The sequence below is a fragment of the Citrobacter sp. Cf088 genome (genome assembly GCF_030334295.1).
Classification (GTDB): Bacteria; Pseudomonadota; Gammaproteobacteria; order Enterobacterales; family Enterobacteriaceae; genus Citrobacter; species Citrobacter freundii.
In genome coordinates this window covers 253,666-311,336 of the sequence record NZ_JAOWEE010000058.1, presented here as the reverse complement: position 1 = coordinate 311,336, position 57,671 = coordinate 253,666, and the positions used below count along the sequence as shown (strand labels likewise).

The following is a 57,671-nucleotide window of genomic DNA, read 5'->3' as shown; positions in this document are numbered from 1 at the left end:
GTGGTCGATGAAAACGGTAAACTCACCGGTGCTATCAACCTGCAGGATTTCTATCAGGCCGGTATTATCTAATCCTTCAACCCCAGACGCTTCGCCAGCCGGTGCAGGTTGGCGACGTCTGTTTCCAGCGCCCGCGCACTTGCCGCCCAACTATGGTTATTTTGTGCCAGCGCCCGGCGGATCATCTCCCGCTGGAACGACGCTGTTGCTTCACGCAGGTTGTGATGCTGTGGGATCTCCGCAACAACTTCCGCCGCCGGTGTTACTGTCGCTTCATCCTGCAGGGCAAAATGCTGCGCCTCCAGCACCACTTCATCCCCTGCTCTGGTCGCCCTTGCCAGAACCACCGCGCGGTGAATGGCATGTTCCAGCTCGCGCACATTCCCGGGCCAGGCGTAGCTCAACAGATGACTACGCGCACCGGGGCTTAACACCACGCGGGACAGTCCCAGCCGCAGCCGACATTGCTCGCAAAAATAGCCTGCCAGCAGCACCACGTCTTCACCGCGTTCACGAAGAGGCGGTACCGAAAGGGGAAAGACGCTCAGCCGGTGGAACAAATCCGCACGGAAATTACCGGCCAACACCTCTTCGCGTAAATCACGGTTCGTCGCCGCCAGCACTCGCACATCCACGCGCAAGCTGCGATCGTCACCCACGCGCTGAATATCACCGTACTGCAATACGCGCAGCAGCTTAGCCTGTAGCGCCAGCGAGAGTTCGCCTATCTCGTCGAGAAATAGCGTTCCATTGTCGGCCATTTCAAACTTACCGCTACGATTGCTGATAGCCCCGGTAAACGCGCCTTTTACGTGACCAAACAGTTCGCTTTCGGCAACGCTTTCCGGCAACGCCGCGCAGTTCAGATACACCAGTGGATTCACCGCGCGCGGTGAACCTTCATGGATAGCTTTAGCCACCAGCTCCTTCCCGGTCCCTGTTTCGCCGCTAATCAGCACGTTGAGATCGGACCCCGCCACAATCTCAATCTCTTTTTTCAACTGCATCATATTGGGCGACAGGCCAATCATCTGGGTTTCCGTCACCTGCTCGAAAGCCGTCGACGAACCTGGCAGCATATTCTGGCTTTCCAGCTGTTCAATCAGCAACGCATTGCTCAATGCGCCAGCCGCCAGCGCGGCAATCAGCCTAAGCTCCTCATCGCTGAAAACATCGAACTGATCAGGCTCCATGCCATCCAGGGTTAACGCACCAATCAAATTTTGACCGGCGAACAACGGCAGCCCAATACAGGCATGCACCTTCAGACTCTCCTGCCCCGGAATCAGACCATCATACGGATCTGGCAAATCGCTGTCGGCAGGGAAACGAACCACGTCCCCGGCGCGGGCAATCGCCTCCAGACGCGGATGCCCTTCCAGAGTAAAGCGTCTGCCGAGAACATCCTGCGCCAGCCCATCGATCGCCAGCGGAATAAACTGTCGCGACTCGTAGCGCAGCAGTGCCGACGCGTCGCACTCCAGCACCTGACGCAAGGTGGTTATCAGTCGTTGAAAACGGTCCTGATGCCCAATACCGCTTTGTAATTCAATGGCGATCCCCGCCAGCACGTCTACGGAAAAGCTCATGGCTACCTCATTGTCATTTTGACAATTCATATTGTCATATTGACAATAAAACATATAGTCATTTTGACTACCACCTTATAGGTGGTTAAACAACTAATCCTTTAAAATCAAACAAATAAAAAGTTGGCACGCAACCTGCAATTAGCAAAACATCTTTTTTGAAAAACGCTGAATTAATTGAGGTTGTTATGTCTATTCTGGTTAAAAATAACATTCATTGGGTTGGCCAACGTGACTGGGAAGTGCGTGATTTCCACGGAACTGAATACAAAACGCTGCGCGGCAGCAGCTACAACAGCTATCTCATCCGTGAAGAAAAAAATGTTCTGATTGATACAGTAGACCACAAGTTTAGTCGTGAATTCGTGCAGAACCTGCGCAGTGAAATTGACCTCGCGGATATCGACTACATCATCATTAACCACGCTGAAGAAGACCATGCCGGGGCGCTGACCGAGCTGATGTCCTGCATCCCGGACACGCCGATTTACTGCACCGCCAACGCCATTGACTCTATCAACGGGCACCACCATCACCCGGAATGGAACTTTAACGTAGTGAAAACCGGTGATTCGCTGGACATTGGTAACGGCAAGCAGCTGATCTTCGTTGAAACGCCGATGCTGCACTGGCCGGACAGTATGATGACCTACATGACCGGCGATGCGGTGCTGTTCAGTAACGACGCCTTCGGTCAGCACTACTGCGACGAACGTCTGTTTAACGACGAAGTTGACCAGACTGAACTGTTCGAACAGTGCCAGCGTTACTACGCCAACATCCTGACGCCATTCAGCCGTCTGGTTACACCGAAAATTACTGAGATCCTCGGCTTCAACCTGCCGGTCGATATGATTGCCACTTCCCATGGCGTGGTATGGCGCGACAACCCGACACAAATCGTTGAGCTGTACCTGAAATGGGCGGCGGATTATCAGGAAGACCGCATCACCATTTTCTACGACACCATGTCCAACAACACCCGCATGATGGCGGACGCGATTGCCCAGGGCATCAACGAAGTCGACCCGAACGTGGCGGTAAAAATCTTTAACGTCGCCCGCAGCGACAAAAACGAAGTTTTGACCAACGTCTTCCGCTCTAAAGGCGTGCTGGTCGGGACTTCCACAATGAACAACGTGATGATGCCGAAAATCGCCGGTCTGGTGGAAGAGATGACCGGCCTGCGTTTTCGTAACAAGCGTGCCAGCGCCTTTGGTTCACACGGCTGGAGCGGCGGTGCAGTAGACCGTTTGTCCACGCGTTTGCAGGATGCAGGTTTCGAGATGTCACTGAGCCTGAAAGCGAAATGGCGTCCGGACCTGGATGCACTGGAACTGTGCCGCCAGCACGGCCGTGAAATCGCGCGTCAGTGGGCGCTGGCTCCATTGCCGGAAACAACCGTGAAAGCCGTCGCCCAGGAAGAAGCCGGTGCATGTGCCGCTGCGGCTGCGGCTGCCGCCGATCTTGGTCCAAGCATGCAGTGCAGCGTGTGCCAGTGGATTTACGATCCGGCGAAAGGCGAACCGTTGCAGGACGTTGCACCGGGTACGCCATGGAGCGAAGTTCCGGACAACTTCCTGTGCCCGGAATGCTCACTAGGTAAAGACGTCTTCGACGTACTGGCAACGGAAGCAAAATGAGTCACGGCATTGTCATCATTGGTTCGGGCTTCGCCGCCCGCCAGTTAGTCAAAAATATCCGTAAGCAGGATGCGAATGTTCCGCTGACCTTGATTGCCGCGGACAGCATGGATGAGTACAACAAGCCCGATCTCAGCCATGTTATCAGTCAGTCGCAGCGTGCAGACGACCTCACCCGCCAGTCGGCGGGGGAGTTTGCCGAACAGTTTAATTTGCGCCTGTTCCCACATACCTGGGTAACCGACATCAACGCCGATGCCCACGTAGTGAAAAGTCAGGACAAGCAGTGGCAGTACGACAAGCTGGTGCTGGCGACGGGCGCTTCAGCCTTTGTACCACCGGTTACCGGACGTGAGTTAATGCTCACGTTGAACAGCCAACAAGAGTATCGCGCTTGTGAAACGCATCTGCGTGACGCCCAGCGGGTGCTGATTGTCGGCGGCGGCTTGATTGGTAGTGAACTGGCGATGGATTTTTGTCGTGCCGGTAAAGCGGTAACGCTTATCGACAACGCCGCCAGCATTCTGGCTTCGCTGATGCCGCCGGAAGTCAGCAGTCGCTTACAGCATCGTCTGACCGATATGGGCGTACACCTGCTGCTGAAATCACAGCTTCAGAGTCTGGAGAAAACCAGCACCGGTATTCGCGCCACGCTCGATCGTAGCCGCAACGTAGAAGTCGATGCGGTGATTGCCGCCACCGGCCTGCGCCCGGAAACCGCACTGGCGCGTCGCGCCGGATTGAACATCAATCGTGGTGTCTGCGTCGACAGCTACCTGCAAACCAGCCACCCGGACATTTATGCTCTCGGCGACTGTGCAGAGATTAACGGTCAGGTGCTCCCGTTCCTGCAGCCGATTCAGCTGAGCGCCATGTATCTGGCGAAAAACCTGCTCGGCGGCAATGCGCCATTGAAACTGCCAGCCATGCTGGTAAAAGTCAAAACGCCAGAACTGCCTTTACATTTGGCCGGGGAAACCCAGCGCCGCGATCTGAACTGGCACATCGCCGCCGAAGCACAGGGAATGGTCGCCAGAGGGATGAACGATGAAGGCCAGCTGTGTGCGTTTGTCGTCAGTGAAGACCGCATGAAAGAGGCCTTTGCGCTGCTGAAAACGTTGCCCGTGTAAGTCTGTGATGCCGGATGGCGCCGCTTCGCGTCTTATCCGGCCTATGACTTTGCCCGGCAACGCTGCTACTGATTTATTAACCTCACACACATGGATGTGCGTTGCCACTTGTCGGTATGCCCCGACATGTTTTTCTTGCCCCGCCAGTCCCGGGGCTTTTTTTATTTTTGCATCAACACCCGCGCCGCGGCAATCACGCCCTGCCCCAATGACAACCCGCCGTCGCCCGCCGGTAAACGCTGCGGGAACAGTAAGGTAAAATCACGCAGATAAATCGCCAGCCGGGATGACAGCAAGCGGTTATGCATCACGCCACCACTGAATACTAACGTTTTAATTCCGCGCGCTTCGGCCTGCTCACGCATCAGCGTGGCAAAACCACACGCCAGCGCGTCGTGAAACGCCCACGCTCTTTCTGCAGGGGCGGTCTGCCAGGTCAGCCATTGCTGCCAAAAAATTGCTAAGTCCAGTTGATTGCCATTAAGCGGCACCGTAACAGGGTGATCAACACCTGCACACTGCGATGCCAGCGCCTCCAGCGCACAGGCCGCCTCACCTTCATAACTCAACGATTCCGGCGCACAATGCAACGCGGCGGCAACCGCATCAAACAGTCGTCCGCACGACGATGCCAGCGGGGCATTGATTCCCCGCTCGATGGCGCGCGCCAGTACGTTCCAGTTTTGATGCTGTAGCCCCGATGTTTCTGGGTAACGCTGCCAGTCAGGAACAAAACGCAGGCACTGCGCGAGCAGATTGCGCCATGGCTGTTTTGCCGCTAAATCGCCGCCCGCCAGCGCTACCGCCGGTAAGCCGCCAAGGTGTTCGCATTCACGATAGTTGACCCGCAGACATTCGCCGCCCCACAGCTCGCCATTTTCCCCCATGCCGATACCGTCCAGCGTCAGAGCAATCACATCGCCGCCATCGAGCGGCCAGCCGTGCTCGGCAAGACATGCAGCGGCATGAGCATGGTGATGCAATACCGTTTCGGTTGGCAGATTCATTTCGCTGGCCCACTGGCTGGAAACATAGCCAGGGTGGGCATCATGCACGATACGCTGTGGCGTAAAATCATAAATATTCTGGATCAGGCGTAGCGCATCACGCCACTGCTGCTGAATGCCGTCATCGCTGAGATCGCCTAAATGCTGGCTGATAACCGCCTGTTCGCCACGCACCAGGCAGAAGGTATTTTTCAGATCCGCGCCTAAGCACAGCATCGGCGGCACGTCGCGAAATCCTGGCGGCAGCGCGACCGCATCCGGCACGTAACCCCGGGAACGACGCAGCATTTCCCCACTGTCACGCACCACGGAGTCATCCATCCGCTGCACAATTTCGCGGTTATGCAGCAGGAAACCATCAGCAATCGCACTTAAATCTTCCAGCGCCTGGGCGTTGGTAATGGCCGGAGGCCTGCCGCTGAGGTTGCCGGAGGTCATCACCAGTGGACAATTCATCTCTTGTAAGAGCAAATGCTGCAACGGATTCGCGGGCAGCATAACTCCAACCTCCGTTAACCCTGGCGCAATGCCCTCGCTCAATGCAGCGACATAGCGTTTCTGCACCAGCACGATCGGTGCGGCGGGGGTTGTGAGTAAACGACGCGCGGGTTCAGGCAGTCCGTCATCACCTGGCAGCATTACCGCCAGCGGTTTCGCCGGACGGTGTTTACGCAGCCTGAGCAGCGCGACGGCGTCATCATTGCGCGCATCGCACACCAGATGAAACCCACCAATGCCTTTAACCGCCACAATACCGCCGGCTTTCAGTCGCGATACCGCCGCCTGCAGCGCCTCTTCTTTCTCCGCCCGCTCATCCGTGCTGAACCACTCAAGATGAGGGCCGCACGCCGGACAGGCAACGGGCTGGGCATGGAAGCGACGATCATACGGGTCACGATACTCTTTGTCGCATTGCGCACAGAGTGGGAACGACGCCATCACGGTGAACGGGCGGTCATAGGGCATGGCGCGGATAATCGTAAAGCGTGGACCACAGTGGGTGCAGTTGATAAAGGGGTATCGGTAGCGACGTTCGCCGGGGGTATTCATTTCAACAAGGCATTCGGGACAAGTCGCGGCATCCGGAACGATTTGCGTATTCATCGTACCGCCAGCACTTTGACGAATCGAGAAATCGGCAGGCTGCTGCGTCCAGGCGATTGCTTCGCTCTCAACGCTGTCAATGCGCGCCAGCGGTGGGCAGTGTTGATGTAACTGCGCAATAAATTCCGCCGGATCTTCCTGTAAACGCACAACCACACCATCACCGTCGTTACACACATCGCCATGCAGTTGTAACCGCTGCGCCAGTTGCCAGACGTAGGGGCGAAATCCGACGCCCTGTACTTTGCCGCGAATACGCAACTGTACGCCGGAGAGGGTGTTTATTGTCATTAGATTATTCCCGCAGTCATCAATCCCGGTTAGCCTGATGGCGCGATGCTTATCAGGCCTACGGGGATGCAAACAGTAGGCCGGATAAGGCGAAGCCGCCATCCGGCATAAGTACTACCGTATTTTACGCGGATTTTCAGATATCAGAACAGCAAAGATGCGGTGGAATCCAGCGCCGCGCGACGGCGTTTTTCCGCACTAAGTTGCTCAAGCTTATTGCGATCGACATAAATCAGCGCGTGAGTCGGGCACACTTCCATACAGGCAGGACCGGCCTCGCGATGGTGGCACAGGTCGCACTTATTGGCTTCAGCTTTTTCTGCACGGACGTTCAGACCCGCGCCGCTGTTACGCACAACCGGACGCACGACTACTTCCATTGCGCCGTAAGGACAAGCCACAACGCAAGTTTTACAGCCAATGCAGCGTTCCTGCATTACGTGAACAAAACCTTTATCACGGCTGATCGCACCGTTCGGGCAGACGTTAGCGCACGGCGCGTCTTCACACTGGCGGCACAGCGTCGCCGTGGAGACATTAACGCCTTTGATGACGTGAATGCGGGGTAAAAAAGTTTCAGGGGTCAGCGATGCGCAGTCCTGGTTATCCTGATGGGATACCACGCAGGCCACTTCACAGGTACGGCAACCAATGCATTTATTGGCGTCTGCAATGATGAAACGGTTCATCAATTTCTCCAGCAATGACAGAATATCTGCCGAAGCATTCATAAATCGTGCCAGAATTTAACATACTGTTATTAAAGGGATTTTATTTTGAAGAACGCAAGAAGAGCGTGTCATCGTCACTAGTGACGATGACAAATGACAGCCGTCAGCGCGAAGCGGGCGGCGCAACTGAGTCGCGCTGGATGAGTTCACCGGTGAAAGTCTTTGGCGGCGTAAACGCCCCGTCACCCAACATAAAGATCAGGCGCCCAATCGTTTCCTGAATCATTTCTGTTACCGGAATTTTAACGCTGGAAAGCGCCGGAATAGTGTATGCCGCGAGGGCGATATCATCAAAGCCAATCACCGACACCTGTGCAGGAACGCTCACGCCATGCTCGTGCAACTGCTTCATCGCGCCGATCGCCATATCGTCATTACTAGCCACCAGCGCGGTAAAATTGACCTTGCGCGAAAGCAAAGTATCCACACCCGCTGCGCCGCAGGCTGGCGTCCATTTCCCTTTAACAATCAGATCATTATTTAGCGCGATACCTTGATGTGCCAGCGCGTCTTTATAACCTGAAAGTCGCTCCACGCCGGTTGGAGAATCCATCGAGCCGGTAATAAAACCAATCTCTTTATGCCCGGCGGCAATGAGCTGAGTAACGGCGTTAAAGCTGGTCTGCTTTTGATCACACCATACGCTGTGGCTACTGTTTTTCCGCAGGCGTCGATTAAGCACCATAATCGGCTGGCTGTGGGCATCGATGATATCGTCTATCTCATCCACGCTGAGAAAACGCGGATAAATCATAATCGCGTCACAGCGCAGGTCGAGCAGGTACTGGATCGCCTGACGCTCTTCCTCAGCGCTGTGCTTACCGTCAGCCAGCAACAACTGGCGTCCTTTATCTTCCGCCATCCGCGCGGTATGAAACAGCAGCTCGCTGAAATAGACGCCGTGATAAAGGGTATTTGTTACCACCAGGCCCAGCGTCTGCGTGGTTTTCGCCGCCAGACTGCGCGCCAGCAAGTTTGGGCGGTAACCACTCTCTTCAATGGCCTGAAACACGCGGTCTTTGGTCTCCTGGCTGACATAGCCGTTTCCGGAAAGCACCCGGGAAACTGTCGCTTTCGACACCCCGGCACGCTTCGCCACCTCCAGCATCGTGGTCATATTACTCATCCCTATTCTCTCAATGTGACGCAGTGTACTGCACCGTTTCGCCGCTGTCCTTGCTGCTAAATCGCAGACGCTGATATCTGGTGATTGGAGTCACAATTACAAAAAATAATCAAAATTAAATCTTGCTCATTACTCATATTTTAAACATGATTTTGTGGAACCGGTTTCCTATCTGCGTTTCATAACCCAGAAAAGCGACCCAACGTAAACGGATAAAACATAACGTACCCTACTGATAAAACAGGATTAAATCCGATGTCCAAGAATTATGCAGCGCTGGCGCGCTCCGTTGTGACGGCTCTGGGAGGCGTCGACAACATCACAGCAGTGACCCACTGTATGACCCGTTTGCGTTTCGTTATCAAAGATGACTCGCAAGTCGACAGCGCGACGCTGAAGACGCTTTCTGGCGTACTTGGCGTGGTGCGTAGCGATAACCAGTGCCAGGTGATCATCGGCAACACCGTTTCGCAGGCGTATCGCGAAGTGGTCAGCCTGTTACCTGCCAATATGCAGCCTGCTGAGCCGCAAACCAAACCCCGACTGACGCTGAAGCGGATTGGCGCGGGGATCCTCGACGCGCTGATCGGCACCATGTCGCCGTTGATCCCGGCAATTATCGGCGGATCAATGCTCAAGCTGCTGGCAATGATCCTCGAAATGACCGGCGTGCTGGAGAAAGGATCGTCCACGCTCACCATTCTGACCGTTATCGGTGACGGCGCATTTTTCTTCCTGCCGCTGATGGTCGCCGCGTCGGCCGCTATCAAATTCAAAACCAACATGTCGCTGGCAATCGCCATCGCGGGCGTACTGGTGCATCCCAGCTTCATCGATTTGATGGCGAAGGCTGCGCAGGGTGAGCACGTTGAGTTTGCCCTGATCCCGGTGACTGCAGTGAAATACACCTACACGGTGATCCCGGCGCTGGTGATGACCTGGTGCCTGTCATACATCGAACGTTGGGTCGATCGCATCACTCCGGCGGTAACCAAAAACTTCCTTAAACCAATGCTAATCGTGCTGATCGCCGCGCCGCTCGCCATCGTCATCATTGGCCCGATCGGCATCTGGATCGGTAGCGCAATTTCAGCGCTGGTCTATACCATCCACGGCTATCTTGGCTGGCTGTCGGTGGCCATTATGGGCGCACTGTGGCCGCTGCTGGTAATGACCGGTATGCACCGTGTCTTTACGCCAACCATTATTCAGACCATTGCCGAAACCGGAAAAGAAGGCATGGTGATGCCGTCAGAAATCGGCGCCAACTTGTCGTTAGGTGGTTCATCGCTGGCAGTGGCATGGAAAACCAAGAACCCGGAACTGCGTCAGACGGCGTTAGCGGCAGCCGCCTCCGCCATCATGGCGGGGATTTCCGAACCTGCGCTGTATGGCGTAGCGATCCGCCTGAAACGACCACTGATTGCGAGTCTTATCAGCGGTTTTATCTGCGGTGCCGTTGCCGGAATGGCCGGACTTGCAAGCCACTCCATGGCAGCTCCTGGCCTGTTCACCAGCGTCCAGTTTTTCGATCCGGCCAATCCGATGACCATCGTTTGGGTATTTGGCGTGATGGCGCTGGCGGTAGTGCTTTCCTTTGTATTAACGCTGATTCTCGGCTTTGAAGATATCCCTGTCGAAGATGCAGCCGCGCAGGCCAGAAAAAACCAGGCCGCACAACCGAGCAATATTAATGGAGCCAGCATTTGACTGGTATGAACTGAGGTTAATTATGTCTGTTTTTCCGCAAGGATTTTTATGGGGCGGCGCACTGGCCGCCAACCAGTCTGAAGGGGCATACCGGGAAGGCGGCAAAGGACTGACTACCGTCGATATGATCCCCCACGGCACACATAGGATGCCCGTCAAGCTGGGTCAGGAAAAGCGCTTTGCGCTGCGGGATAACGAATTTTATCCTAGCCATCAGGCGATCGACTTTTATCATCGCTATAAAGAAGATATCGCGCTGATGGCAGAAATGGGTTTCACGGTATTTCGTACTTCCATTGCCTGGAGCCGTCTCTACCCTAACGGCGATGAGCTGACGCCGAATAAAGAGGGCATCGCGTTTTACCAGAGCGTGTTTGCCGAGTGTAAAAAATACGGTATTGAGCCATTAGTCACGCTGTGTCACTTCGATGTGCCAATGCATCTGGTCACCGAGTACGGCTCCTGGCGTAACCGCAAAATGGTTGAGTTCTTTACCCGCTATGCCCGTACCTGCTTCGAGGCCTTTGACGGTCTGGTGAAGTACTGGCTAACGTTCAACGAAATCAACATTATGCTACACAGCCCCTTTTCAGGCGCCGGACTGGTATTTGAAGAAGGTGAAAATCAGGATCAGGTGAAATATCAGTCCGCTCACCACGAACTGATAGCCAGCGCCCTGGCGACTAAAATAGCCCATGAAATTAATCCGCAAAACCAGGTCGGTTGTATGCTGGCTGGCGGTAATTTTTATCCTTATTCCTGTAAACCAGAAGATGTGTGGACCGCGCTGGAAAAAGACCGCGAAAACCTGTTCTTTATTGACGTGCAGGCGCGCGGGGCATACCCGGCTTATTCTGCCCGCGTGTTTCGCGAAAAAGGCGTGGTCATAGAAAAAGCCCCAGAAGATGACGACATCCTGAAAAACACCGTCGATTTCGTCTCGTTCAGCTATTACGCATCGCGCTGCGCCTCGGCGGAAATGAACACCGGCAATACCAGCGCCGCCAACGTGGTGAAGTCGCTGCGTAATCCGTATATTGCGGCCAGCGAATGGGGCTGGGGCATCGATCCGCTTGGTCTGCGCATCACCATGAATATGATGTATGACCGCTACCAGAAACCGCTATTTCTGGTGGAGAACGGGCTGGGAGCGAAGGATGAAATCGATGCCAATGGTGAGATCAATGACGACTATCGCATTAGCTATTTACGCGAACATATTCGCGCCATGGCAGACGCGATTGAAGATGGCGTGCCCCTGATGGGTTACACCACCTGGGGCTGTATCGATCTGGTTTCTGCCTCAACCGGTGAGATGAGCAAACGCTACGGTTTTGTGTATGTGGACCGCGATGACGCGGGCAACGGCACGCTGGCGCGCACCCGTAAGAAATCTTTCTGGTGGTACAAAAAAGTGATCGCCAGCAACGGCGCCGATCTGGCATAACAGATCTGCCGGAGGGGATTACAGTCTTCCGGCAGAATTACATATTTTCATTTATTACATTCCAGATGTGGAATCGTCCTTCCAGTTTCAGGTTTGCCCTCATCCTTTTTTACTGGCATTTTATTCAGTAGTTTTTAATCCTGGCCGTTCACCACAAGGAAGCGTGCATGTTTGATAAAAAGGGTAAATCAGCAGAGGTAATCACCAAACCGGTACGTCGCTTGAAAGTCAGCTATGTCAGAAAACGCCATGAAGATCCAAAAACGGGTTACACGCGACGAATCAGTCGGCACGCCTCGCTCACGCTGAACGGCGACTGGCTGGAACAAGCTGGATTTCCGACCGGTACGGCAGTGAATGTATCAGTGATGCAGGGGAAATTAATTATTGAACAGGCAATTAAATGACGAGGATACACTGCGAAAACAGGCCGGATGTCGTTCACATCCGGCACTGATACGGTTTACTCTTCTGGCGCTTCCAGCTCGGAGAATCCACCGTGTCCTTCCCAACCGGCTAATCGCTGATAGACGGTATCAACAGCATCTTTGATCGGCTGTGTCATCGGGTAGTAAAAACCGACGATGTCCGGTTGAATGCCGAGGAAAATCACCTCACCAACGTCGTCTTTCAGCTGATCGACCAGGTAATTCAGCGGCATGTTATGGGTGGTCATCATGAACATCTCGGCAATGTCATCGGGATCGATAATGCGGATTTCACCAGGGTTTAGCCCCATATCGGTAGCATCAACAATCAACAAACGTTGCGGACGCAGTTCACGGATGGCGACAATATCGTTCTCTGGCGCACTGCCGCCGTCGATGACAACCCAGTTGCCTTGAGGATTTGCAGCACACATTTCAGCCAGCAGCGGGCCCGCGCCGTCATCGCCCATCATGCTGTTACCCACACATAATAAAACGTCAGTCACGGTGTCTCCTCACCATCAGATAGATGGCGCTTTCCTGGTGTATGTCGTGCAGCATGCTAAGCATCAGCTTGCTCCACTCCTGCTGCTGCGGGGTCTGTACGGCACGCGCATCATCAAACGCGCGTGCCAGCATTTGCACATGGTTGAAATCGATAACGATCTCGCCGTATTTCGGCACACCTTCCATTTTCCGGCGGGCTTCGCTTCCCTCAGCAAGGGTAGCAATCCATGCCAGATATTCGTCCCATGGACAAGTTAACGCCGCTTCCAGGCAATCGATGATCCCAAGGTGGTGACCAATCGCCAGGCTGTAATAGACAACCTGCTGCGCCTCAGCGGGCGTCGCATCGTTCTCATCAATAAACTTACGGCTCAGTTGACTGAACACCACCGTTTCACTCATCGGATACGCGCCTCTTCGACAACATGGTTAAGATGCGTGACGATCTCGGTCAGACGCGGATCGTTTTCCGCCTCCAGCCAGCGCGCCACCTGATGCTCGCCCTGCCCTAACTGCGTCATATAGTCATCAGCAATCTGGCGACCGTAGCGGTATCCCGCCAGACGGCGAGCCTCGCGATCCACCTTCACTCGCAGCGGCTGAACCATATCCGGATGCAGAATTTCGGCGGGCTGTTCGTCCAGTTCACCCGGCGCACGCGCGTGAATTTTTTGTTCCAGCAGACCCAGCGCCATGGCAAAACCATACAGCGTGGCTGCAGGCGTTGGCGGGCAGCCAGGGATATAGACATCCACCGGTACGATTTTGTCCGTGCCGCCCCATACGCAGTATAAGTCGTGGAAAATACCGCCGCTGTTACCGCAAGCACCGTAAGAGATACAAATTTTCGGGTCTGGCGCAGACTGCCAGGCGCGTAGCGCCGGAGAGCGCATGGCACGGGTTACCGCGCCGGTAAACAGCAGGATATCCGCATGACGCGGGGACGGTACCACTTTGATGCCAAAACGTTCGGCGTCAAACAGCGGAGAAAGCGTGGCGAAGATTTCGATTTCGCAACCGTTGCAGCCGCCGCAGTCCACACGGTAAACGTACGCTGAACGCTTGATGCTTTTTAGCAGCGACGCTTTCATGCTGGCAATGGATTCATCCACCGTCATCGGTACCGGAATACCGTTGGCGTCACGTGGGCCTAATAAATTGCTCATCAGCTGGCCTCTTTCATATGGCGAGTCAGTTCAATACGATCAGACGGCACCAGGCATTTCTGGCGCTTACAGTCCGGGCAGGTCTCAAAGCTTTCACGGTGGTTTTCCGCGCGGCTATCACCGTTGTGCTTAAGCAGCGCAATGGCGTAATCAATCTCTTTTTGTACCGCAAACGGACGGTTACATACGCGGCAATTACACAGCGCAAAGCGGGACTGCTGCAGGAAATCCTCTTTCTTCCACACCGCCAGCTCATACTCCTGCGACAGCTTGATCGCCGCCGTCGGGCAAACTTCTTCGCAACGGGCGCAGAAGATGCAGCGACCGAGGTTGAACTGCCACGCCAGTTCATTGGTGACCAGATCGGTTTCGACCGTCAGCGCGTTCGACGGGCACGCATTTACACAGGCCGCGCAGCCAATACACTGCTGCGGATTATGTTCCGGTTTGCCACGGAAGTTTTTATCGACCGCGATCGGCTCCAGCGGATACGACGACGTCGGAGCCCCGGTTTTGATGACTTTTTTGATAAAGGTAAACATGGCGATTCCTTATTTCAGCGGCGAGTTTTTACGCTCGATGCTGTAGCGCTCAAGTTCTTTGTACGGCACGACTTTGCTCTTCTTCTTACGTACATCGACCACGGTCATACGGTCAGTACAGGAGTAGCAAGGATCGAGGCTACCGATAATCAGCGGCGCATCGGAAACGGTATTACCACGCAGCATGTAGCGCAGCGTCGGCCAGTTGGCGTAGGTCGCCGCACGGCAGCGCCAGCGATACAGTTTCTGGTTGTCGCCGGTCATGCTCCAGTGAATGTCATCTCCGCGCGGCGCTTCAGCAAAGCCCAGTGCGAAACGGTGAGGAATGTAGGTAAAGCCTTCCACCATCAGCGGGCCGCCCGGCAGGTTATCCAGACCAAAGTCGATCATATTCAGTGCGGTGTAGACTTCATTAATACGAACTTTCAGACGAGAAATAACGTCGCAGCCTTGCTCGCTATGAACTTCCATCGGCAGCAGACCATAGCCGACAAATGGGTGATCGGCGCGGGTATCGCGCGCGTGGCCGCTGGCGCGAACCATCGGGCCGACGTTACTGAAGTCACGGGCAATTTCCGGATCCAGACGACCAATACCAACAGTACGCTGTTCCATATTCGGCGTACTGAGCAGCATATCGACCAGTTCCTGCACGTCACGACGCATCTGCTGCGCCAGTTGACGGGTCTGGATCATATCTTCTTTCAGCAGATCACGACGGATACCGCCGATCAGGTTCAGACCGTAAGTTTTACGTGCCCCGGTGAGGATCTCCGCCATCTTCATCGACGTTTCACGCACACGGAAGAACTGCATAAAGCCGGAGTCAAAACCGGTGAAGTGACAGGCCAGGCCGAGGTTCAGCAGGTGCGAGTGCAGACGCTCAACTTCCAGTAGAATGGCACGGATCATCTGCGCACGTTCCGGCACCACGATGCCCATCGCATTCTCAACGGAAGTGGTATAGGCGGTGCTATGCGCAAAGCCGCAGATACCACACACGCGATCTGACAGGAACGTCACTTCGTTGTAACCCATACGGGTTTCCGCCAGTTTCTCCATGCCGCGGTGGACATAGAACAGACGGTAGTCGGCATCGATAATGTTCTCGCCGTCCACGAACAGGCGGAAGTGACCAGGTTCATCGGAGGTGACGTGCAACGGGCCAATCGGCACCACGTTATTTTTCTTGTCGCCCAGTTCGTTGATGAACTCGTAGGTTTCAGCATCGGTAGTCGGCGCCGGGCGCTGACGATAATCCATGCTGTCTTTACGCAGCGGATAGAGTTCGTCCGGCCAGTCATCGGGCAGTACCAGACGGCGCTCATCCGGCAAACCAACCGGGATCAAACCGTACATATCGCGCACTTCGCGCTCGCCCCAGACCGCAGCCGGAACGCGCGGCGTGACGGACGGGAACTCCAGCTTGTTGGCATCGACTTCAACGCGGACGGTTATCCAGCATTTGGTGCCCTGCTCCATCGACATCACGTAATAAACAGCGTAATGGCCGCACAGCTGGCGTTCGTCGTTACCAAACAACACGGACAACCAGCCGCCCTGTTTGTAGTACAGGAACTCCACCACTTCCGGCAGGTAGTTCACCTTGACGGTGATCGTCAGCTGATCTTTGGTCTGCCAGGCTTCATCTAGTACCACGCCCGGAAAGGCCTGATGCAGCGCAGCGAGATATTGTTGACCTAATTTTTCTTCAGACATGCTCAAACTCTCTTAAATCACGCCACCAGCAAGGAGACGAACGCTAAAAACGCAAACCCAAAACCGGCCCAGGTCACGCGTGAAGTGGCGCAAAAACGCAGACGCGCCATGCTGTTTTCGAACAGGGCGATGACCAGCACGCCGAGGACCAGCTTGACGACGGCAATCACCAGCGCCAGCAGCAGCCCACCCGCGGTGAAGGTTTCCATCTGTCCCCACGGCAGGAACACACCAACGAACATTTGCAGAACGACCAGTTGCTTGAGGCTAATGCCCCATTTCAGCACGGCAAAACCGCTGCCGCTGTATTCAGTCAATGGACCTTCCTGCAGCTCTTGCTCTGCTTCTGCCAGATCGAATGGCAGTTTGCCCATTTCGATAAAGGTGGCGAAAGCACAGGCACACAGTGCCAGAATCAGCGGGATGCTGTGCGCAGCAGGCCAGTGGTAAATGGTATCGGCGATATTGCTGATATGGGTTGAACCCGCAACCTGTGCCGCTACCCACAGCCCCAGCAGCAGGATAGGTTCAACCAGCACGCCAAGCATCGCTTCACGGCTGGCACCAATGGCGGTAAACGGGCTACCGGTATCCAGCCCCGCGATAGAGAAGAAGAAACGGGCAATGGCGAACAGGTAAATTAAGGTGATCAGATCGCCAAGTTGTGGCAGCGGTGAGCCAACGGTCACTACCGGTAGCGCAGTGGCGATAGTCAGCATCACGCCCACCATCACAAACGGCGTCAGGCGGAAGACCCAACTGGAATCCGCAGGCGCAATGCTCTGACGACCCAGCAGTTTGATAATGTCGCGGTATTCCTGCAAAACGCCCGGACCGCGGCGATTGTGCAAACGCGCACGCGCCACGCGGGTAACGCCGGACAGCAGCGGCGCAACGGCAAACAGCACCAGCGCCTGAATTAACGGATATAAAACACTCATTTTCAGGCTCCTCGTGAAACCACAATCACCACCAGCACCGCCAGCTCAATCAGCGCCAGGCGACGGAACAGCACCGGCGCAGCCGCATTCTGCCAGCCCGGAACCAGTGATACCGGATTCAACCACTTACGCAGTTTGAGTACCGGGGCAAAGGCTTCTTTCACCGGCATGGCAAAACCGTGCGCGGTAATGACCATTGACTGCTCGTGATCGTAACCACACACCCATGCCGCACCGCGTGAACGCGACGGCAGACGGTTGCCTTTGAAAATTGCCATGATGATGAACGGCAGCAGCGGACATGCGATCAGCAGCAGCGTGATCATTGGCTGAGAAACGGTGGTGTTCGCAGTTTCCAGCGGCAGCGGAACGGCAGAGGAGATCATCGGCAGTAGCCACGGCGCAGCCACGCCGCCAATCACACAGCAGATAGCCAGCGCAACGACGCTCACGCTCATCAGGATTGGTGCGCAGCAGGCATTCTCAGCTTCCTTCGTACGCGGTGCGCCAAGGAACGTTACGCCATAGACTTTCGCCATACACATCACCGCCAGCGCGCCGGTAATTGCCAGCCCAACCGCCAGCAACGGCCCTAACAGACGACCGACAAACGCCCCGCTGTTACCCAGCTTGAAGAAGGATTGATAGATAACCCACTCACCGGCAAAACCGTTCAGCGGCGGCAGCGCGGCCATCGCCATCAGGCCAACCAACATCGCCAGAGAGATAACCGGCATGCGTTTGCCGATACCGCCCAGTTTTTCGATATCACGATGACCGGTACGGAACCAGATGCTGCCTGCGCCCAGGAACAGAACGCTTTTGAACAGGCTGTGGTTTACCAGGTGGTACAGACCGCCGGTCAAACCCAGCGCAATCAGCGCCGGTTGATTCAGGGAAATCCCGGTCACGCCAGCGCCTAGCCCCAGCAGAATAATGCCGATGTTTTCCAGCGTGTGGTACGCCAGCAGGCGCTGGATATTGTGTTCCATCAGCGCATACAGACCGCCAACAAATGCGGTGATCATGCCCAACACCAGCAGCGTAACCCCCCACCACAGCGGTGCATTACCGCCCAGCAGCGACAGGGAGAGAATACCCAGTAGACCAACCTTCATGACGACGGTAGAGAACAGTGCCGCAGCCGGTGCGCTGGCATTGGCGTGTGCCTGTGGCACCCAACCATGCAGAGGAATAATCCCGGCCAGCAGGCCAAAACCTGCCACGCCCAGCAGCCAGATGTCAGACCCGAGCGGCAGCTCCTGGGTGCGCAGGTCTAGCAGACGCAGCTCCAGAGTGCCGTAACGTTGCCACACAAGGTAGCAGGCAACCGCCAGCAGCAGCGTACCAATACGCCCCAGCGCAAACCACAGTTTGCCTTCTTTACTGCAGCCGGTGAGGAACACGGCACACAGCGCCATGATTTCCGCCATCACCACCAGCGTACCGAGGTTGCTGGCAACCACCGCACATACCGCCGCAGCCATCAGCAGATTCACCAGCAGGCCGTTAGCTTTCACCTGCGGATGACGATGCCAGTCAATGTTGTACAGGCTGACAAACAGGCCGCACAGTCCCAGCGTAATCAGCCAGATAGCATTCAGCGGAGTAATTTGCAGACTGTGCCCAATAAACGGCATCACGCCGCTCACCGCCAGCGCATTAGTCAGAACGGTAAAACCAGCGGCTGCCGTACACAAGCTGCCGACCGCACCGCCAACTCCAGCAATCCAGCCGCTCAGCGATTTATGAAATGAAAACAGAAATGCCAGAACCGCAGCCGCTGTAAACCAGGCCACGCCGCTGTTAATCAGTGAAATTGCGCTCATTTTGCATCCCCACTCTGAGCCTGCTGAAACAAGGTGAGATCGCCGAAATCGGTATTGAAAGTCAGCTCACGCTTACGTTTGCTGGCGCGGGCGATATCCATGTTGCTCACCAGGTGCAGGGCTTTGGTCGGACACATGCGCACGCAGGCCGGACCAAGCTCGTCAAAACTGCACAGATCGCATTTCACCGCGATGGCACGAACGCCTGGAACCCAGTCCAACAGCGAACTCACGCGAGCAGGCGCTGGCGGAGCCGGAGGCGCTTTTGGCGTATTGGCGTTTGCCGGGATATGCAGCGGACGGCTACCAGAAAACTCTATCGCGCCAAACGGACAAGCGATCCCGCACAGTTTGCAGCTTACGCACAGGCTTTCATTCAGCTGTACGGCGCCATCAACGCGGTTAATGGCATTAACCGGACACACGGTGGCGCAAGGCGCATCTTCACACTGGTGGCAAAGCTGCGGCGCGGATTCTTTTTCATTTAACATCACTTTCAGGCGCGGCATTGACTGCAGGCCATGCTGGCGATGTGTCTCTGAGCAGGCGGCTTCACAGGTGTGGCAGCCAATACAAAGAGTGGAGTCAGCAATTACAAAACGATTCACCAGGCATTCCTCAGGTGATAGTCATTTTTGACGAAAACATGTCTGCAAAATGTCATTTCGACATTTTTCGACATGCCCATTCCCTAAAACATCGTGACGCAGTATGTAAACCGCATCATGACAAAGTGGACAGCACCTGAGGCTTAAGCCGGGCTATGTCCCTCAACCAGTTGGCTTAAATTCACCGGCATATTGTTCTCAACCGCGGTGTACAGGCTGTCGTAGACGGTGGCGATTTTCTCGAGATAGTGCTCCAGCACCTGTTCGCGATCGCGGTTACTGAAACGCTCATCGACTTGACCGTCGATGGTCAACTGTGCCTGTGCAATCAGTTGCTTATCATCACCATCTTTTGTTTCGACGTAGTACTCGATGGTGTGGCTATTGAAGCCATCCGCCAGCGTGACGTAGATAGTGAAGTGTTCAAAAAGGACAAAGCAGAGATCTTTGTCCGGCGCACAGCTCATTGCATGATGCAAACGCGCTTTCGACAGGGTGATCCCCTGAACCAGCGAGTTACAGTAAATACGCCACTGGTCCTGTAGGCGACGATGCCGTTCAGCGATGTAATCGGCTTTTTCGCTTATTTCCCAAATAGTCATGTCAGGTTACCCGTTTAGCAGAGATGAACAGCCTTAAGCACATTTCATGCCAAAATTAAATTTCTTAATTTTCATATAGATAAAAAATTAAAGGCGGGTGACGACATGTCATTTCGTCATTGTCGTCATTGTCACGAATGAAAAAAATCAACCTGGCATGCTTATTGCTTTTGATACGGCAACTTCACAGGAGGCGGTATGCACGAAATAACCCTCTGCCAACGGGCACTGGAATTGATTGAACAACAGGCCACGCAACACGGTGCTCAGCGAGTAACTGGGGTCTGGCTCAAAATTGGCGCATTTTCTTGCGTAGAAACCAGCGCTCTCTCCTTTTGTTTTGATCTGGTATGCCGCGGGACCCTTGCAGAAGGTTGTAAACTCCACCTCGAAGAACAAGAAGCCGAATGTTGGTGCGAATCTTGTCAACAATACGTCACATTACTGACGCAACGCGTGCGCCGATGTCCGCAATGCAACAGCGATATGCTGAGAATTGTGGCCGATGACGGCTTACAGATTCGACGTATTGAAATAGATCAGACTCCAGCGCCGGATGGCGACGCTTAAGCGTTTTATCCAGCCTACAGAAAGAGCTCGTTTGTAGGCCGGATAAGGCAACGCAGTCATCCGGCAACAGATGTATCGCAAGTAAAAAGATCAGGAGTGAGCGATGTGTACGACATGTGGTTGCGCTGAAGGCAACCTATATATAGAGGGTGATGAGCATAATCCCCACTCGGCGTTTCGCAGCGCGCCATTTGCCCCAGCGGCTCGTCCAGCGCTGAATATTACCGGTGTTAAGACCTCAAATTTCACACCGAGCCAGACCGAAGAAGGCGATTTGCACTACGGTCACGGTGAGGCAGGAACCCACGCACCAGGTATGAGCCAACGCCGTATGCTGGAAGTGGAAATTGACGTACTGGACAAAAACAACCGCCTGGCCGAACGCAACCGTGCCCGCTTTGCGGCCCGTCAGCATCTGGTGCTGAACCTTGTTTCAAGCCCGGGCTCCGGTAAAACCACGCTGCTGACCGAAACGCTGATGAAGCTGAAAGATAGCGTGCCGTGCGCCGTTATTGAAGGTGACCAGCAGACGGTGAACGATGCTGCCCGTATTCGCGCCACAGGCACGCCCGCCATTCAGGTCAACACCGGTAAAGGTTGCCACCTTGACGCACAAATGATCGCTGACGCCGCGCCGCGTTTGCCGCTTGACGATAACGGCATTCTGTTCATTGAAAACGTCGGCAACCTGGTCTGCCCGGCCAGCTTCGACCTCGGCGAGCGCCATAAAGTGGCCGTGCTTTCCGTCACCGAAGGTGAAGACAAACCGCTGAAATATCCACATATGTTTGCCGCCGCATCGCTGATGCTGCTCAACAAAGTGGATCTGCTACCGTACCTCAATTTTGACGTTGAAAAATGCATCGCCAGCGCCCGGGAAGTGAACCCGGGAATTGAGATTATCCTGATTTCCGCCACCAGTGGTGAAGGGATGGATCAATGGCTCTCCTGGCTGGAGACGCAGCGATGTGCATAGGTGTTCCGGGTCAAATCCGCACCATTGATGGCAACCAGGCCAAAGTCGACGTTTGCGGTATTCAGCGCGACGTCGACCTGACGCTGGTCGGTAGCTGTGATGAACATGGCCAACCGCGCCTCGGCCAGTGGGTACTGGTCCATGTCGGTTTTGCCATGAGCATCATTAATGAAGCTGAAGCGCGCGATACGCTCGACGCGCTGCAAAACATGTTTGACGTTGAGCCGGATGTCGGCGCGTTGCTGTACGGCGAGGAAAAATAAATGCGTTTTGTTGACGAATACCGCGCACCAGAGCAGGTGATGCAACTGATAGAGCACCTGTCTGAACGTGCCGCCCACCTCCCCTACACGGCTGAACGCCCACTGCGCATCATGGAAGTTTGTGGTGGTCATACCCACGCTATCTTCAAATTTGGCCTCGACCAGTTGCTACCGGAAAACGTGGAGTTTATTCATGGTCCGGGTTGCCCGGTTTGCGTTCTGCCGATGGGTAGAATCGACAGCTGTGTAGAAATCGCCAGCCATCCAGAAGTGATTTTCTGCACCTTTGGCGATGCGATGCGCGTCCCGGGTAAGCAAGGCTCCCTGCTGCAAGCCAAGGCGCGCGGTGCAGATATCCGTATCGTCTATTCACCGATGGATGCGCTGAAGCTGGCACAGGAAAACCCAACGCGTAAGGTGGTGTTCTTTGGTCTGGGTTTTGAAACCACAATGCCAACGACCGCTATCACTCTGCAACAGGCAAAGCAGCGTGACGTGCAGAACTTTTACTTTTTCTGCCAGCACATCACGCTTATCCCTACGCTGCGCAGCCTGCTGGAACAGCCGGACAACGGTATTGACGCCTTTTTAGCACCAGGCCACGTCAGCATGGTGATTGGCACAGATGCCTATAATTTCATTGCTTCAGACTTCCATCGTCCGTTAGTGGTCGCCGGTTTTGAACCGCTCGATCTCCTGCAAGGCGTGGTGATGTTAATTGAGCAGAAAATTGCCGCGCACAGCCAGGTAGAAAACCAGTACCGTCGCGTGGTACCGGACGCCGGTAACGCGTTAGCGCAACAGGCCATCGCCGAGGTGTTCTGCGTCAATGGCGACAGCGAATGGCGCGGTCTGGGCGTTATCGAATCCTCTGGCGTTCACCTGACGCCTGACTATCAGCGCTTTGACGCCGAAGCCCATTTCCAGCCAGCGCCGCAGCAGGTGTATGACGATCCGCGCGCGCGTTGTGGGGAAGTGCTGACGGGCAGATGTAAACCACATCAGTGCCCATTATTTGGCAAAACGTGTAACCCGGAGACAGCGTTTGGCGCCCTGATGGTCTCCTCAGAAGGCGCATGTGCCGCCTGGTATCAGTATCGTCAGCAGGAGTGTGAAGCATGAGCAGCGTACAACTCGCCCACGGTAGCGGCGGTCAGGCTATGCAGCAGTTGATCAACAGTTTGTTTATGGAGGCATTCGCGAATCCGTGGCTGGCGGAACAAGAAGATCAGGCACGTCTGGAACTGGCGCAACTGGTCGCTGAAGGCGATCGTCTGGCGTTTTCAACCGACAGCTATGTTATCGATCCGTTGTTCTTCCCGGGCGGTAATATCGGCAAGCTGGCTATCTGTGGTACGGCTAACGACGTGGCGGTCAGCGGCGCGATCCCGCGCTATCTCTCCTGCGGTTTTATCCTCGAAGAAGGTTTACCAATGGAGACGCTGAAAACCGTCGTTAACAGCATGGCGGCAACCGCGCGCGAAGCGGGTATCGCCATCGTCACCGGCGACACCAAGGTTGTACAGCGCGGCGCGGCAGACAAGCTTTTTATCAACACCGCCGGAATGGGCGCGATCCCCGCCAACATTCACTGGGGCGCACAAACCCTGAGCGTGGGCGATGTGCTGCTGGTCAGCGGTACGCTTGGCGATCACGGCGCAACCATCCTTAACCTACGCGAACAGTTGGGTCTGGATGGCGAACTGGTCAGCGACTGTGCCGTATTGACGCCGCTTATCCAGACGCTACGTGATATTCCCGGCGTCAAGGCGCTGCGTGATGCCACCCGTGGCGGCGTGAATGCGGTAACGCATGAATTTGCCGCATCATGCGGGTTTGGCATTGAGCTGTCTGAAGCGGCCCTGCCCGTGAAGCCCGCGGTACGTGGCGTTTGCGAACTGCTGGGACTGGATGCGCTCAACTTTGCTAACGAAGGTAAGCTGGTGATTGCCGTTGAGCGTCAGGCCGCTGAAACGGCGCTTGCCGCGCTGCGCGCGCATCCATTAGGACGCGATGCCGCAATGATTGGCGAAGTGGTAGAACGCAAAGGTGTGCGTCTGGCCGGACTTTACGGCGTGAAACGAACCCTCGATTTACCACACGCCGAACCTTTACCTCGTATATGCTAACAGCCCATTAGCGGCAACGTGTAGGCCGGATAAGCGAAATCGCTATCCGGCAATAATTTACGACTTATACCTATAATTCATTTACCGTTTTCGCACCGTTCTGCGGTGCTTTTCCTGGAAAAGCAATATGTCGTATACACCGATGAGTGACCTCGGACAGCAAGGCCTGTTCGATATTACTCGTACATTATTACAGCAGCCCGATCTCCCGTCTCTCAGCGAGGCGCTTTCGCAGCTGGTCAAGCGTTCAGCGCTGGCCGACTGTGCGGCTATTGTCTTATGGCAGGCACAAACGCAGCGTGCGCGTTATTTTGCGACGCGTGAAAATGGTAAACCCATCGATTATGAAGACGAAACGGTACTGGCCCATGGCCCGGTACGCCGTATTTTGTCTCGTCCCGATGCGCTGCACTGCAACTATCATGAGTTTACGGAAACCTGGCCACAGCTGGCTTCAGGTGGACTGTATTCTGAATTTGGCCACTACTGCCTGCTGCCGCTGGCGGCAGATGGGCGCATCTTTGGCGGTTGCGAGTTCATCCGTAACGAGGATCGTCCGTGGAGTGAAAAAGAATATAACCGTCTACAGACCTTCACCCAGATAGTCGGCGTCGTTGCTGAACAAATTCAAAGCAGGGTCAGCAACAACGTCGATTACGATCTGTTGTGCCGCGAGCGTGATAACTTTCGCATCCTGGTCGCCATCACCAATGCGGTACTCTCCCGCCTGGACATTGACGAACTGGTCAGCGAAGTCGCCAAAGAGATCCACCACTACTTCGACATCGATGCCATCAGCATCGTGTTACGCAGCGATCGCAAAAACAAGCTCAGCATTTATTCCACCCACTATCTGGATGAACATCATCCAGCGCACGAACAAAGTGAAGTGGACGAAGCGGGCACGCTCTCTGAACGCGTTTTCAAAAGCAAAGAGATGCTGCTGATTAATCTGAGCGAACGCGATACGCTCGCCCCTTACGAACGGATGCTGTTCGAAACCTGGGGCAACCAGCTACAAACCCTGTGTCTGTTACCGCTGATGTCCGGCAATACTATGCTCGGCGTACTCAAGCTGGCACAGTGCGAAGAGAAAGTTTTCACTACCGCCAACCTCAAGCTATTGCGCCAAATTGCCGAGCGTGTGGCAATTGCCGTGGATAACGCGCTTGCCTATCAGGAGATTCACCGCCTGAAAGAACGTCTGGTAGATGAAAACCTGGCGCTGACAGAACAACTCAACAATGTAGAGAGTGAGTTCGGTGAAATCATTGGCCGCAGCGAAGCGATGTACAGCGTGCTCAAACAGGTCGAAATGGTGGCGCAAAGCGACAGCACCGTCCTGATTCTGGGTGAAACCGGAACGGGTAAAGAGCTGATCGCACGGGCCATTCACAACCTGAGCGGACGTAACGCCCGTCGGATGGTGAAGATGAACTGCGCGGCAATGCCTGCCGGATTACTGGAAAGCGATCTGTTTGGTCATGAGCGTGGCGCGTTTACCGGCGCCAGCACGCAGCGGATTGGTCGTTTCGAGCTGGCAGATAAAAGTTCGCTGTTCCTCGATGAAGTTGGCGATATGCCGCTGGAGCTTCAGCCTAAGCTACTGCGCGTTCTGCAAGAGCAGGAGTTTGAACGTCTGGGCAGTAATAAGCTGATCCAGACCGACGTGCGCTTGATCGCCGCCACTAACCGCGATCTGAAAAAGATGGTCGCCGATCGCGAGTTTCGTAACGATCTCTACTATCGACTGAACGTCTTCCCGATCCATCTGCCGCCGCTGCGTGAGCGCCCGGAAGATATCCCGCTGCTGGTGAAAGCTTTCACCTTTAAAATTGCTCGCCGGATGGGGCGCAATATCGACAGCATTCCCGCCGAGGCGCTGCGTACGCTGAGCAGCATGGAGTGGCCGGGCAACGTGCGCGAACTGGAAAATGTGGTGGAGCGCGCGGTTCTGCTTACCCGAGGCAACGTGCTGCAGCTGTCCCTTCCGGATATTGCCCCTTTGATGCCGTCTACGCCTCCGGTGGCAACCGAAGTCGCACAGGACGGCGAAGATGAATACCAGTTGATTATGCGCGTATTGAAAGAAACCAACGGTGTGGTTGCCGGTCCCAAAGGCGCGGCACAACGGCTGGGGCTGAAACGTACAACGTTACTCTCACGCATGAAGAGATTGGGTATTGATAAGGATGCACTGGTTTAGCCAGTGTGGCTATACTGGGTGATATCTCAACGAAAGGAGGCAGTATGGCGGTATCAGCACGTAATCAATTAACCGGTACAGTGAGCGCAGTCGCTACAGGCGCAGTGAATGATGAAGTTGAACTGACGCTGGCTGGCGGCGCAAAACTGGTCGCGATTGTGACCCATAGTAGTCAGCAGACACTGGGTCTGGCGAAAGGAAAAGAAGCCATTGCGCTGATCAAAGCGCCGTGGGTGACGCTAGCGACTGAAGACTGTGGCCTGAAATTCTCTGCCCGTAACCAATTTGCCGGTAGCGTTTCACAGGTAACCGAAGGCGCCGTTAACGCCACCGTACACATCAAAACTGATGCCGGTTTTGACATTGTCGCGGTCGTGACGAACGAAAGTCAGCAAGAGATGAAACTGAGTCAGGGAAGCCGGGTCATCGCGCTGATCAAAGCCTCGGCCATTCTGATTGCCACCAAAGCGTAATCGCCATTCATCACCGCATGGCCAGATTACCCGATGGCGCTACGCTTATCGGATTTACACAACGGTTCCGTTTACCTTGTAGGCCGGATAAGGCATCGCCACCATCCGGCACACAAAGACGCTATTTTTTCCGCTGGTATTTCTCTGGCAATTCCGGGACAGGGCGTTTGTCATCAATCAGATGACGCACGGTCAGAATCGGATGACGCCAGAGCATTCTTGGCCCAGCCCAACGCATAATTTGCTTCATCTCTTCGCGTTTGGCAGATTGATAGCAGTGCACCGGACACTGCTTACAGGCCGGTTTTTCCTCACCAAAGACGCACTTATCGAGGCGCTTTTGCGCATAGGCAAACAACGCATCGTAATGCCCCGGCTCGTCTGAAGCCTGCGGACACTGGCGCTCGTAGAGTGAGATCATTCTCTGGATCGTCATTTTTTCACGTGCAATACGTTTGCCGGACATGATGCCTCCATAATTAAGTTGCATAAATAATACACCTTAACTAAGCACAGGACTATTGCTGGAGGTCATCCATTCCTTAGCACCCTACGCAAATAAGAATTATTTTCATTTATTTATGCCATGTGCTATATAACATAGCAAAGGCTATATTCGATGATAAATTAACCATTTTGTTGTGAGGGATACTATGCCGCATCTGCCCCATCTCAAGTCATTTCTCCTTGCCAGCGCGTTAACGGCGCTGACGCTGTCACCCGCCTGGGCGAAAGAAAAATTCAAAGTGGTAACCACCTTTACGGTGATTGCCGATATGGCAAGCAATGTAGCAGGTGACGCGGCGGACGTTAGTTCTATCACCAAACCGGGGGCTGAAATTCACGAATATCAACCAACCCCAGGTGATATTAAACGGGCGCAAGGCGCACAGCTTATTCTCTCCAACGGTCTGAACCTCGAACTATGGTTTGCCCGCTTCTACCAAAATTTGTCCGGCGTACCAGAAGTGATGGTCTCAAACGGCGTCCAGCCAATGGGCATCAGCGAAGGACCGTACAACGGTAAACCAAACCCGCATGCCTGGATGTCAGCGGAGAACGCACTTATCTACGTGGATAACATTCGCGATGCGCTGATGAAATACGATCCGGACAATGCCGCGACCTACCAGAAAAACGCGCAGAATTATAAAGCGAAAATCCAGCAGACCCTGGCGCCACTGCATACAGAACTGGCAAAGCTCCCTGCTGATAAACGCTGGCTGGTCACCAGTGAAGGCGCATTCTCTTACCTGGCACGTGATAACGGCCTGAAAGAGCTGTATCTGTGGCCGATCAATGCCGATCAGCAAGGTACGCCGAAGCAGGTACGCAAAGTAATCGATGCGATCAGAGAGCATCATATCCCAACGGTATTTAGCGAAAGCACCGTGTCCGACAAACCAGCGCGTCAGGTTGCCCGTGAGTCTGGCGCGTATTACGGCGGCGTGCTGTATGTCGATTCGCTCAGCGCTGCCGATGGTCCGGTACCGACCTATCTGGATTTACTGCGCGTCACCACGCAAACCATTGTTAACGGCATCAACAAGGGTCTGGAGAGCCAACCATGAGTCACTCTGCGATTACCGTAAATCAGGTTACGGTGACGTATCGCAACGGTCATACCGCATTGCGGGACGCCACTTTTCAGGTTCCGGGCGGCTCAATTGCCGCTCTGGTCGGCGTCAACGGGTCGGGAAAATCAACGCTTTTTAAAGCGCTGATGGGTTTTGTCCGCCTGGCGCAAGGGGAAATCTCAATTCTGCAACAGCCGGTAAACAAGGCGCTCAAACAGAATCTGATCGCCTATGTCCCTCAGTCAGAAGAGGTGGACTGGTCGTTTCCGGTACTGGTGGAAGATGTGGTGATGATGGGACGCTTTGGCCATATGGGCTGGCTGCGTCGACCAAAACAGATCGACCACGCCTGCGTGGATGCGGCGCTGGCGCGGGTTGATATGCTGGACTATCGCCATCGTCAGATAGGTGAACTGTCCGGTGGGCAGAAAAAGCGAGTTTTTCTGGCAAGGGCCATCGCACAGGACGGACAGGTTATTTTACTGGATGAACCCTTCACCGGCGTGGATGTAAAAACCGAGGCCCGGATCATCGACCTGCTGCGTGAACTGCGTGATGAAGGTCGAACCATGCTGGTCTCTACCCATAATCTGGGATCCGTCACCGAGTTTTGTGATTACACGGTGATGATTAAGGGCACGGTGCTGGCAAGTGGACCAACCGATACCACCTTTACCCCCGAGAATCTCGAGCTGGCATTTAGCGGCGTACTGCGTCACGTTGCGCTGAGCGGCGGCGAACAACACGTGATTACCGACGATGAACGCCCGTTTATTTCGCGACGTGCGGCAAGCGAGGGGGAATAATCATGAACTGGCTGACAGAGCCGTTTGGTTACCAGTATATGCTCAACGCCATGTGGGTCTCGGCGATGGTCGGCGGCCTGTGCGCGTTTCTCTCCTGCTATTTGATGCTCAAAGGCTGGTCGCTGATCGGCGATGCGCTGTCGCACTCTATTGTTCCGGGCGTGGCAGGCGCTTATATGTTAGGGCTTCCCTTCGCGCTTGGCGCATTCCTTTCCGGCGGCCTGGCGGCGGGCAGTATGCTGTTTCTTAATCAGCGTTCGCGCCTGAAGGAAGATGCGATTATCGGACTGATTTTTTCGTCTTTTTTCGGTATCGGGCTTTTTATGGTGTCGCTCAATCCGATGTCAGTGAACATTCAGACCATTATTCTCGGCAACGTGCTGGCGATTGCACCGGAAGATATTCTGCAACTGGCCATCATCGGGGTTATCTCGCTGACTATCCTGTTTTTGAAGTGGAAAGATCTGATGGTGGTCTTTTTTGATGAAAACCACGCGCGCTCTATCGGTTTGAATCCGGGCCGGTTGAAGCTGTTGTTTTTTACGCTGCTCTCCGTTTCAACGGTAGCCGCCCTGCAAACCGTCGGTGCATTTCTGGTGATTTGCCTGGTGGTTACGCCCGGAGCGACGGCCTGGCTGCTGACCGATCGTTTTCCACGCCTGCTCACCATCGCCGTAGCTATCGGCAGCCTGACCAGCTTTTTCGGCGCCTGGCTGAGCTACTGGCTGGACGGCGCAACCGGCGGAATTATCGTCGTTCTGCAAACATTGCTGTTCCTGCTGGCATTTGTCTTCGCACCAAAACACGGTCTGCTGGCGAATCGCCGACGCGCCCGGCTGGTGAGCAAGGAGTCAGTATGATCTTAACAACGCTATTAGAACCCTTTCAGTTTAGCTTTATGGTCAATGCGCTGGTTATCTCCACCATTGTCGCCGTGCCCTGCGCGCTGCTGTCGGTATTTTTAGTACTTAAAGGCTGGGCGCTGATGGGCGATGCCATGAGCCACGCGGTTTTCCCGGGAATTGTACTGGCGTGGATTGCGGGTATCCCACTGGCAATTGGCGCATTTATCGCTGGGCTGTTCTGTGCAGTAGCGACGGGTTATCTCGACGATAACAGCCGCATCAAACGCGATACCCTGATGGGGATTGTCTTCTCCGGCATGTTCGGTGCGGGGCTGGTGCTGTACGTCTCTATCCAGTCGGAAGTCCATCTCGATCATATTCTGTTCGGCGACATGCTAGGCGTATCGTTCAGCGACATCATACAAACCGCGGTTATTACGCTTGGGATAGCGCTTATTATTGGGCTTAAGTGGAAAGATCTGCTACTGCATGCGTTCGACCCGCATCAGGCAAAGGCCAGTGGGCTTAACACTGCACTGCTACATTACGGCCTGCTGTGCATGATCGCCCTGACGATTGTCGCCACGCTAAAATCAGTAGGGATTATTTTGTCGATCTCCTTACTGATTGCGCCTGGCGCCATTGCGATTTTAATGACGCGGAAATTTTCCCACGCCTTGTGGCTGGCGGTGATTATGTCGGTCGTTACCTCGTTTATGGGCGTGTACCTGTCTTTTTTCATCGACAGTGCACCGGCCCCCACCATCGTCGTACTATTTTCACTGCTGTTTGTGATGACCTTTATTTATTCCACCCAGCGCGATCGCCGTTTAGAACGGCAACGCCTGCATGATGTGCTATAGGCTATATCATCGCCAGCTTAATAACGGGCTAAACGCCTCGCAACCCACCAGGGCACGAAGCGCAGGCAAATGACAGTTACGCGCCAGAAGCGGAGGTACGGCAAAAACAATGTCGCTGGAGAGCATCACATTCTCAAGTTGTCCCCATAGGTACCAGCCGGTTTCAACGCCACTGTCGGGGACGCGCAAATGCAAATGCCATCCTTCCTGTGGCTCATCAGTAATCCCCAGCCATTGGCTGAATTGGGGGATTTCAGGCACAACCTGAGTCACTAACGAGCACATACCAACCTGGTTTGCCGGTATATACAAAGTTAGCGCTCCCAAAGTAATACGTACCGCCGCCAGATTAGTGGGAGCCGTCATAACCGCTGGTCTCCTGATAACGCTCAAAGACCAGATTCAGATCGAGCAACGTGTACCAGGTTTCCATCACGTTAACTACACCCACAGCGATGCTTTGTAACGCCGGGGGCAACGAATCTCCTGGCAAATGAATCTGGCTTTCGGCGACTTCCAACACATCAATCAATTTATCTATCAGGATCCCGCTTTGCATTTTCTCGGCGCAACCAATCAGAATAGTGCGCTTACCTGCCGAATTGACGGTAGGTTTATCGATCAGGCTGTCCAGCCTCATCACCGATTCCACCCGTCCACGATAGTTGATGACCCCTTCAAGCATTGGCGCGCAACAGGGAACCCTGGAAATCGGGCGCTCTGCAAGGATCTCTTTAATTTGCGCCCCATAGAAGGCAAAATTCTTACCCGCCAGTTGGAATAACACCAGCGTACGCTGGGGTTCATCAACGTTTTCACACTCCGGCTTTTCACCATGGTTCAGCGCAAGAATCTGCTCCAGCTGTTGGCTCATATTGACTCCTTTTACTCGGCAATGCAGAAAGTGTTACGGCCATTTTGTTTCGCGGCGTACAGCGCCTGATCGGCACGTTCGCGTAGCGTTTCAATCCGATCGCCAAACTGCCACTGGGCAATGCCCGCGCTGAAGGTGCTGTGAAAACTGGCGTCGTTAACGGAAAAGGCGACCTGCTCGTAATCCTTGCGCAATCTTTCAACCACCCGCGCCGCTTTCTCACTGCTGGTATTAGGCATAATGATGACAAACTCTTCACCGCCGTAACGGCCTACGATATCGGTACTGCGTAGGCGATGGGAAAACAGTTGCGAAATGCCGACAATAACCTGGTCGCCAACGGCATGGCCGTAGGTGTCGTTAATGCTTTTGAAACGATCCAGATCCACCATCACCATACAGAACTGATTACCGCTGTAGTTCGACTCGGCAATCGCGCTTTTGAGAAAATGGGTAGTCGTCGAGTGGTTATATAATCCACTCAGGCTGTCCTGTGACATGCGGGCACGCAGGACGCGCATTCTTTCAGCGCGGATCGTGACGGCACGGATAAGCTCCTCTGGGTCGGCCTGTTTAAGAATAAAATCCTCCGCGCCAATGCTCATTGCGCCAAGCTGCGCATGCTTGTTGGTCTCGCTGGAGAGATAGGCGATTGGCAGGCCAATATGCTGCGGTATCTGGCGAATGAGTTTCGTCAACTCTTCACCGCTGAACTCGGGCATATGGTAGTCCATCAGCACCAGATCGATAGGTTGCGCATTCAGTACGTGCAACAAATGGTGTGGTTTCTCCAGCACATGTACTTCCATTCCCGCCATGCGTAGCATTTCAGCGTTATATTCCGCCACCGCAGGCTCATCATCGATCAACAGCACCTGATACGGTTTTTTCAGCGACGGTTGGGTTAAACGATGCAACTCCTGCACTAAATCGGTGATAGATGCGGGTTTAACATAGTAGCCGTCGCAGCCGGATTTAATGGCATTTATCCGGGCGTTAAAATCACTGTGACACGAGAGGAACAGCACCGGAAAGGCCTTGCCAACTTTTTGTTTCAGGTCCGACATCGTCAACGGCCCGCCGTAGGCATTGTCCGGAAAGCTGACATCCATAATCACCACAGCAGGCGGTTGCGACAGTACGGCCTGAGTAAAATCCTGGGTGCTTGAGAACACATGACAGGTAAAACCAAAGCAGCGCAATTGGGTGGCGAGCAGCTCAACCTGATCGACGTCATCATCGCACAGGTAGATAGGCTGACTGGCCCGCCGAACATATCCCTCTTCCGGACGCTGCGCGGTGATCGGTAAAGTGAAATCCGTATCGCTGATACGATGCTCCAGGTTGAGCTGCTCCTGGGTCAGGGTATACAACCACCTGATAATTCGCCGCAGCTCGTCATAATGCAGCGGGCTTTGCTCTGTTTCCGGTTCGGTAAGTAAACGCTCACCTTCTGCTGAGGCATCCGCCAGTGGGCTAAAGCCAAAGGAACCCGCCGAACCGTGAATACTGTGCAGCAGAATATGCAGCTGTTTGCGACAGGCTTCGCTGGGCTCTGCGACCAGTTGAACGAGTAATCTTTCCGCTTGTGCCAGCATGTCTGGGATTCGGCGTAAAAAACCCTGGCGCAAACGCGCTATTTTTTCCTGCGCAGCCGCCATCGCTATATGCTTATTTTCTTGTTTCATCAAACACGTAGGCTTATTCAGTTAATCGCAGACGGTTGCAGTAGCGCATTGACAGCAGCCCCCAGATTTTCCGCAAGGTTTTCATCTTTTTTCACCCAACGGTCGTACAGAGTGTCGCTGGCCATCACTTCATTGGCGCTCAGTAAAATAAAAGGCTTAACCCAATTCTGAGCGCGTAACAGCGTCAGCAAATCCAACCCGCTGATCTCTGGCATATGCAGATCGCTAATCACCAGATCGATGTTGCTATCCGAGTCCAGGCACGCCAGGGCGGAAATCGCGCTTTCCACAATCACTACATCGTAGCCGTCCATTTGCAAAAATATGGTTGCCAGTTCAGCCGCAAAAAGATCATCATCAACTAATAAAATTCGCATTTTCTCTCTCGATTTTGCGCCATCAGCACAAAAGCATTTTTAATGTTTTTATCAAACTGTCCTGCTCGAAATCGCCCTTGGCGATGTAGGCATCCGCGCCCACCTGAATCCCTCGTCGCCGGTCCTCTTCCTTCGCGCGGGACGTCACGATGATGATTGGCGTATGCTGGTAGTTTTTCTCCCCACGCAACGATTTGGTGAAGGTGAAACCATCCATAAACGGCATTTCGACATCCGTCAGTACGGCATCAAACTGGGTCAGTTTCGCTTTTTGCAGTCCCGATAGCCCGTCTTCTGCCAGTGTCACCTGATAGCCGTGCGCTTCCAGCACGTTCTTTTCTATCTCACGAGTATTCAGTGAGTCATCGACCACCAGCACATGCCATGCATCCTGCGTTACGCTCGTGGCAGGAGCAGGTGTACTGGTTTGCCGTGATTGTTGCGCCATCGCCATCAGCGCGGGAACGTGCAGGATGCTGACCAGTTGGTTTTCCGGCGTTTGTACCATCCCGGAGACCAGCGACTGCTGTTGCATATGCTTCGGTAACGGTTTGATCATCATCTTGCGTTCATCGAGCAGCTTATCCACCCGCAGCGCCATTTTGCTGTACGGGTTTTGCACCACGATTAATCGCTGTCCAGGCGTTGAAAAACTGCTCTGGCGCTCATTAATACCCAGCAAGGCGCCTGCGCAGACCACCGGGATAAACTCGTTATGCAAGATAATGGCAGGACGTCCGGCGATATCGCTAATCCCCTGCGCCGTGCATTCCACTACCTCAACCACATACTGCGCAGCCAGTCCAAACAGGTGTCCCTGCTCTTCAAATTGCAGAATTCGCATCATGGTTAACGAAACAGGCAACCGCAGGTTAAAGCTGGTTCCGACCCCTGGGCAGCTATAAACCTGCAAATCGCCTTGCAGGTCAGTCACCACCGTTTTACGCACCACATCTAAGCCAACGCCGCGACCGGAAAGCTCGGAGACTATCTTGCTGGTCGAAAAGCCGGGATGAAAAATCAGCTCATTACACTCCAGCTCGGAGAGTTGCCCGGCCATTGAAGCAGGAACCAGACCTTTACTGACCGCCTTCGCGCTGATGGCATCATAGTTAAGACCACGGCCATCATCTTCGATACGCAGTAGTATCCCGCTGCCATCCTGCTGGGTGGTGATGGTAATCGTGCCGCGGGTGGATTTACCGAGCGCCAGACGTTCGTCGATCTCACCAATCCCGTGATCGACGGCATTACGCAGTAGATGCGTCAGCGACTCCGATAAGCGGTCAATCAGCTGACGATCGATTTCCACTTCTCCGCCGACAAAGCGGCATACCACCTGCTTATTCAGCGTGGAAGCCAGCTCACTAACCTGCAGCGAAATCGGTTCAAACAACGTTGAAAGTGGCAGCATGCGGATCCGCGCCGCCACGTCGTATAGTTCAAACATCTGCAAATGCTGGAGCTGAACACTCTCTTTTAACTGGGCGCTGAAGTCATGGATTTGCTGGCGAAGCTGTTCAGCACTCAATCCCGGTAACCGCGGTACCAGCTGACTCAGGTTTTGTATCTGCTGTTCCAGGCGGTCATGTCCGGCGAGCACCTCCCCCAGAATGTCGATCAGGCCATCGAGCTTATTCAGCTTTACCCGCACGAAATCCGCCTGCTTAATACCGGCATCCATACTGGCTGGCGTCGCAGGCGTAGGGACCACCGGTTTTTCTGTTACCCCGGCAGTTTCGACAGTCAGCGTGATGTCCTCTCCCCGACTGGCGCGGGCAAGACGTTCGCACAGCCCGGCATCAGCCGGTGGTAACTGATTATCCCCTTCATTGACAAAAAGCTGGGTAAGCTGACCAGAAAGATACTCCACGGACTCATGGATCAGATTGCCCAACGCCCTGTCCGGTGTCAGTTTGTTATCACGCAGTTCACTCAATACATCCTCAAGATGATGCGTGACATCGGCAATACTTTGCAGCTTCAGCATCCGCGCCCCCCCTTTCAGGGTATGCGCAGCACGAAACATCTCGCCTATCCAGGCGTCGGTATGTTCATCAGCAGAGAGAAGAAACGCCCCTTCGCTGATCGTCTGCAAATGACCTCTCCCTTCATCAATAAAGCGCAGAACGAATTTTTTCAGATCGATAGCCATAATCGCTCTTATTAGCCACTTTGATGGGCGAATTGCGCCAGTTGATGTTCACACAGGAAACGAAACGTATTGCCAGGAAATACTATTGGCAAACGTAGACGACAAACCGAGGACGGATTGTTTATCTCGTCGTTCAGTAACCGCATCACCACGCGATAAGTCCGTTGAGCGGGCTGACGTAACTCGCTTTGCCGGTACATTTCGGCCAGATAATAGTGTGCAGGCCAGTAGCCGGGCTCCTGATAAACCACCTGCTTGAACCAGGCGATGGCCTGCTGGGTCTGGTGTTGCCACATCGTCGCCAGCCCCAGCAGCATTTTTGCCTCTGCCGACCACTCATCCTGCGCGAGGATCTTCTGCGCGTTTCCCGCCGTCTGAGAAAACTCCCGCTGCTCAAGGGCAATCACCCCCTGAATCAACAGCGCATCCTGATTACGGGGATCGTCGCGTAATACGCAGGCGATACATTTTTTGGCTTCAGAAAAACATTTTTCATCGAGACAGGCCCGCGCCTTCGTTAGCCAGTCATCACACTGCGGCGCCAGCAGCTCGTCAGGTGCATACCTGAGCGATGTTTTCGGCGGCGAAACGCGTACCGCCAGCCTGGGGACGGGGGCGCTCCTTGCCGCTTCACGATGGGGGCAAAAATAGAAAATCCCCTCTTCCTGCTCCAGCTTCAGAATGTCGAAATTGTTGGCCAGCGTTTCCGCATTGCCAAAAAATAAGGCTCCCTGCGGCTGCAGCATCTTCAGCAAATTAGCGTGTAATTCACGGCGCGTTGGCGTGTCGAAATAGATGGACACGTTGCGCAGCAAAATGATGTCCACGCCTGTCAGCAGTTGCTCTTTGACGATATTGCTGCGGTGAAACGAGACTTTCTCACGAATCTCATCATGCAGCCGGTAGAGGTTGCCCGAACGGGTAAAGTAGCGCTGCTGAATACTCGCCTCGACGCCGCGAAACGAATAGCTTGAATAGCTGGCGTTTCGGGCCTTCGCCAAGATAACCGGGTCAATATCGCAGCCGTAGATTTCAATCTGCTGAGCCATAGCGTCGCGGTATTGTTCATGTAGCTTAATCGCCAGCGAGTAGGCCTCTTCGCCGGATGAACATCCGGCACTCAGAATGCGTACCGGGCCGCTGCGCTGTTGCAGCAGACGCGGAACCCATTTGTCGCAGATTAAATCCAGCGTATCGCTTTCACGGAAAAAGTAAGTTTCGTTAATCGTAATCAGCGTAATGAAGCTATCGAACTCAACCTGCGAAATACGCAGTTGTTCATAGTATTCATAGTAATCCGCGATTTTTCGCTCGCCCATACGCCGACTCAGCGCCGATTTCAGCAAGTCTTCCATTGCATTATCAAAGTGCAAGCCCACCCGCTCTTTGATCAACCGGGCATAATCAGGAAGATTGGGGATCATGGCAATTTACTCTCAACAAGCCCGTGAAAAGCCATCGCAAGCAGCACCTTCGCCAGACCGTCCAGCGGGATCGTACGGTGTATCAGTTGCTTGTCGATCGCGTTCTTATTCATACCGAATACCACCGAGCTTTCTTCATCCTGCGCCAGCGTCCTTCCTCCACGGCGGAAAATCAGCTCAATGCCACGGCAGCCATCGCTGCCCATGCCCGTCATAATCAGCCCCACGGCCTTTTCACGAAACACCTCAGCCACCGACTCCAGCAGCAGATTGCAGCTGGGATGATAAACATCGCTTTCCTGTCTGGGGATCGCCGCTAAACGCTGGTTGCTTTTGACGATCAGGTGCTGCTCCGGCGGCAATATATACACATACCCCGCTTCCACCCGATCGTCTTCCTGCGCCAGTCGCACCTTCAGATCGGTCACGCTGTCCAGCCAGTGCACCATCTCTTTGGCGAAACCGTCGGCAATATGCTGCGCGATGAGCACCGGGCACGGGAACGTCGCGGGTAGAGCCTGCAAGAGTTTACTCAACGCCTGCGGCCCGCCCGTCGAACAGGCAATTGCCAGCACAAAAGGCCAGTCCTGCGGCGTCTGTACGATGTCCATTATCGGTCGTACAGGCGGCATTATCGGTTCGGTTGGATGGCGTAATCCTTTGATATGGCGAATCACCTTCACGCCGACCAGCAATTCCACTTTGCGGTGCAGCGCATCGGTTGAGAGTGTGAAATCGCTGCTATGGTGCAGCACCGCCAGTGCGCCACGAGAAATGTAATCGTCATCCCATTGGTTTTCATGGCAAAATCGCATAACCAGGATGGGAATAGCACTGGTCGCCATGATGGTTTCCACAACCTCGACGTTATCCGCGCTCGAGGTATCCAGCGTGAGGATCAACAGGTCGGGCATCAGCTGTTGCACCAGTCGAATCGCCTGTCTGCGATGAGCAGCTTGTCCCACCACCTTAATATGCGGGTGCTCTTCCAGTTGCCTGACCAACGCATTACGCGATGCGCTGTCAAGGTCAAGGATCAGCACCCGAATGTTGCCGCTACTCATGCATCCGTTTCCGTCAGTGTGAATGAGGACGAAGCCTCTTTCAGCGCTTTCGACAGTTGTGTCATATCCTGACTGACAACCAGAATGTCTTTGATAGATTGCGAGGTATAGTTACTGGCAACAACGATCTCACGCAGCGCCATGACCACCTGATTACTCGCCGTTTTCTGTTGCTGTGTTGATAGCGATATTTGCAGCGCCGCCGTCGAGGTTTGCTCGGCCGTAACAACAATATCGTTCAGATGCTCGGCGCTGACTTTACAGGCCCTGGCGCCTGCTTTAATACTCTCGCCGCCTTTTTCCGCGTTCAGCACCAGACGGTTAATCGCGTTTTGGATCTCGCTGATCTTATTTTCAATTTCAACCGTTGATTCGGTCACCGAATCGGCCAGACGACGGATTTCAGCCGCTACCACCGAGAAGCGTTTACCAGCTTCTCCGGCGCTGGCGGCTTCCAGCGCCGCGTTAAAGGCGATCAATTTCGTTTGATCCGCGACGCTGTTAATGATCACCATCACCCGGCTGATTTCCGCCGATTTATTGCCGAGCATCATAATTTCACGCATGTTTTGCTGATTGTCGGTATCAATATCCGCCATACGCATCAGCAATTGCGACATCGATTCTGAGCCTTTATTGCAATCCTCAAGTGTCTGGTTGGCAATATCCACAACAGCCCGCGAGTGTTCGGCGATCTGCGTCGATGAGGCGGACAACTCTTCCATGGTTGAGGTAATTTCAGCCACCGAAGAGGACGTTTCCACGCTGGTGGACGCCTGCCCATCTACCGCTTCAGTGATATGCAGGGAAGCCTGGTGTACCGAACTGGCGTGAGAAACCATCCCGCCCACCAGCGAATGCAGGCGCTGGCGCATCGTTTCTACCGCACTCAAAAGTTCGCCGATCTCATCGTGATGATCGACCTGAACATCCACCGTCAAGTCACCTTCCGCAATGGTCTGGGCAATCCCCAGTACGCGGTTTAAGCGGCGAGAAATCAGAAAACGGCTGGCAACGGCAATCAGCAGTAAAATAATCGGCAACAGCAAGACGGTGAACAGCAACAGGCCGTTGCGTACCAAATTGCTGCTCTTGGCGACATCATCAACATAGCTGGTGGTCGCGATTATCCAATTGATCCCTTCTACGTATTCATAGACGGCGACTTTGGTCTTCGGCGGTGTGCCATAGCCGCTCACCCAGTTGTAATAGGTGATGCCATTTTTATGTTCGAGCATATCGGCGAAGAGCTTATAACCGTTGGCATCGGTGATATTAATCACCTGCTGGCGACCCAGCGACGGATGAACCAGCATCCGACCCGGTTCAAATCCGGCATCGAGCACGTAGGCGTAGCCATCTTTACCAATACGTACACTCAATAAATGCTGGATGATCGGTTGCAGACTTTGTTTGACATCAAAGCCCACCGCAACTGCCCCAATCACCTGACCATACTTATCGGCAATCGGTTCGTAGTGGCTAATAAATTGCTTACCAAACAGCGTGACCACACCGGAAAAAGGTTTATTTTTCAATAATAATGGTAATGCCGGGTTGTCATGCCCCAATGCCGTTGCTGTTGCCGTATTACCTGAACTCGCCAGCAAGGTGCTGCTGACGCGCACAAACTGCTCGCCTTGCAGAATAAACGTACTGGCAAATACACTGGTTAATTCGGTGAAATGCGCGTTGGTATTGGGGTTGCTCAATACAGCTTTTAATTCAGCGGAGTCCATGTAGCGCAGCGGTTTATTCGCCACGTTTTGGTAGTTATTAATGTAAACATTGCTGTAATGCTCCGCATCCTTATTAATTCGCTGAAATTCATTCGCAATACTGTTATGAAAAATACGGGTGTTAGTTTTAATCATCTCCAGCGCATTCACCTGCAGCTCTCTGGACAGATAAGACGATAATATAAAAGAGGCGCCAATCAGCAACGTGGCGATGCAAACCACCAAAATCATACCGAGCTTCATCGCCACACCTGGATGGATATTGTGTAGCCAGGATATCAGTCGCGCGCGCAGTCCCTCACCGGTAGTATCCGTCGTTCGATTTTTCACTTTGATAAGGTCACTCATGATTTTTATTCTCTACCTGAGAAGAAATTACTTTTTTGGTCGTAAGGTGTTCGTACGATGCGTTTCCAGCGTGATCAGCGGCATAGGCTTGCCAATGTGATATCCCTGTAACCACCCCACATCCATTTTTTCCAGGCACGCCTGAATCGTGGCGTTTTCAACAAATTCAGCGACGACCTGCATATTTTTCATTTCGGCAACGCGACAGAATGACTCGACGATGTAGTAGCTGATTTCACTTTCGGTGATCCGTCGAATAAAAGAGCCATCTATTTTCAGGATATCGGCTTCGATATTCATCAAACGTGCATGGCTGGCAAACCCAGTACCAAAATCATCAATCGCCACCCGGCACCCCAACTGGCGGATTAAACGCAGGGTTTCAACAGTTTGTTCTTTATCTGAAAGCGTATCGGCTTCCGTTATCTCAAAAATAATCCGCTGCGGTTCCACAGCGTAGTCGTGCAGAAGCTGGGTTATCTGCGTGACAATATTTGATCGACATACCGTCACTGGCGCGAGGTTAATGGAAAAACAGTGCTGCGGATGGTTACACATAAATTTCAGGGTGTTTTCGATAACCCACAGATCGATATCCGGCGCCAGCCCCGCATCATGCGCAACCGGCAGGAAACTGTTCGGTGGAATGAATTCCCCCCGCTCGTTAAGCATACGGATCAATATCTCATGATACGGTTCTTCACCGTTGGTACTGACTATCGGCTGGGCCATCAGGACAAACGCATTGTTATCCAACGCATTTTGCAACGCGGTACGGATTTCTGTTTTATCAACAATGTGATTGCCGAGGATCCGGCTGTGCTGCGCTTCGAGGTTTTCCGGTCTGCCGTTGGTCAGTGATAACCCCGCAACCATGCCGAGTTTACCCACCAGCTGGTAGACATCATCGCTAACATCGTTAATCAGGCAGTAGCCCAAGCCGCTGCGAAAACCCAGCCGATGGTTGTTATAAAACAGGCGGAAACTGTTGGCGGCCTGGTATAAGTCGCATAACCGCTCCCAGGTGCTATTTTCGAGTCGGATAAGCAGATCGTAGCCCGCGTGGTAATAGACCTTTTCGCTTTTGACGAGGTGCCTTTGGAGGTGCTCCGCAAGAATTTTCTGGTAGCGGGCGCGAAAATGAAAACCATAGCGACGCGAAAATAGCTCAAGCTCGGGGATCTGTATCAGGCACACGGTCGCGCGTTCAGTGGTAAACAACTCCGTCTTCAGCGCGCGCAGGTTCGCCATGCCCGTCATCGGGTCAGTCAGCCCCAGCAACAGAACCTGGTTAAACCGTTGGCGGGTAAATTTTGCCAGCGCCCCCATGATCACAATGGTGAGGGAAAAAACAAAGATCAGCGTTGAAACCAGCGCCTGATGCAGCATGAAGTTAATGTCGCTGGCGATATAGCTGTCGTTATGCTTACCTAAAATAATCAGTACGACCGTCCACACCAGCATGGTGAACGAGTGACCAATCTTGATCGCCCCCCACAACATCAATGGAAACAGCAGGATCAGGCTATAGAAAGAGAAAAAGATATTTGGATTATGCGGCGACGTTAAACAAAACATCAGTAAAATCAGTAGGACACACCAAAAGCCAATGCCACAGGCACTGATATTGCCTTTACACTGAAAGGCAATCGCCTTGATAAAGGTAAAGAGGTAAGACGGTCGACGAATGATGCGATAAATCTTGTAGATAAAGGGAATGCCCGTCAGACAGCCGTTGATGATCCCCTGAATACGCACCAGCATTTCCAGACTCATCACCGGAATGCTATCCACATCCGGGCGATGGCCGTGTGCGACGAACAGCGCAAATATTCTGCTCAACACCAGATACAGCAATATGTTGAAGCCGCATAGCCAGATCAGACGATTCAGGCTAATTTTTATACGACCAAAACTGGCGCAACTGCGTCTTCCCGTCGCCTGGCGGTAAATAGCGTAGCTTAAGGTCGAAGCCATAATCAGGCACAACGATTCCACTCGTTCGCTTTGTGGACCGACCGCAAACATGAGCGCCATGAATAGCATGAATCCCGGCAATACCCGAAAACCAAACAGGACTAAGGCAGCGGAAAATACGGCGAGTTTGAGATCGTAAACTGTTAAAATATTATTATTGAAAATACAGTAACCGTTAAGATATTGTGCCAGTGGGTAAAAAAGGCCCGGTAAAACAAGTGGCAGACACCATTTCCGAATGTTTTTTGCAGTATATGTATTTATTATCGCGTCCAAACCAATTTATCCGTCATGCACTATACCAATAGGACTTTAATCCAGACTCGAATGTCACAAACAAATCCTTTTGGGTCAGTCGATGAACCATAACAAAATTGTCAACATTGACCGCGCACTGAGAAAATAAAATAATGTTCTATATTGAAGCGAGCATCTTAGGCAGTTCACATCAGGAAATAAACACCCACGTATAGACAAAAATGGACATCTCGTCGAGATAAAATCATTCGGATACGCGATAAGAGAAAAGCTAATTCATTGATGCTGCGTAAAAAAACAAATTACCTATCGTGATTTCCCAACACCTCCAACCAGTACGCACAAAAAGCATTCTCAGACGGCGTTAATGTCAACTTTAATAGCGTACGCTGCACCTGATGAAAAATGTATTTTTATGTGCAATTTTGCTTGTTGACGAAAAGAACTGCACTATCTATATTCGCATACCGTTATTTTTGTCATTACTCTGCATGGTTCAATGTTAGCTATTTGTTACGTCGTTGCATTTCATATCTTTCATCTACTTATTTGTAGCAGCGGTATTCCATTAAGTAATAACAAAAATTAAATTCAGCAACGAGCACTCTTTTTTCAGGAATTAGCATAATCCGTGGCAAAATCTCTGTTTTCCCTTAAAGCAATAAAAGGGTGGCAACATTCAATCACTGGCAAAATAACGCAATTTTTGCTGGCAGGTATCGTTATTGCTTTTAGCGCTGGCGCGTTTACCAACTGGAGCCTGATAGACAACTTTTCTTATCAGCAGTGGGTGCAACGGGCTGAGGCGAATGCACAGATTATGACCTACATCATCCGTAGCGTGTATACCACCGTTTCGGTTGAAACCAGCGATACCGGGCAGATATCCCGCATCGTATCCGACAGACAGATCGGCGACGCCGACTCCATTATGCAAACCGGTTATAACCCGGTCGATGTCCTGGCACTGGCATCAGTCCAGACCCATAACCCCACCTGGCTGTTTCTCTATACACCCGAGAAAGGATTTATTGGCATCAACAACAGGTCAGAAGATGGCGAAGGAGTCATCACCTTTTCCGGTCGCCTGCCGCGCGATGTGCTGGTCAACTACTATGTTGGCTTCGCCCAGATTAACGGCGAAGAGTGCTTTATCAGCGCCATACCTATTTTGACGCCTTCCGGTGAGATCCTCGGGAGCCTGATAAGCAGCATCGGTAAAAAAAGCGAGTTATACGCAACCTACGATGCGATGCTAAAAAAGAGCAGCATCATTTTTGTCCTGATTTTACTGGTGACGCTGGCACTGGTAACGATGTTTATGCGCAGATTATTCCGCCCGGTTCCGCTGCTGATTAACTCTCTCACCCGCATCGCCCATGAAGAGACGGACTGTATTACCCCCTACCTTGACCAGGATGATGAGATTGGACATCTGGCGGGGGCGATTGAAAAATTGCGCGTCGCCATGGAAGAGCGCGGCTATCTGCAACGCATGCATGAAATGTCGCAAAAAATGGAGCATATGGCCCACCACGATTCGCTGACCGGATTACCCAACCGCGTTTCGTTTGGCCAGGCGTTAGATAAGCGCGTGAATGAACTTCATCAGGAAGAAAAATCGTTCAACCTGCTGCTGATTGACCTCGACAACTTCAAACCGGTGAACGACACCTTCGGCCATAAGGCGGGCGATGAACTGCTCATTAGCGTTGCTCAGCGTCTGCAGCTCTTGCTGGGACCCAATGATATCGCCGCGCGCCTGGGTGGTGATGAATTCGCCATCCTGCAACATGTCAGCGACAACGCCATCAGGGAGGCGAATCGTCTGGCGAAACGTATCATCCGCGCGCTGAGTACCCCGTTTACCTGGAGTACCCATACTTTTTCGATCAGCTGTAGCATCGGTATTACTACCGCCCCCTGGCAGGGCAATAATACCTCGACGTTGATGATCAATGCCGACCTTGCCATGTACGCGTCAAAACATCATGGTCGCGGTTGCTTCCATTTCTTCGAAGACGGCATGGTCATGAAGCAAACCCACAGCCTGTTTATTAATCAGGAAATCATTGATGGTATTGATAACAAAGAGTTCGAACTTCATTACCAGCCCATTATTAATCTGGATGATGAAAGCGTTTATGGCTATGAATCGCTGATCCGCTGGAATCACCCCACCAAGGGCCTGATTTACCCCGATTATTTTATCAGCATCGCCGAGAGTTCCGGTCTGATTGTCCGCTTAGGCGAATGGATTATTCGTCAGTCCTGTGAAGCCGCCGCCAAATGGCCGGAGCGCATCAGGATTGCCGTGAATATATCCGCCTACCAGTTGCACAGCCCGGGGCTGGTTGACGTTATCAAAGATGCGTTACGCATCAGCCAGCTTTCAGCCGGACGCCTTGAAATAGAAATTACAGAATCCGAGAAACTGGATAAGTCGATTGCGTTACCCGTACTGCAAGAGATCCGCGCTCTGGGTATCGAAATCGCGATGGACGATTTGGGCACCGGCTACGCGGCTCTGGATTACCTGCTGATCTACCCTTTCACCCGCATCAAGATCGCGCGCACACTGGTCGACAAGCTGCAGCAAGATAATGCCAGCCAGTATTTGATTGTGATGCTGATCCAGTTTGCCCATAAGTACGAGATGTCGGTTACCGCCGAAGGGGTGGAGACCGCGCAGCAACGCGACATTCTGCGCGATACTGGGTGCCAGAATGTCCAGGGCTATTTCTTTAGCTACCCACTTCGCGAGCGTGAGGTACTTTCCGCGTTTACCGAAGAGGTCATTGATGAAGGGCTTTGCAATGTCTGACATCCTTCGCCTGGCCTGGCGCATGCTGGTGGGGATTTTCCTGCTGATGGTATTGGAGATGCCGTGCATGGCGAGCACTCCGCAGCAACTGCACACGCTGGAGCAGATCGCCAATAAGAAAACCATCACCCTCGGTTATCAGGATGATGCATTTCCTTTCTCCTGGCAGAACGGAAACGCCCCCGCAGGCTACTCCATTGATATTTGCAACAGTATCGTTAGCGCGCTCAAAACAAAACTTCAGCTCAAAAACCTGAAAATCGAGTGGGTAAAAACCAATTCGGCATCGCAGTTTGTGCTGATTAAAAATCACATGGCAGACATCATGTGTATCCCGGCCTTTTATTCAAAAAACCGCCACAGCATTAGCGAGTTCTCGCTGCCGTTTTATTTTTCCAGCACTCGCTTTGTGATGCGAAAAAATGAAAGCAACAACAACCTGGCGCAACTTTCCGGGCACAGCGTGCTGGTAAAAAGCGGGACAATTTACGTTGAGCAGTTGCAAAAAGTGAATGTCGCCAATGACCTGGATATTAACATCCAGCTCGACACGAATAATATTACGGCCTTTAATGAACTGAAAAATGGCGAATATTATGCGCTCATTTCCAGCACGGTTTTGCTCAAAGGGATGATTGCGCAAACGGCAAACCCTGAAGACTATGAACTTTCCGACATTGCGCTTAGCGCACCACTGCCAGCAGGCTTGTTACTCCCGTTACACGATAAAGAATTTAAAGCGTTTGTTGACGGTGCAATCTCCTCGCTGATGACCAGCAACGAATTTACTGCGCTGTATAACAAATGGTTTCAGTCGCCGATTCCGTCGAAAGCCATTAATTTGAACATTCCTATGTCAGATAACCTGAAAGCACTAACGGCTGCTAAAAAGAAGATCAGTTTTGATTATGAAAAATATAATTAATCGAGGGACGACAAGGGTGAAACGCACGGTGCAATGGCTTAATTTACTGGCAGGCATCATCATCTCCCCCACGCTGATGGCGCAGCAGAATGCCGCAACGCTCGACCATATTCAGAACAGCAGCGTGCTAAACGTGGGTTATCGACAGCTGCCGCCGTTCTCATTTACCGACAGCAATGGCAAGGTCACGGGGTATACCATCGCGGTATGTAAGATGATTGCCGATAAGTTACGCCTGTACCTGAAGCTCAACAGCTTAACCATTAATTATATTCCTGTGAACTTTGGCGAACGGTTCGCCGCATTAAGCTCACATAAAATAGATATGGACTGCAGCGTTAATACCAATGCGCCAGAGCGGATGTCCAGCGTGTCATTTTCTACCGACTATTACGTTGCCAAAATGCGCATCATCTCTTTACGTAAAAATAACATCCATTCGCTTGCCGATCTCAAGGGGCGCACGGTAAGCCTGACCGGAAGCTCAAAAGATTTGCTGGAATTCAATAAAACGAACAGAGAGCAACATCTTAATATTTCGATAATTACCGCCCCGACTATCCACGGCGCATTTAATAAAATGGCGCATAATGAATCCGCCGCTTTTTTTGTCGATGATATTCTGGCCTGGCCGCTTATCAGTCATAGCGAACAACCTGAATTATTTAGCGTGTCTAGCGAGAGCATCGGCAACGATATGCATTATGGCATTATGATGAGGAAAAACGATCCGCAGTTTGTGACGTTTGTTAACAGTACGCTGAAAGATATATTTGCCTCGCCGGTCAACGCGCAACTACGCAACAAGTGGCTGTCTCCGTGGTCCTGCGAGAAGTTGAAAAACCCATCACCAGGCAGCTGTCAAAATAACAATTGAATATTATCAGCCGCTGTTTACGCCGCCGCCTGCTTCGCCTGTGGAAAATCCCCGGGGTGTTGCTGTTATTGCTATCGATCCATTCCCTGCGCGCGGCCTGGGATTTTGCCAATATTTTGCAGAAGTCCGATGCGCTTTACGGCCCTTCCTCCCCAGAAGCGCAACAGCGGATCAACGCCTGGCAACAACTTCTGATCCAGTTGCACAAAGCCGACGAGCAAACGCAATTACGCGCCGTAAATCAATTCTTTAACGATAAGATCCGCTATGCCGAAGATATTGATGTCTGGCATAACGTGGATTACTGGGCCACCCCCATTGAGTCGTTACGCAAAGGCGAGGCGGATTGTGAGGATTACGCAATCGCCAAATATTTCACCCTCCGCCAGTTAGGCGTCTCCGAAGACAAACTGCGCATCACCTACGTCAAGGCTCTGCGCTATAACCGGGCGCATATGGTGCTGACCTGGTATGCCACGCCTGAAGCGATCCCTCTGGTGCTCGATAGCCTGACGAGCACCATTTCACCTGCAACGCAGCGTATGGATTTATTACCTGTTTACTCCTTTAACAACAATGGCCTATGGCTTCCGGGCAACCAGAACAATCAACGTGTTGGAGACAGCAAGAGACTTTCTCGCTGGCAGCAAGTTTTCACCAAAATGCGGGAAGAGGGCTTCCCGATGGATAAATAGGAATCACCTGTGTCTCTTTTTAAACAGTTACTCCTGGCAATCTCTCTCTTTATGATGGTTGTGTTTAGCGGCAATTTTATTGTGACGCTGAAGAGTTCTCGCAATCAATCCAATAACCAACTCCTTTCGCATGCCCAGGATGCGGCAACCGCGCTGGGCGTTTCGTTGACGCCCAATGTCAACGACCCGGCGATGATCGAACTCATGGTCAGCTCCATTTTCGATAGCGGCTACTACAAAAAGATTCGTATCGTTAATCTGGAAAACGGCAAGATTATGCTTGAGCGTAGCGCGACGGCGTCCATTCCTGATGTCCCCGGTTGGTTTGTTGATCTGGTGGATGTCACCCCGCAAACCGGCGATGCGACGATTATGCGCGGCTGGAAGCAAGCAGCGCGCGTGGAAGTCACCAGCGATCCTCTCTTTGCGGTACAGCGCCTGTGGGACAACACATTAGGTAATCTATTGTGGATGCTGTCATGCAGCTTCGCCTGCTTAATCGCTGGCATTCTGCTGCTGCGTAAGCTCCTGCGCCCGCTCAATTATCTGGCAAAGCAGTCGGAAGCCATTACCCGCCGCGAGTTTCTGACGCTACAAGAGCTGCCCAAAACGCCGGAATTACGCCGGGTGGTTGGCGCGATGAATTTGATGGCTGCAAAGCTCAAGTCATTATTTGAAGAGCAAGCCGTCAACAGCGAACGTCTGCATAATGAAGCTTATCTCGACAGCCAGACCGGTGTTGCCAATCGTCGGGCGTTTGATATGCAACTTCAGGTGCGACTGAGCGATGCCGATACGGCGCCGGGATACCTGATGTTGCTCCGCGTTCAGGATTTAGGTGGCCTGAATCAGCGTTTCGGCGGACCGCATACTGATAAGCTGCTGCTCAACATCGCTAACCTGCTAAACGCGCACAGAGAAAAATATGCGTCTCTCGACAGCACGCTCGCCCGCATTCGCGGCGGAGAATTCGCCCTGCTCTGTCCTGGCGTTACGCACGATGAAATGCTGGATATGTGCAACTCACTGAGCCAGAAACTCACGGCCTTTTACGCCACCGGAATGTCAGACCAACAACCGGTCGCCTATACCAGCATGGTGCCATTTAGCGCCGGAGATAACGCGCAATCATTGCTGATTCAGGCCGATCGCCTGCTGGTGGAAGCAGAAACACATACCGACCACCAGGTGGGGCCTGGCACAGAGTTACCAGCAGCTACTGAAGACCAGCATTTGTGGTTTGTTCGTCTGGAGCATGCGCTGGAAAATCAGCAGTTCCAGTTGGTTTATCAACCTGTGGTGGATTGCCGCCAGCCGGAAAAAATCCTGCATTACAAGGTACTGTCGCGAATTATTGATGAGCAGGGCAACACCATTACCGCCGGGCGCTTCCTGCCGTGGATCCATCGCTTTGGTTGGAGCCATCGCCTTGATAAAGTAATGCTGAAGCTGACGCTGAACCAATTAAAAACCGCGCCGGGAAAATTAGCGCTGAGTATTTCTGGCAGTTCTGTCGCCAGCGCGGTCACCATTTCTGATCTGCTCCATCCGCTACGGTATTCACAGCGATTAGCCAGCCAGTTGATTCTGGAACTGGATGAAAACCAACTGCCTGTGCCACATCAAATGGCGGTGTTTGTGAAAGCCGTAAGCCAGCATCGTTGCGCGCTGGGTCTGCAACACTTTGGCAGCCGTTTCGATATGATCGGTCATCTGTCACAGTGGGGGCTTGCTTACCTGAAAATAGACAGCAGATATATCCGCAACATTGATAAAGAAAACGATAAACGTTTATTTATTGAAGTGTTATGCAACGCCACGCGCAATATTGACTTACCGCTAATTGCCGAACGCGTTGAAACGGAAGGCGAACTTAAGGTGCTGCGGGAGTTAGGTGTCGATGGCGCAATGGGTCAACTATTAGGTGAACCCGCGCCGCTGTGATAAACGCAGGAAGCCTTGATACGCTTGTATGTTGCCGGATGGCGCTTCGCTTATCCGGCCAGGAAACTGACTGCCTGCGTCAGCTAAAAAATACTGTCATCGCCACCGAGCAGTTGTTCTAACCCGCCAAGCTCCTGACGTGCGTTTGCACGATTCATCAATTTAACCTGCGCCATCGGCGGTAGATCGGTAATGGCGATCACGCCTTTGCGGATTAGCAGGTAAATCAGATCATCGAGTACACGCACCATCTCCAGATCGCTTTTTTGCAGCATGGCTAAAGGCTGCTGCGGGTCATTTTCGCAGCTTTTGCCGCTCTCTTCGTTTGGTGGAACAGAATTCATATTGTTGCCTTATCGATGAGATGCCACTGCCCTGTTGACACAGGGCAGTGAACATACGCTAGTGATTGTGATTTTGCTCAGGTTTAGCTATCAGGTGATCCAGCGAATAGGACGGAGAATGTAAATCTCCGCTCACCGGGGTAGAAAGCGCAAGAGCCATCCCGTGCGCGACCTTCGCCGGGCTGGCGATAAACTGGTGATCGCCGCCGCTTTGAATGTACTTCGCAATATCGACGCCTTCGTGCAGTTCTCGCGCCAGATCGCTGAGATCGACCTTAGCGAGAATGCTCTGCGCTTTATCGTCAGCACTCAATGCGCCCGCCGTCTGGCCGTGCGCGGTTGCCGCAGGCGCGTAAGGCAGTGACAACGTACTGTCATCAAACAGGTTGTGCAGCGCCTGTTGAAAAGCAGCATGTTGCCCCTTGTCTGCCGTGTGCCCTTTGTGTGAAAGCGGATCGTCCATCATGACATCAACCTGCTGCCCATATAGCGCCACGTTGCCATGATTATCATGCGCGTCAATGCTCACCATGACCCTGTTATGACCGCCATGAAATTCAGAAACGTTTGCAACAATGTCGTAGCGCAGCTCGTTATTGTCCAGATACACCACCACATCGTGATCATGGCCGTTAACCAGCGCGTTGATATGATCTCCAGCGTGCACATCACCTGTCACGCTGCCGGTGATGTGCATAATGCCGGACTGCGATTCGGCCGCGGATATATGGTTATCCCCGGTTATCTTGTCCACCACGATGCTGGCATCGGTATGCGTATCAAGCACCACATTTTTATGATTCGTCACCTCCAGCGTATTTCCGGCGTCATCGTGTAACGTCGTTTTCACCTCAACGTTATTGTTGCCTTCATGCAGGTACGTGCCCGGAACCGCAATCTGATAATCCCTGGAGGTGCCGGGGATCAGTGTGGCCACCGCGTCGTGACCATTGATGCTGACCGTGACAACGTCCGTCGGATGTGCGTCCCCTGAAACCGTAAAGCGGATCAACGTGTCCGACTGCGATTCTTGCAGGTTCACGGTGTTGTCGCCTGCGATACTGTCATGGATGGTAATCGCGCCGTTGGCGTGCTCATCAACCGAGTAAGTATGCGTGGACTGTGCCGTGAATGAATTCCCAGGCGCATCATGCCCGGTAAGCTCAACCTTGATTGACGTGTTGGCGCGCAGAGTGGCTGAATCCACAGCGATCTGATATCCCAGATCACCGTTGTTCAGCTTAGTCACGTTGCCATGAAACGTATGCCCGCCAATGGTTAAGTTGATCGGATCATTAACCTGCGCATCGCCGCCCACAAGACCCGTGATCGTGACGTTCGGCCCCGACAGTTCCTGATGGTTCAGAATGTTGTCAGCGCTGACGTCATCAATCCCCACGGTTCCAGAAGCCAGGCGATCGACAGTAATCGTCTTGTCAGTATCAATCTGCTGGCGGTTACCGGCATCATCATGCGCCACGACGCGGGCGGTAATGTGCTGGTCATGCACCAAATCAACCGTACTGGCTTCAACACTGAATACCTTGTCACTGCCGTTGGCCCTGACTTTAGCCACCAGTTCTTTACCGTTCACGGTGACGGTAACCTGATCGCCAACCTCAACGTCGCCGGTCACGTGGCCAGTGATGGTCGTGGTTGCTTTCCCGGCTTCATCATTGTTCAACACATCGTCCCCGGACACCGGATCCAGAACGAGCATCGCATCCGCATGGGTATCAATCGTCACAGTTTTGTCGTTGACCGCCGTTTGGCTATTGCCCGCTGCATCATGCCCCGTCACGCTGACATGAATCGTGGGATCCGCCTGAAGATCGGTGGTGCTGACAAACTGTTTATAGCCCAGTTGGCCGTTCATATGCGGTAATTCTATGACGGTAGCGTCGACCGTAACGCCATTAACGGTGATCTGCACCGTATCGCCTTTGTGAACATCACCCGAAACGGTACCGCTAATCTCAACCTTACCGGCCTTGACCTCATCAGCATTAAGCGTGTTGTCACCGCCCACGGTGTTGATTGTCACGGTTCCCGTTGCCGTGGTATCCACAGCAAATGTTTGGGTAAAGGTAGCGTCCTGCACGTTGCCGTGAACGTCATGGCCGGTTACCGAGGCGTCAATGGAACGATCGGCCAGCAGATCCGCCGTGTTCACATCAACAACGTAGTGATTGTTCGCATCGATAACCGCGGTATACGTTTGACCATTCACCATCAGCGTCACGCTTTCGCCAGGGTGTACATCACCCGAAACTGTCCCGCTCACCGCGATCGTCGGTTGCAATGTTTCCTGAGCATTCAGTACGTTATCGGCGGTGATTTTATCAATCGACACACTCGCATCGGCCTTGAGGTCGACATCGACATGGCGGTTTGTCGAATCCGTCCCTGGATTGCCAGCCACATCGCTGGCGGCTACCGTCGCGACAATGTCCGGGTTGCTACGCAGGTCGTTGATACTGACATCCTGCGACCAGACCCACTGACCGTGATCCGCATGCACCACGGCAGTTAACGTATTGCCGTTCACCTGCAAAGTCACCACGCTGCCGTCGTGGATCCCATCACCGCTGACCGTACCGCGTACCGTCGTTACGCCGGTTTTCGCTTCCTGACCATTGATAACGTCATCACCCGCGATCTTATCCATCGTGATATGAACAGGATTATCGGTGTCGACGGCGATCGTTTTCGTTTCCTTCGCCGTGTCGCTACCCGCTGAATTGTGTACGGTAATTGATACATCAAACGTCGGATGCGCCGTCAGCACATCCGTTGGGACATTCACCTGATAGCCCAGCAATCCCGCAATCGCAATCGCTTTGCCGTGATATGGAATGTTGTTAATAGTGACGATGACGTCATCACCAACATGCGCATCCCCGCTAACCAGGCCACGTATTGGCGTGGTATTTTTTTGCGCCTCCTGCTGATTAAGAATGTCGTCACCCGCCACCTTATCAACAGTGAGATGGACATGAGGCTGCGGTGGTTGCGTCGTTCCCGTACCGGTGGTTGGGGTGGTGACGACCGGCGGTGTACCGAATCCGTAAGGCGTATTGCCGATTACGGCCATATGGTGCATCCAGGGCAGATTAATAAATTTATGCTCTGCCGCCGTCGCCGTGTTGCCATGATTATCATGAGTGGTGATAGACACCACAATATTGCCATCGTTATCGAATTTATCGGAGCTGATATTGGCCTGATAGCCCAGTTTACCGTCAGGTAATTTTGTTACCTGAGTGGTTATAACGACGCCATGCCCCACCGTAATGGTCACCGTGTCGCCAAAAACCGCATCGGGATCGACATGCCCGGTGACGGAGATAAAGTCAGGCCGCCAACCCGGCTGTAAATCATTCGCAACGGTTTGGCCGGGCACCAGTCCGCTGGAAGCAGTGTCAATGGTAATCCCCGCATCAGCAACGGTATCAATCACCACCGGCAGGCTATCTTGCCCATTCGCGACGTTGCCTGCCGCATCGGTTGCCGAGACCTTCGCCTGAATATTTGGGTCCATGAGCAGATCCAGCGTTGAGACCTCGGTGCTGAACACATGCTGACCATGGTCATCCCGTACCTGCGCGTAGTAGGTTTGATTGTTGATGGTGAGTGTGACCAGATCGCCAACCTGCACATCGCCGCCAACGCTTCCGGTGACGGTGGTCAGCGGGTTATGCGCCTCTTTGCCGTTGATTACCGCGTCATGGTCGTCAGTCACCAGCGGATCAATATGGACGCTCGCCACGGCGCTATCGTCAATCGTTAGCGTACTCTTCGCCTCCGCCGTCGCGGTGTTGTCGTGAGGATCTGTCGTGGTAATTGTCGCCGTGATATGCGGATCGTTTTGCAGCCACTGGGTATCAACATCGATCGAATAGCCTAACGCGCCCCCCAAATGCGGCAATGGGATCACCTTAGCATCCACCAAATGACCACCGATGTTCAGATGTACCACATCGTTTATCCGGGCATCGCCGCCGACCGTGCCGCTGATGGTTGTTTTCGGCGCCTGTAATTCAACGCCGTTCAAAACATCATCGCCCGTTACGCGTTCGAGGGTAATCGTCGCAGCGGCGCTATCGTCCAGACTGACGTTATGATGCGCAACGAATTGCGCGTGGTTCTGCGCGCCGTCGGTGACATCCATGGAGACTTCAATATGCGGGCTGGCGAGCAGATCGGTCGTGTCGACCGAGATATGGTAGCCCATCTTATTGCCGCCAAGATCGTCAACAACGCCATGATAAATATGACCGTTGATCTTCATTAGCAGCGGGTCGCCAGGTTTAACCTCTCCGCTCACGGTGCCGCTAACGAGGGTATGGGGCTGATGCTGCTCAGCATAGTTAAGCGTGTTATCAAGCGTAACGTCGTCGACCGTAATCGCGGCAACCACCCGGGTATCGATGTTTACCGTAGCCTGGGCATTGGCCGTGGCCGGATTGCCTGCTGCATCGGTGGTGCTGACGGTTGCCGTTAAATGCGGGTCGGCCAGCAGATCGGCAGTGCTGACCTTGATGCTATAGACTAAATCACCATTGCCCTGAGCAAACACTTTCCCCGTCAGCACATGACCATTAACGGTCAGATACACCGTATCGTTGACATGCACATCGCCGCCGACTGTGCCGGTGACCAGGGTAAATTGCTGGAGAGACTCCGCCCCGTTGATCGTATTGTCACTGGTGACCGGGTCGATAGTGAGGGTTGCATCCGCCTTAAGATCAACCTGCAAATCCTTATCCGCCTGCCCATCCTGAGTATTGTCAGCCGTATCAACACCTGTGATATGCGCGGTAATATGCGGATCGGCGACGAGGTCGCTGGTCGGGACATCCAGTTTATAGCCCTTCGCGCCGTTATGTTCAGGTAAGCGCTGAACGGTGGTCTCGTAGGTTGTGCCGTTAACGGTCACTTCAACTTTGTCACCCACTTTCACATCGCCAGAGACCGTCCCCATGACTTCGGTGGTGGGCTTAACGGATTCTGCGCCATTAATCATATTGTCGCCCGCCACGGTATCGAGGGTAATCGAAGCCCTGGCATGGTTATCAATATGGACGTCACGGTCAATAGGGGTGATGACCTCATTACCCACCGCATCGTGCGAGGTGACCGTCGCCCTGACGTTCACATTTTTATCCTGGTTGCCCTGGTTGTTGCTGAATGCCGAAGAGTCGACCGGGATGTGATAACCCAGTTGGTTATTGCCAAGCGCAATGACCTTGCCGGTATAGATGCGCCCATTAATCTCCAGGGTGACCACATCGTCAACTTTCGCATCCCCCCCAACGGTACCGGTGATGATTTGCTGTGCCATATTCAGCTCAGAATGGTTCAGCACATTGTCGCTCGTCACCTTATCAACGGTGATGCTCGCCTCAGCGTGCAGATCGATATGCACAATTTGGTCATGCGTTGCCGTGTAGGGGTTGCCGTGATCGTCGACGGTTGAGATAGAGACATGAACTTTTTGATCGCTGCCATCAGGCAGTTTGTCGGTGCTGACCTCAATGCGGTAGCCCAGCGAGTGGTCAGGAAGTTCAATAACCGTACCCGAATAGGTTTTGCCGTTGAAGGTTAAAGTGACATCATCTCCGGGCTTCGCATCGCCGCCTACCGGCCCGGTGATAGTGGCGATATGCTGGTCGGATTCCACCTTGCTGATAATGTCATCCCCTGCAACGGTATCAATACCGATGGTGGAGTCGGCATGCAGATCCACGCCAACGCGACGATCTGCCGTCGCGGTGGTTTCATTACCATGGTCATCCCGGGTATGAATACTCGCGTGAATAACCGGATCGTTGACCAGATCCCTGGTGTTAACAGGAATACTGTAGCCGAGGCCGCCGTTCGCCAGCGTCACCACCTCCCCCGAATAGTGCTGACCATTAATCACCAGCTCGACAGTATTGTGTGCCTTCGCATCGCCGCTGACCGAGCCGCTGATGGTCGTCTTGCCGTGGTTATCGGTAGATTCTTTAATATTGATAACGTTATCAGCCGTTACGCCATCAATGGTGATATGCGACTGGGTGTACATATCGCTGCTCACGGTCAAGGTAGCGTGATTTGTTATGCTGTTCCCCGCCGCGTCTCTGGAGGTTACCGAAACGGTCATCTCGGGGTGAGTCATCAGCATATTGGTATTGACCGGGAAACTATAGCCCAGACCGCCGGCGACCAGCGCGAGAACCACGCCCTGAATCACCGTACCGCCTTTCAGCTCCAGCGTAACGATATCCCCCGCTTTCGCATCCGCCCCACTGACGGTACCGGTAATTTGCGTAATACCGCCGTTTGCCGAAAACTCGTTGATATTGATAACGTTATCGCCAGCAACAGCGTCAATATGCACGCTGTTCTCAGCATAGTTATCGAGATGCACGCTGTGGGTATCGGTGGCAATCGCCAGGTTGCCCGCCGCATCGTGCGAGGTGACCGTGACCTTCACGTCCACGCTGGCGTCAACATTAAGGCTGTTACCGGCAAAGTCAGAAGTATTCACCGCAATACGGTAGCCCAGCGTGTTGTTGCCGAGATCGACTACCTGACCGTGATACTGATGGCCGTTAATCTCCACCAGCACCGGGTCGCCCGCTTTGGCGTCTTCCCCGCTCACCGTGCCGGAAATCACCTGGTTACGCATGTACAGCTCAGCGCGGTTGAGGGTGTTATCGTCAGTAACGTTGTCGATGGTCTGGGCATTGTGCGCCTGGGTGTCCAGCGTAACGGTCCGGTGCTCAAGCGCGGTGACTTCATTGCCCGCCGCATCGTGGCTGACCAGCGTCACCACCACATCGTTTTTACCTTCCAGCAGCGTTCCTTTCGGTAATGCCACTTCGTAACGCATCTGGCCGTTATCATCGACCACCGTTCCGGCAAATTTAAGCCCCTGCACGCTAATGACAACGGCATCGCCCGCTTTGGCATCACCGCCCGCCACGCCGCTAATCAGCGTGGGCATACTGTTTTCAATGGCGTTGACCACATCATCATGTGCCACCGTTTCGACAGTGACAGCATTTTGGGCAACGTTGTCGAGATGCACGCTGTGGGTCCCGGTGGCGATCGCCATGTTGCCCGCCGCATCGTGCGAGGTGACCGTGACCTTCACGTCCACATTACCGTCAATCGGTACGCTGTTGTTAGCAAAGTCTGAAGTGTCTACCGTGATACGGTAGCCCAGCGCGTTGTTGCCTAAATCGATAACCTCCCCGCGGTACTGGTGACCGTTAATCTCCACCAGCACCGGGTCGCCCGCTTTGGCGTCTTCCCCGCTTACCGTGCCGGAAATCACCTG

The 57,671-nt window shown here is 53.3% G+C and carries 47 protein-coding genes (1 of these 47 running past the window's edge); 22 read left to right on the top strand and 25 right to left on the bottom strand.

The window, feature by feature from the left end; genetic code table 11:
• Positions 1–72: the end of an arabinose-5-phosphate isomerase GutQ gene (gene gutQ / locus OGV71_RS24740; RefSeq protein ID WP_003037353.1), read on the top strand. The gene continues 894 nt to the left of window position 1, outside the view; the window shows 72 of its 966 coding nt (coding positions 895–966); the start codon falls outside the window, past its left edge; it ends in the stop codon at positions 70–72.
• Here the strand turns inward: gutQ and norR are convergent.
• Positions 69–1,589 (bottom strand): nitric oxide reductase transcriptional regulator NorR, encoded by a 1,521-nt coding sequence (norR, locus tag OGV71_RS24735; protein WP_204583328.1) that lies wholly within the window; start codon positions 1,587–1,589, stop codon positions 69–71. The genes gutQ and norR overlap by 4 nt on opposite strands.
• Positions 1,590–1,777: 188 nt before the next feature.
• Between norR and norV the strand changes: the two genes are divergently transcribed.
• Together norV and norW are read left to right on the top strand one after the other, a co-directional pair.
• Entirely contained in the window at positions 1,778–3,232 is a 1,455-nt protein-coding gene (gene norV / locus OGV71_RS24730; protein ID WP_286534168.1) for an anaerobic nitric oxide reductase flavorubredoxin, read from the top strand.
• Entirely contained in the window at positions 3,229–4,362 is a 1,134-nt protein-coding gene (gene norW / locus OGV71_RS24725; RefSeq protein WP_204583326.1) for an NADH:flavorubredoxin reductase NorW, read from the top strand. Before norV ends, norW begins: the two co-directional genes overlap by 4 nt.
• A gap of 161 nt (positions 4,363–4,523) precedes the next feature.
• Here norW and hypF read toward each other — a convergent pair whose 3' ends face one another.
• The 3 genes from hypF to OGV71_RS24710 all read right to left on the bottom strand — a co-directional run bounded on the left by hypF (position 4,524) and on the right by OGV71_RS24710 (position 8,612).
• Positions 4,524–6,764, bottom strand: a complete 2,241-nt coding sequence (gene hypF, locus OGV71_RS24720; protein ID WP_204583325.1) for a carbamoyltransferase HypF — start codon at positions 6,762–6,764, stop codon at positions 4,524–4,526.
• 143 nt (positions 6,765–6,907) lie between these two features.
• Positions 6,908–7,453 carry an electron transport protein HydN gene (gene hydN, locus OGV71_RS24715; protein ID WP_003037366.1) on the bottom strand — a complete coding sequence of 182 codons (546 nt, stop codon included), beginning with the start codon at positions 7,451–7,453 and terminating at the stop codon, positions 6,908–6,910.
• Between the two features lie 145 nt (positions 7,454–7,598).
• Positions 7,599–8,612 carry a LacI family DNA-binding transcriptional regulator gene (locus OGV71_RS24710; RefSeq protein WP_003037371.1) on the bottom strand — a complete coding sequence of 338 codons (1,014 nt, stop codon included), beginning with the start codon at positions 8,610–8,612 and terminating at the stop codon, positions 7,599–7,601.
• 264 nt (positions 8,613–8,876) lie between these two features.
• Here OGV71_RS24710 and ascF point away from each other — a divergent pair, with 264 nt between their 5' ends.
• The 3 genes from ascF to OGV71_RS24695 all read left to right on the top strand — a co-directional run bounded on the left by ascF (position 8,877) and on the right by OGV71_RS24695 (position 12,185).
• Positions 8,877–10,331 (top strand): PTS cellobiose/arbutin/salicin transporter subunit IIBC, encoded by a 1,455-nt coding sequence (gene ascF / locus OGV71_RS24705; protein WP_071696691.1) that lies wholly within the window; start codon positions 8,877–8,879, stop codon positions 10,329–10,331.
• Positions 10,332–10,353: 22 nt separating this feature from the next.
• Positions 10,354–11,778: a 6-phospho-beta-glucosidase gene (locus OGV71_RS24700; RefSeq protein ID WP_003846598.1), complete on the top strand. Its 1,425-nt coding sequence runs from the start codon at positions 10,354–10,356 to the stop codon at positions 11,776–11,778.
• Positions 11,779–11,945: 167 nt separating this feature from the next.
• Positions 11,946–12,185, top strand: coding sequence for a SymE family type I addiction module toxin (locus OGV71_RS24695; protein ID WP_044699699.1), 240 nt, complete (start codon positions 11,946–11,948; stop codon positions 12,183–12,185).
• 56 nt (positions 12,186–12,241) lie between these two features.
• On the opposite strand, the gene hycI is transcribed toward OGV71_RS24695, so the two are convergent.
• The 9 genes from hycI to hycA all read right to left on the bottom strand — a co-directional run bounded on the left by hycI (position 12,242) and on the right by hycA (position 20,120).
• A complete protein-coding gene (gene hycI / locus OGV71_RS24690) occupies positions 12,242–12,712 on the bottom strand; it encodes a hydrogenase maturation peptidase HycI (RefSeq protein ID WP_003037382.1) in 471 nt (156 codons plus the stop codon).
• Positions 12,705–13,115, bottom strand: coding sequence for a formate hydrogenlyase maturation HycH family protein (locus OGV71_RS24685; RefSeq protein WP_003037385.1), 411 nt, complete (start codon positions 13,113–13,115; stop codon positions 12,705–12,707). Before OGV71_RS24685 ends, hycI begins: the two co-directional genes overlap by 8 nt.
• A complete protein-coding gene (hycG, locus tag OGV71_RS24680) occupies positions 13,112–13,879 on the bottom strand; it encodes a formate hydrogenlyase subunit HycG (protein ID WP_003037388.1) in 768 nt (255 codons plus the stop codon). Before hycG ends, OGV71_RS24685 begins: the two co-directional genes overlap by 4 nt.
• Positions 13,879–14,421 (bottom strand): formate hydrogenlyase subunit HycF, encoded by a 543-nt coding sequence (gene hycF, locus OGV71_RS24675; protein ID WP_003846595.1) that lies wholly within the window; start codon positions 14,419–14,421, stop codon positions 13,879–13,881. The genes hycG and hycF overlap by 1 nt, the downstream gene beginning before the upstream one ends.
• A 9-nt stretch (positions 14,422–14,430) precedes the next feature.
• Positions 14,431–16,140 (bottom strand): formate hydrogenlyase subunit HycE, encoded by a 1,710-nt coding sequence (gene hycE / locus OGV71_RS24670; RefSeq protein WP_003037393.1) that lies wholly within the window; start codon positions 16,138–16,140, stop codon positions 14,431–14,433.
• 17 nt (positions 16,141–16,157) lie between these two features.
• Positions 16,158–17,081 carry a respiratory chain complex I subunit 1 family protein gene (locus OGV71_RS24665; RefSeq protein ID WP_003037395.1) on the bottom strand — a complete coding sequence of 308 codons (924 nt, stop codon included), beginning with the start codon at positions 17,079–17,081 and terminating at the stop codon, positions 16,158–16,160.
• A 2-nt stretch (positions 17,082–17,083) separates the two neighbouring features.
• Positions 17,084–18,910: a formate hydrogenlyase subunit 3 gene (gene hycC / locus OGV71_RS24660; protein ID WP_032938321.1), complete on the bottom strand. Its 1,827-nt coding sequence runs from the start codon at positions 18,908–18,910 to the stop codon at positions 17,084–17,086.
• Entirely contained in the window at positions 18,907–19,518 is a 612-nt protein-coding gene (hycB, locus tag OGV71_RS24655; RefSeq protein WP_003037401.1) for a formate hydrogenlyase subunit HycB, read from the bottom strand. The genes hycC and hycB overlap by 4 nt, the downstream gene beginning before the upstream one ends.
• Before the next feature lie 143 nt (positions 19,519–19,661).
• Entirely contained in the window at positions 19,662–20,120 is a 459-nt protein-coding gene (gene hycA, locus OGV71_RS24650; RefSeq protein ID WP_003840271.1) for a formate hydrogenlyase regulator HycA, read from the bottom strand.
• A 198-nt stretch (positions 20,121–20,318) separates the two neighbouring features.
• On the opposite strand from hycA, the gene hypA reads away from it, so the two are divergent.
• The 7 genes from hypA (at position 20,319) to OGV71_RS24615 (ending at position 26,737) form a co-directional block, all read left to right on the top strand.
• Positions 20,319–20,690 carry a hydrogenase maturation nickel metallochaperone HypA gene (gene hypA / locus OGV71_RS24645; RefSeq protein ID WP_003037406.1) on the top strand — a complete coding sequence of 124 codons (372 nt, stop codon included), beginning with the start codon at positions 20,319–20,321 and terminating at the stop codon, positions 20,688–20,690.
• Between the two features lie 103 nt (positions 20,691–20,793).
• Positions 20,794–21,666 carry a hydrogenase nickel incorporation protein HypB gene (gene hypB / locus OGV71_RS24640; protein WP_003037409.1) on the top strand — a complete coding sequence of 291 codons (873 nt, stop codon included), beginning with the start codon at positions 20,794–20,796 and terminating at the stop codon, positions 21,664–21,666.
• On the top strand, positions 21,657–21,929 hold the full coding sequence (hypC, locus tag OGV71_RS24635; RefSeq protein ID WP_003037411.1) for a hydrogenase 3 maturation protein HypC: 273 nt from the start codon (positions 21,657–21,659) through the stop codon (positions 21,927–21,929). The genes hypB and hypC overlap by 10 nt, the downstream gene beginning before the upstream one ends.
• Positions 21,930–23,051 (top strand): hydrogenase formation protein HypD, encoded by a 1,122-nt coding sequence (gene hypD, locus OGV71_RS24630; RefSeq protein WP_003037413.1) that lies wholly within the window; start codon positions 21,930–21,932, stop codon positions 23,049–23,051.
• The gene (gene hypE / locus OGV71_RS24625) at positions 23,048–24,058 is read left to right on the top strand and encodes a hydrogenase expression/formation protein HypE (RefSeq protein ID WP_003037416.1); all 1,011 of its coding nucleotides are present in this window, start codon (positions 23,048–23,050) and stop codon (positions 24,056–24,058) included. Before hypD ends, hypE begins: the two co-directional genes overlap by 4 nt.
• Positions 24,059–24,185: 127 nt before the next feature.
• Positions 24,186–26,264 carry a formate hydrogenlyase transcriptional activator FlhA gene (flhA, locus tag OGV71_RS24620; protein ID WP_003840276.1) on the top strand — a complete coding sequence of 693 codons (2,079 nt, stop codon included), beginning with the start codon at positions 24,186–24,188 and terminating at the stop codon, positions 26,262–26,264.
• A gap of 44 nt (positions 26,265–26,308) precedes the next feature.
• A complete protein-coding gene (locus tag OGV71_RS24615) occupies positions 26,309–26,737 on the top strand; it encodes a TOBE domain-containing protein (protein ID WP_204583324.1) in 429 nt (142 codons plus the stop codon).
• Positions 26,738–26,858: 121 nt separating this feature from the next.
• Here the strand turns inward: OGV71_RS24615 and OGV71_RS24610 are convergent, their stop codons facing one another.
• Positions 26,859–27,203 (bottom strand): nitrous oxide-stimulated promoter family protein, encoded by a 345-nt coding sequence (locus OGV71_RS24610; RefSeq protein ID WP_003037424.1) that lies wholly within the window; start codon positions 27,201–27,203, stop codon positions 26,859–26,861.
• 187 nt (positions 27,204–27,390) lie between these two features.
• Between OGV71_RS24610 and OGV71_RS24605 the strand changes: the two genes are divergently transcribed.
• The 4 genes from OGV71_RS24605 to sitD are packed head-to-tail and all read left to right on the top strand — an operon-like array spanning position 27,391 to position 30,828.
• Positions 27,391–28,308 (top strand): metal ABC transporter substrate-binding protein, encoded by a 918-nt coding sequence (locus OGV71_RS24605; protein ID WP_032949907.1) that lies wholly within the window; start codon positions 27,391–27,393, stop codon positions 28,306–28,308.
• A complete protein-coding gene (gene sitB / locus OGV71_RS24600; RefSeq protein ID WP_003840297.1) occupies positions 28,305–29,120 on the top strand; it encodes an iron/manganese ABC transporter ATP-binding protein SitB in 816 nt (271 codons plus the stop codon). The genes OGV71_RS24605 and sitB overlap by 4 nt, the downstream gene beginning before the upstream one ends.
• Positions 29,121–29,122: 2 nt before the next feature.
• Positions 29,123–29,980, top strand: a complete 858-nt coding sequence (gene sitC, locus OGV71_RS24595; RefSeq protein WP_204583323.1) for a metal ABC transporter permease — start codon at positions 29,123–29,125, stop codon at positions 29,978–29,980.
• Complete coding sequence (gene sitD, locus OGV71_RS24590) at positions 29,977–30,828, top strand: iron/manganese ABC transporter permease subunit SitD (RefSeq protein ID WP_071696690.1); 852 nt, start codon at positions 29,977–29,979, stop codon at positions 30,826–30,828. Before sitC ends, sitD begins: the two co-directional genes overlap by 4 nt.
• Positions 30,829–30,834: 6 nt before the next feature.
• Here the strand turns inward: sitD and OGV71_RS24585 are convergent, their stop codons facing one another.
• Genes OGV71_RS24585 through OGV71_RS24545 form a run of 9 tightly spaced genes read right to left on the bottom strand, consistent with a single transcriptional unit; the run spans position 30,835 to position 42,534 of the window.
• Complete coding sequence (locus OGV71_RS24585) at positions 30,835–31,194, bottom strand: hypothetical protein (protein ID WP_071687139.1); 360 nt, start codon at positions 31,192–31,194, stop codon at positions 30,835–30,837.
• Entirely contained in the window at positions 31,178–31,702 is a 525-nt protein-coding gene (locus OGV71_RS24580) for a chemotaxis protein CheW (RefSeq protein WP_086504483.1), read from the bottom strand. Before OGV71_RS24580 ends, OGV71_RS24585 begins: the two co-directional genes overlap by 17 nt.
• Positions 31,703–31,713: 11 nt before the next feature.
• Complete coding sequence (locus OGV71_RS24575) at positions 31,714–33,390, bottom strand: diguanylate cyclase (protein ID WP_071696689.1); 1,677 nt, start codon at positions 33,388–33,390, stop codon at positions 31,714–31,716.
• A 17-nt stretch (positions 33,391–33,407) separates the two neighbouring features.
• Positions 33,408–33,767 (bottom strand): response regulator, encoded by a 360-nt coding sequence (locus OGV71_RS24570; protein ID WP_071696688.1) that lies wholly within the window; start codon positions 33,765–33,767, stop codon positions 33,408–33,410.
• Between the two features lie 22 nt (positions 33,768–33,789).
• The gene (locus OGV71_RS24565) at positions 33,790–35,922 is read right to left on the bottom strand and encodes a hybrid sensor histidine kinase/response regulator (protein WP_257651607.1); all 2,133 of its coding nucleotides are present in this window, start codon (positions 35,920–35,922) and stop codon (positions 33,790–33,792) included.
• 11 nt (positions 35,923–35,933) lie between these two features.
• The gene (locus OGV71_RS24560) at positions 35,934–37,346 is read right to left on the bottom strand and encodes a CheR family methyltransferase (protein WP_286534158.1); all 1,413 of its coding nucleotides are present in this window, start codon (positions 37,344–37,346) and stop codon (positions 35,934–35,936) included.
• Positions 37,343–38,410, bottom strand: coding sequence for a chemotaxis protein CheB (locus OGV71_RS24555; RefSeq protein WP_257651608.1), 1,068 nt, complete (start codon positions 38,408–38,410; stop codon positions 37,343–37,345). Before OGV71_RS24555 ends, OGV71_RS24560 begins: the two co-directional genes overlap by 4 nt.
• A complete protein-coding gene (locus tag OGV71_RS24550) occupies positions 38,407–40,497 on the bottom strand; it encodes a methyl-accepting chemotaxis protein (RefSeq protein ID WP_286534156.1) in 2,091 nt (696 codons plus the stop codon). Before OGV71_RS24550 ends, OGV71_RS24555 begins: the two co-directional genes overlap by 4 nt.
• A 27-nt stretch (positions 40,498–40,524) precedes the next feature.
• Positions 40,525–42,534: a sensor domain-containing phosphodiesterase gene (locus OGV71_RS24545; protein ID WP_286534154.1), complete on the bottom strand. Its 2,010-nt coding sequence runs from the start codon at positions 42,532–42,534 to the stop codon at positions 40,525–40,527.
• Between the two features lie 829 nt (positions 42,535–43,363).
• On the opposite strand from OGV71_RS24545, the gene OGV71_RS24540 reads away from it, so the two are divergent.
• The 5 genes from OGV71_RS24540 to OGV71_RS24520 are packed head-to-tail and all read left to right on the top strand — an operon-like array spanning position 43,364 to position 49,997.
• The gene (locus OGV71_RS24540) at positions 43,364–45,556 is read left to right on the top strand and encodes a putative bifunctional diguanylate cyclase/phosphodiesterase (RefSeq protein WP_257651610.1); all 2,193 of its coding nucleotides are present in this window, start codon (positions 43,364–43,366) and stop codon (positions 45,554–45,556) included.
• Positions 45,549–46,481, top strand: coding sequence for an amino acid ABC transporter substrate-binding protein (locus OGV71_RS24535; protein WP_071696681.1), 933 nt, complete (start codon positions 45,549–45,551; stop codon positions 46,479–46,481). The genes OGV71_RS24540 and OGV71_RS24535 overlap by 8 nt, the downstream gene beginning before the upstream one ends.
• A 16-nt stretch (positions 46,482–46,497) precedes the next feature.
• Positions 46,498–47,358: a transporter substrate-binding domain-containing protein gene (locus OGV71_RS24530; RefSeq protein ID WP_286534152.1), complete on the top strand. Its 861-nt coding sequence runs from the start codon at positions 46,498–46,500 to the stop codon at positions 47,356–47,358.
• Between the two features lie 2 nt (positions 47,359–47,360).
• On the top strand, positions 47,361–48,053 hold the full coding sequence (gene lapG, locus OGV71_RS24525) for a cysteine protease LapG (RefSeq protein ID WP_373371756.1): 693 nt from the start codon (positions 47,361–47,363) through the stop codon (positions 48,051–48,053).
• 9 nt (positions 48,054–48,062) lie between these two features.
• Positions 48,063–49,997, top strand: a complete 1,935-nt coding sequence (locus OGV71_RS24520; protein ID WP_286534150.1) for a bifunctional diguanylate cyclase/phosphodiesterase — start codon at positions 48,063–48,065, stop codon at positions 49,995–49,997.
• A gap of 83 nt (positions 49,998–50,080) precedes the next feature.
• Here OGV71_RS24520 and OGV71_RS24515 read toward each other — a convergent pair whose 3' ends face one another.
• Both OGV71_RS24515 and OGV71_RS24510 read right to left on the bottom strand, forming a co-directional pair.
• On the bottom strand, positions 50,081–50,341 hold the full coding sequence (locus OGV71_RS24515; protein ID WP_071696678.1) for a hypothetical protein: 261 nt from the start codon (positions 50,339–50,341) through the stop codon (positions 50,081–50,083).
• Between the two features lie 58 nt (positions 50,342–50,399).
• On the bottom strand, positions 50,400–57,668 hold the full coding sequence (locus OGV71_RS24510) for an Ig-like domain-containing protein (RefSeq protein ID WP_286534148.1): 7,269 nt from the start codon (positions 57,666–57,668) through the stop codon (positions 50,400–50,402).
• Positions 57,669–57,671 lie beyond the last annotated feature (3 nt).

Excerpts from the sequence above, each read along its gene's own strand:
- OGV71_RS24545 (WP_286534154.1), bottom strand. The coding sequence starts at position 42,534 with ATGGCGCTCATGTTTGCGGTCGGTCCACAAAGCGAACGAGTGGAATCG.
- flhA (WP_003840276.1), top strand. The coding sequence starts at position 24,186 with ATGTCGTATACACCGATGAGTGACCTCGGACAGCAAGGCCTGTTCGAT.
- hycA (WP_003840271.1), bottom strand. The coding sequence starts at position 20,120 with ATGACTATTTGGGAAATAAGCGAAAAAGCCGATTACATCGCTGAACGG.
- OGV71_RS24560 (WP_286534158.1), bottom strand. The coding sequence starts at position 37,346 with ATGATCCCCAATCTTCCTGATTATGCCCGGTTGATCAAAGAGCGGGTG.
- OGV71_RS24550 (WP_286534156.1), bottom strand. The coding sequence starts at position 40,497 with ATGAGTGACCTTATCAAAGTGAAAAATCGAACGACGGATACTACCGGT.
- hypA (WP_003037406.1), top strand. The coding sequence starts at position 20,319 with ATGCACGAAATAACCCTCTGCCAACGGGCACTGGAATTGATTGAACAA.
- hycE (WP_003037393.1), bottom strand. The coding sequence starts at position 16,140 with ATGTCTGAAGAAAAATTAGGTCAACAATATCTCGCTGCGCTGCATCAG.
- OGV71_RS24555 (WP_257651608.1), bottom strand. The coding sequence starts at position 38,410 with ATGAGTAGCGGCAACATTCGGGTGCTGATCCTTGACCTTGACAGCGCA.
- sitB (WP_003840297.1), top strand. The coding sequence starts at position 28,305 with ATGAGTCACTCTGCGATTACCGTAAATCAGGTTACGGTGACGTATCGC.
- OGV71_RS24515 (WP_071696678.1), bottom strand. The coding sequence starts at position 50,341 with ATGAATTCTGTTCCACCAAACGAAGAGAGCGGCAAAAGCTGCGAAAAT.
- hypC (WP_003037411.1), top strand. The coding sequence starts at position 21,657 with ATGTGCATAGGTGTTCCGGGTCAAATCCGCACCATTGATGGCAACCAG.
- OGV71_RS24585 (WP_071687139.1), bottom strand. The coding sequence starts at position 31,194 with ATGACGGCTCCCACTAATCTGGCGGCGGTACGTATTACTTTGGGAGCG.
- hypD (WP_003037413.1), top strand. The coding sequence starts at position 21,930 with ATGCGTTTTGTTGACGAATACCGCGCACCAGAGCAGGTGATGCAACTG.
- norW (WP_204583326.1), top strand. The coding sequence starts at position 3,229 with ATGAGTCACGGCATTGTCATCATTGGTTCGGGCTTCGCCGCCCGCCAG.
- hycC (WP_032938321.1), bottom strand. The coding sequence starts at position 18,910 with ATGAGCGCAATTTCACTGATTAACAGCGGCGTGGCCTGGTTTACAGCG.
- hypB (WP_003037409.1), top strand. The coding sequence starts at position 20,794 with ATGTGTACGACATGTGGTTGCGCTGAAGGCAACCTATATATAGAGGGT.
- OGV71_RS24565 (WP_257651607.1), bottom strand. The coding sequence starts at position 35,922 with ATGGCTATCGATCTGAAAAAATTCGTTCTGCGCTTTATTGATGAAGGG.
- norR (WP_204583328.1), bottom strand. The coding sequence starts at position 1,589 with ATGAGCTTTTCCGTAGACGTGCTGGCGGGGATCGCCATTGAATTACAA.
- OGV71_RS24700 (WP_003846598.1), top strand. The coding sequence starts at position 10,354 with ATGTCTGTTTTTCCGCAAGGATTTTTATGGGGCGGCGCACTGGCCGCC.
- hycF (WP_003846595.1), bottom strand. The coding sequence starts at position 14,421 with ATGTTTACCTTTATCAAAAAAGTCATCAAAACCGGGGCTCCGACGTCG.
- OGV71_RS24695 (WP_044699699.1), top strand. The coding sequence starts at position 11,946 with ATGTTTGATAAAAAGGGTAAATCAGCAGAGGTAATCACCAAACCGGTA.
- hypE (WP_003037416.1), top strand. The coding sequence starts at position 23,048 with ATGAGCAGCGTACAACTCGCCCACGGTAGCGGCGGTCAGGCTATGCAG.
- ascF (WP_071696691.1), top strand. The coding sequence starts at position 8,877 with ATGTCCAAGAATTATGCAGCGCTGGCGCGCTCCGTTGTGACGGCTCTG.
- hydN (WP_003037366.1), bottom strand. The coding sequence starts at position 7,453 with ATGAACCGTTTCATCATTGCAGACGCCAATAAATGCATTGGTTGCCGT.
- OGV71_RS24570 (WP_071696688.1), bottom strand. The coding sequence starts at position 33,767 with ATGCGAATTTTATTAGTTGATGATGATCTTTTTGCGGCTGAACTGGCA.
- sitD (WP_071696690.1), top strand. The coding sequence starts at position 29,977 with ATGATCTTAACAACGCTATTAGAACCCTTTCAGTTTAGCTTTATGGTC.
- OGV71_RS24710 (WP_003037371.1), bottom strand. The coding sequence starts at position 8,612 with ATGACCACGATGCTGGAGGTGGCGAAGCGTGCCGGGGTGTCGAAAGCG.
- OGV71_RS24615 (WP_204583324.1), top strand. The coding sequence starts at position 26,309 with ATGGCGGTATCAGCACGTAATCAATTAACCGGTACAGTGAGCGCAGTC.
- OGV71_RS24580 (WP_086504483.1), bottom strand. The coding sequence starts at position 31,702 with ATGAGCCAACAGCTGGAGCAGATTCTTGCGCTGAACCATGGTGAAAAG.
- OGV71_RS24605 (WP_032949907.1), top strand. The coding sequence starts at position 27,391 with ATGCCGCATCTGCCCCATCTCAAGTCATTTCTCCTTGCCAGCGCGTTA.
- norV (WP_286534168.1), top strand. The coding sequence starts at position 1,778 with ATGTCTATTCTGGTTAAAAATAACATTCATTGGGTTGGCCAACGTGAC.
- OGV71_RS24610 (WP_003037424.1), bottom strand. The coding sequence starts at position 27,203 with ATGTCCGGCAAACGTATTGCACGTGAAAAAATGACGATCCAGAGAATG.
- OGV71_RS24685 (WP_003037385.1), bottom strand. The coding sequence starts at position 13,115 with ATGAGTGAAACGGTGGTGTTCAGTCAACTGAGCCGTAAGTTTATTGAT.
- hypF (WP_204583325.1), bottom strand. The coding sequence starts at position 6,764 with ATGACAATAAACACCCTCTCCGGCGTACAGTTGCGTATTCGCGGCAAA.
- hycG (WP_003037388.1), bottom strand. The coding sequence starts at position 13,879 with ATGAGCAATTTATTAGGCCCACGTGACGCCAACGGTATTCCGGTACCG.
- sitC (WP_204583323.1), top strand. The coding sequence starts at position 29,123 with ATGAACTGGCTGACAGAGCCGTTTGGTTACCAGTATATGCTCAACGCC.
- OGV71_RS24665 (WP_003037395.1), bottom strand. The coding sequence starts at position 17,081 with ATGAGTGTTTTATATCCGTTAATTCAGGCGCTGGTGCTGTTTGCCGTT.
- OGV71_RS24535 (WP_071696681.1), top strand. The coding sequence starts at position 45,549 with ATGTCTGACATCCTTCGCCTGGCCTGGCGCATGCTGGTGGGGATTTTC.
- OGV71_RS24575 (WP_071696689.1), bottom strand. The coding sequence starts at position 33,390 with ATGAAACAAGAAAATAAGCATATAGCGATGGCGGCTGCGCAGGAAAAA.